Below are 55,581 nucleotides of genomic sequence, written 5' to 3'. Positions count from 1 at the left end.
CAGAAGTCAGAGGTCAGAAACACCCGGAAGCCCAGGGACGAACGTCCCTGGGTTTTCACACTTCCAGAAGTGCCCCATGAGCATTCGACCCAACATCCGCGCCATGGCGGGCTACGTGCCGGGGGAGCAGGTCAACTCGCCCGACGTGGTGAAGCTCAACACGAACGAGAACCCGTACCCGCCGTCCCCGCGCGTCTTCGAGGCCGTCCGCGCCGCGCTCACCGGCGACCGGCTCCGCAAGTACCCGCAGCCGGCCGGCGACGACTTCCGCAAGGCCGCCGGCCGCGTGCTGCAGGTCGATCCCGACGGCATCCTCGTCGGCAACGGGTCGGACGACATCCTGACCATCCTGACCCGTGCGTTCGTGCCGGACGGCGGCCTCATCGCGTCGCCGACGCCGAGCTACGTCCTGTACAAGTCGCTCACGGAGATTCAGAACGCGACGTTCCAGACCGTGCCGTTCGCCGACGACTGGACGTTGCCGAACCCGTGGCCGGTGACGGGCGCGCACCTGACGTTCCTGCCGAACCCCAACTCGCCGTCTGGGACGTGCCTGCGGCTGCCGATCCTCGAACGCTTCGCGGAGCAGGTGGACGGCCCGCTCGTCCTCGACGAAGCCTACGCCGACTTCGCCGAGTGGAACGGCCTGCCACTGGTGAAAGAACTGCCGAACGTGATCGTCACCCGCAGTTTCAGCAAGGCGTACTCGCTGGCCGGCATCCGGTTCGGCATCGCGATCGCCGACCCTGCGGTAATCCGCGAGTTGCTGAAGGTGAAGGACTCGTACAACTGCGACGTGCTAAGCCTCGCCGCGGCCGCGGCCGCGATCGAGGACCAGGGGTACTTCGCGGACGTGCGGTCCCGTATCCTCGCGACCCGCGGCCGGATGCACGCGGAACTGTCGAGCCTCGGGTTCCGCGTCACGCCGAGCCAGGCGAACTTCCTGTGGTGTCGGCGGGCGGACAACCCGGTGAAGCCGATGTACGAGGCGCTGAAGGCGAGGAACGTGCTGGTCCGGTACATGAACTACGCCGGCTACGGCGACGGCCTCCGCATCTCCGTCGGGACCGACGCGGAGGTGGACAAGCTACTCGCGGAGCTCCGAAAAATCGTGTAGGGTGGTGGGGGGGGGGGGGGGGGGCCCCCCGGGGGGGGGCCCCCCCCCGGGCCCCCCCCCCCCCCCCCCCCCACCACCCTACACGACAGGATGATCGAGGCACACGCATGGCCACCACCTCTCGGCGGCTCCGCGACCTGACCATCGGTTTCATCGCAGAGTTGGCATTGTTGCTCTGGGTCGTTCTCGTGTTTTGGGACTCCAACAGCTCGTCCGGCGTGGGCTTCGTGATCTTCTTTTTTGCCTGCATCTTCCCGTACCAGATGATCGTGAACTGGAAGTTTGAAAGGCTCGAAGCACGAATTCACGAGTTGGAAACTCAATTACAACAGACCAACACCACAGACGAACCTCAGCCCCCGACGAACTAAATCGAGATTGATATGTCCCGCACCGCCACCATCCGCCGCGAGACGGCGGAGACGACCATCGACCTGACGCTCGACCTCGACGGCACGGGGAAGTCCACGCTCTCCACCGGCGTCGGGTTCTTCGACCACATGCTCACGCACGTCGCCAAGCACGGGCTGTTCGATCTCACCGTCAACTGCAAGGGCGACCTGCACATCGACGCGCACCACACCGTCGAGGACGTGGGCATCTGTTTCGGGAAGGCGCTCGTGCAGGCGCTCGGCGACAAGGCCGGCGTCCGCCGGTACGGCGACGCGACCGTGCCGATGGACGAGGCGCTCGTGACGAGCGCCGTGGACCTCAGCGGCCGGCCGTTCCTGGTGTGGAAGGCCGACGTGCCGAACGAGCTGCTGGGGAACTTCTCGACGCAGCTTGCCGAAGAGTTCTGGCGGGCGGTGTCGTCGGCCGGCCTGTTGACGCTGCACGTCGTGCTGCACCACGGGCGGAACACGCACCACATCGTCGAGACGATCTTCAAGGCGACGGCGCGGGCGCTGCGGCAGGCCGTCGAGCCGGACCCCCGCGGCCGCGGCGTTCCGTCCACGAAGGGCGTGCTGTAGAATCGGAACGGGAGGAATCACGATGACGGCCGAACCCACACTTTTGCGACCCCGTTCCTTCACGGCGGCCGAGTGGCTGCGCGCCCTCGGCGACGTGCCGCTCGACCGCGTGCGGATGATCCCGCCGCCCGGCACGGCAACGGAGGCGGACGCGGTGCGCGTGACGGAAACCGAACACCCGTGCGAGTTGGTCAACGGGACACTGGTGGAGAAGGCGATGGGAATGCCGCAAGCGATCGTCGCCGCTCTGCTCATCGAGTTCATGGCTCCTTACGCTCGCAAACGGCAACTCGGGCTCGTCGTCGGCTCGGACGGGATCTACCGGATGATCCACGACAACATCCGTGAGCCGGATGTCGCATTCACCCGCCGCGACCGGTTGCCGAATCCCATGCCCCAAGTCGGCGGTTGGTGCCCGGACATATGCGTCGAAGTCATTAGCCCCGGAAACACGACCGCCGAGATGCAACTGAAGCGGCAAGAATATTTCGCGTCCGGCTGTCAACTCGTCTGGGAGATCGATCCCCGTAACCGCACGGCCACTGTCTATACGTCCGCGGAAGCCGCCACGCTCGCGGACACTCTGGACGGCGGGACGGTACTCCCCGGCTTCTCGCTGTCACTCGCCGACCTGTTCGCCGAATACGACCTCGGCGTGCCGCCCCAGCAATGAACTTCCTCGCGCACCTGCACCTCTCGCACGACTCGCCGGAGCACCGCGTCGGCAACGTCGTCGCCGACTTCGTCAAGGGGCCGGCCGTGAAGCTGCTCCCCGAAACGATCCAGGCCGGCGTCCGCCAGCACCGGGCGGTCGATGCGTTCACCGACCGGCACTACCTCGTCCAGCGGAGCATCGTCCGCATCAGCAAGAACTGGGGCTGGTTCTCCGGCATCATCATCGACGTGTACTACGACCACCTCCTCGCCCGCGACTGGGGCCGGTACGCCGACGAGCCGCTGCGGGCGTTCGCGGACCGCATGTACGGCGTCATGCACGCCTGCGTGCCGCACGTCGAGCCGGCGGCGCGGTGGTTCTTCGAGCGGTTCGTCCAGGACGACCGGCTCGTCCGCTACCGCACGGCCGACGGCATCGCGGACACGCTGATGCGGCTGTCGCAGCGGATCGCGGAGCGGATGCCGACGAAGGCCGTGCGGTTGGAAGACGCCATGCCGGACCTGACCGCGAATGACGCGGGGTTGGGGGAAGACTTCCACGCCTTCTACCCGGAGCTGGTCGCGTTCGCGAAGACGTGGGCGGGGTGACGGGGCCATTTTCCGCCGCCGGCACTTGCCTCCGCGTGGCCCGAAGTCCGACAATGCCAGGACGTACATCGCGGGACACCAGGAAGGCGGGCGCATGCGGTTGGTGTTAGTGGGGCCGCCCGGCAGCGGCAAAGGGACGCAGGCGGACCTGCTCGTGAAGCGGCTCGGGCTGGCGTACATCGGGACCGGCGACATCCTCCGGGCCGCGATCAAGGCCCGGACGCTCGTGGGCCGCGAGGCGGAGCCGCTGCTCAAGGTCGGCCGCCTCGCCCCGGACGCGGTGGTCAACGACCTCGTCGCCGAGCTGTTCCGCCGGCCGGACCGGCCGGAGAAGTTCGTCCTCGACGGCTACCCGCGGACCTACGCCCAGGCCGTCGCGTTCGACGCGCTCTTGACCCTGGAGTACGTGAAGCTCGACGCCGTCGTGAGCCTGGTCGTGGATGACGAGGAAGTCGTCCGGCGGATCGGCAGCCGCCGGTGCTGCGAGAACCCGACGTGCCGGACGAGCTTCAACCTGCTGGCCCGGCCGCCGAAGGTCGAAGGCGTGTGCGACCGGTGTGGGTCGAAGCTGGCCACCCGCGACGACGACCGGGAGGAGACGGTCCGCCGCCGGCTCGTCGAGTTCCACGCCAACACCGACCAGCTGTTGGCCCACTACCGCGGCCGCGGCCTGCTGCGGGAGGTCTCCGCCCTCGACCCGGTCGAGACGATTTATTCCAACGTCCTCCGGGCGGTGACGGCGTAGCCGTGGAACCCGGAGCGGTAGCGACGGGGTGTCGGGTGTGGCAAACACCCCGTCGCTACCGCTCCGGGTTCTACAAAATGGCGTACCATAAACTATTCCCGGAACCACCCCCATGTGGCACGCCGTCCGTGCCGTTGTGAACATGCTGCGACCCGCCAACTACCGCCCGCCGGAACTCAAGTCCGCCCGCGAACTCGGCCTCATGCGCGAGTCCGGCATCCTCGTCGCCCGCGCGCTGAAAATCTGCCGCGAGTTGGCGAAGCCGGGCACGAAGACGATCGAGATCGACCGGGCCGTCGAGGCGTTCTTCGCGTCGCACGACGCGACGCCGCTGTTCAAGGGCTACCCCGGCAAGATCCCGTTCCCGGCGGTGACGTGCCTGAGCGTCAACGAGCAGGTCGTCCACGGCATCCCCGGCGACCGGGTGCTGAAGGACGGCGACATGCTGAAGGTGGACACCGCCTGCAAGTACAACGGCTGGTGCGCCGACCGCGCGATCACCATCCCCATCGGCACCGTCCGCCCGGAGCGGCTGCGGCTGTTGAAGGTGGCGGAGGAGGTGTTGCAGATCGCGATCGACGAGATGCCGAAGCGGAAGTGGTGGAGCGAGGTGGCGAGCCGGATGCAGAAGCACGCGGAGTCGGCCGGGTACAGCGTGGTGACGCAGTACGTCGGCCACGGCATCGGCCGGACGATGCACGAGAACCCGCAGGTGCCGAACTTCGTGAACCGGGAGACCCGCAAGCACGACTTTAAGCTGGAGCCGGGGTTGGTGCTGGCGGTGGAGCCGATGGTGAACATGGGCGTGGAGGACGTGAAGACGCTGGCCGACCACTGGACGGTGGTGACGCGGGACGGGATGCCGAGCGTCCACGTGGAGCACACGCTGGCGCTGGGGCCGGACGGCAAGGTGCAGATCATCACGTCCGACGACGGCGCGTTCGACGGCTGGACGTGGCCGCCGGCACAGGCGGAAGCAACCCCGACAACGTAAGGGAAGTTTGTGGGCGAAAGCCCAGGCACGGCCGTGCCTGGGCTTTCGCCCACAAGCCACGTCGCACGCCGTCAAAAATCCGCACGTTCGGCTTGCCGCCCCTGTGTGGGTTGCTAGTTTAACCGTCTACCTTTATTTCGTGGCTAGACGGCCCGGAGGCCGCCGTGAAAGTTCGATCGAGCGTCAAACGCATCTGCGAGAAGTGCAAGCTCATCAAGCGGAAGGGCGTCGTCCGCGTGATCTGCGAAGACCCGCGCCACAAGCAGCGCCAAGGGTAAGGAACCACCATGCCGCGTATTCAAGGCGTCGACATCCCGCCGGACAAGCTCGTCCACATCAGCCTCCGCTACCTCCGCGGCATCGGGCCGACGACCGCGCTCGAGCTGTGCGAGAAGTGCAGCATCGACCCGACCCGCCGGGCGAAGTCGCTGACCGACGACGAGATCGCCAAGCTCGCCACCGTCATCGACCGCGACTACCTCGTGGAAGGGGCGCTCCGCCGGTTCGACGGCGGCAACATCCAGCGGCTCAAGGAAATCAAGAGCTACCGCGGCGAGCGGCACCGGAAGAACCTCCCGGTCCGCGGCCAGCGGAGCAAGACGAACGCCCGGACCCGCAAGGGCGTCCGCAAGACCGTCGCCGGCAAGAAGGGCGTGAAGGACAAGTAAGACGTAGGAGTCAGGGGTCAGGCATCTGGGGTCAGGCACGGGCGTGCCGGCCGAAGATTCCGGGCCTTTTCCTGACTCCTGGCCCCTGACTCCTGACTCCTGAAGGCACATGGCCAAGAGCAAGAAGAAGAAGCAGCGTCGCAACGTGAGCCGTGGGCATGCCCACATCCAATCGACGTTCAACAACACCATCGTCACCATTACCGACACGAACGGCGACACGCTTTGCAGCGCGTCCGGCGGGATGGTCGGCTTCAAGGGGAGCCGGAAGTCCACGCCGTTCGCCGCCCAGCGGGCCGCGGAAGAAGCGGCGAACAAGGCGTCGAAGTACGGCGTGAAGGAAGTCGAAGTGTTCATCAAGGGGCCGGGGGCGGGCCGCGAGTCGGCCGTCACCGCCCTGCAAGCCTCCGGCCTGAACGTGAAGGCCATCGAAGACGTCACGCCCATGCCGCACAACGGCTGCCGCCCGCCCAAGAAGCGGCGGGTCTAAGCTCCCGTAGGTCAGGCTTTCTAGCCTGACACGCGCGTGTCAGGCTAGAAAGCCTGACCTACACACAACCGCCCAAGTGCGGCGAGTGTGATTCCCGGAAAGTGTCAGTGTGCCGGTGTCAGTGCTAGCGTGACCGCCGGCACTGACACTTTCCGTTTACGCCCCGCGGGTTGACTCTGGGGTTCCCCGCGAGGTATCTGAACCGGCCGATGCGGTTCATGACCCCTGCACCACGCTAGCGCCGAAGGTTCATTCCCTCATGGCTCGTTTCACCGACCCCGCTTGCAAGCGGTGCCGGCGGGAGCAGATGAAGCTGTTCCTCAAGGGCAGCCGCTGCTTCAGCCCGAAGTGCCCCATCGACCGCGAGGCCCGGCCGCCGGGCATGCACGGGGCCACCCGCACCAAGCAGACCGAGTACGGCATCCGCCTCCGCGAGAAGCAACGGCTCAAGTGGTTTTACGGCTTGCTCGAACGGCAGTTCTCACGGTATCTGGAACTCGCCAGCAAGGCCGACAACACCGCCGACGAGTTGCTCGTCCTGCTGGAGCGGCGGCTGGACAACGTCGTCCACCGGCTGGGCTTCTCCGTGTGCCGCAAGGGCGCGCGGCAACTGATCGCCCACGGGCACGTCATGGTGAACGGCCGCAAGTGCGACGTGGCCAGCGTGTTGGTCCGGCCGGGCGACATCGTGAAGGTGAAGCCGGCGAACCGTAGTCTGGCGCTCGCGCGGCTGAACCTGCAACAGGGCGGCGAGCCGGTCCCGGACTTCCTGGAGATCGTCAACCGCGACGACCCGGAAGGCCGGATGACCCGGATGCCAACCCGCGGCGACGTGGACCCGCGGATCGCGGACATCCGCGTGCAACTGATTATCGAAATCGCCACCCGCTGATCCGGGTTTTTGGGCGAAGCCCACGGACGAACGTCCGTGGGGAGTGTGCGACTTCCCCGCCGGTCGCGATGCCGGCGGGTCTGTTCGTTCCCGTGTCCTTGCTCGTTCGCGTCTTGCTGTGCCTCGGACCACCGGTCGCCGTCGCAACGACCGGCCCGAAGCGGAAAGCTGACGCGAACGGCCTCGAAAGGTTGGTGTCCCGTGCGCATTCGTTGGCGTGGTCTGGAACTCCCGAACCGGGTGGCGTCCGAGCGGCCGTCGCTCACCGACACCTACGGCAAGTTCCACGCGGAGCCGTTCGAGCGCGGCTTCGGCATGACGGTCGGCAACAGCCTCCGCCGCATCCTCCTGTCGAGCCTCGAAGGCTCGTCCGTCACGCGGGTGAAAATCCAGGGCGTGCAACACGAAGTCTCCACCATCCCCGGCATCGTCGAGGACGTGACGGACATCATCCTGAACATCAAGTCGCTGGTCGTGAAGAACACCAGCGACCAGCCGAAGACGATCCGCATCGACCGCCACCAGAAGGGCGTCGTCCGCGCGGCCGACCTCCAGCACGACGAGTCGATCCAGATTCTGAACCCCGAGCACCACATCGCCACGATGACGGACGACGTACCGTTCGTGGTCGAGCTCACGGTCGAGAACGGCCGCGGCTACCGGACGGCGGAGGAGAACGCCGGCCGCGAGCGGGAGATCGGCGTCATCCCGGTGGACAGCAGCTTCTCGCCGGTCGTCCGGGTGAAGTACGACATCGAGGAAACCCGCGTCGGCCAGCGGACGAACTACGACCGGCTCGTCATGGAAATCTGGACGAACGGGACGGTCGGCCCGCAGATGGCCCTCGTCGAGGCGGCGAAGATCCTCCGCAAGCACCTGAACCCGTTCATCCAGTACAGCGAGCCGGGGCCGGAAGTGTCGCTCGACGACGGCCCCATCGAGATCGGGCCGGCCGCCGGCGCGGGCGTGGACCTGGAACTGGAACGCAAGCTCAACATGTCGCTGGCGGAGCTGGAACTGTCCGTCCGGGCGACGAACTGCCTCGAGTCCGAGGGCATCGCCAGCGTCCGCGACCTGGTCATGCGGACGGAAGAGGAGTTGCTCGAAGTCCGCAACTTCGGCGAGACGACGCTGAAAGAAGTGGCCGCCAAGCTGAAGGAGCGCGGCCTGCACCTGGGGATGAAGACCCCGCAGCGCCGCTAGTGTTCTGCCATATAGCCGCCGGCTTGCCGGCGGGGTTTTGGGTTCGCAAAACCCCGCCGGCAAGCCGGCGGCTATATGAAATCATCCCCACCTTCCTTGGCACGGGGTGGGGGTTTTACCAGGGGGATTCCCATGCGCCACCGTAAAGCCGGCCGCGTTCTCGGCCGCAACGCCAGCCACCGGCTGGCCCTGTTCCGCAACCTGAGCCGGTCGCTCGTCACCCACGAGTCGATCCGCACGACCGTCGCGAAGGCGAAGGAGCTGCGGCCGTTCGTCGAGAAGCTCATCACGCTCGCCAAGAAGGCGGCCCTCCAGGACGCGAACACGCCGGAGGGGAAGGTCAAGGCCCTGCACTACCGCCGGCAGGCGATGGCGATCCTCGGCCCGACGCACGGGACCGGGGTGTACGACAAGGAAGGCAACGCCGCCACCGAGAAGACGGCGGACACCGTGCTGAAGAAGCTGTTCAACGTGATCGGCCCGCGGTTCAAGGACCGGCCGGGCGGGTACACCCGCATCCTGAAGCTGCACTACCGCCGGCTCGGCGACGCCGGCGAGGTGGCCGTGATCGAGCTGCTGAAGGAAGGCGAAACGAAGGTCCGGGCGAAGGCCCCGGCCGCCCCCGCCCCCGTCACGACGGCGTGACCGCGGGGAGAGTGATTCGAGAAGCCGCCGTGGGGAAGCCCTGGCGGCTTTTTTCATAGTAGTAGGCACACTCCGTGTGCCGTCTCCTGCACGCCGCGGGGAGTTCGCCCGAGTCGCTGCGACCGATAGCAGACGGCACACGGAGTGTGCCTACTACTATGTGTTTTCCCTTCCCCTCCCGCCGGACGGCGGGCTATACTACCCCTACTTCATCCTCGCCTTCGTCGCCGTTCATTCGTCGCCCGCTCGCCGGTCAGGAGGCCGCCTTGGGTATCAAGGTCTGCCCGCACCACGACGAACTCCAATCCTTCCGCGGCGGAACCCTCAGCCTGGACCGCCACCTCGCGGTCGCCAAGCACCTCAAGGCGTGCGACGCCTGCCGGAAGCTCGTGTCGGCCATGCCGACGCCGTGCGACGACACGCCCCTGAACGCCGGGCCGGAGACGTTCGCCCCGCACCCGGTCGGGGACACGGGCGAGGCCGAGCCGCTGGCCACCCGGATCGGGCCGTACCGCGTCGTCCGCGTCCTCGGCCGCGGCGGCATGGGCGTCGTCTACGAGGCCGAGCACGAGATGCTCAAGAACCGGGTGGCGCTCAAAATCCTGCCCCGGTCGGCGGTGAACGACCCGCGGGTCATGGCCCGGTTCCGCCGCGAGTGGGAGGCCGTCGGCCGGCTCGTCCACCCGAACGTCGTCCGGGCGCTGCACGCCGACGACGTGGGCGGGACGGCGTTCCTGGCGATGGAACTCATCCCCGGCCCGGACCTCGGCAAGGTCGTCCACCGGCACGGCCCGCTCGCCCCGGCGGACGCGGCCGAGGCGGTCCGGCAGGCGGCGCTCGGGCTGGCCCACGCCCACGCCCAGGGGGTCATCCACCGGGACGTGAAGCCGTCGAACATCCTCCTCGCCCCGGACGGGGTGGTGAAGCTGCTCGACCTCGGCCTCGCCCGGTTCGCGGCCGGCACGTCCGACTCCCGGCTGTCCGGCCAGCACTACCTCGGCACGGCCGACTACATGGCCCCGGAGCAGTGGGAGGGCGTCACCGCGAACCCGCGGACGGACATCTACTCCCTCGGGTGCGTGCTGTTCTTCCTGCTGACCGGGAAGCCGCCGTTCGCCGCGCCGGAGTACCCGTCGCCGCGGGCGAAGATGCGGGCGCACCACGAGGTCGCGGTCCCGGCCGTGGCCGGGCCGCCGGACCTGACCGCGCTCCTGTCTCGGATGCTGGCGAAGACGCCGGCGGACCGGCCGCAGACGGCGATGGAAGTGGCGGACCGGCTGGCGTTGCAGGCGGCGCTGTCGCAGCTGGACCGGGTTGCCGTGGCGGCGGGGGTGGACGCGGTCGGGGCGTTCGCCGACGGCGACGCGACCGCCCCGCTGCCGATCATCGAGAAGCAACGGAAGGCCGCGGCCGACCAGTCGGCCACGGCCATCCAACGGTTCTGGAACAGCTTCCGCCGGCCGAAGTAGGCCGGCCGACTTACTTCTTCCGCGCCGCCTTCACCTTCTCGATGAACGCGAACTCGGCCGACTGCGGCGCGCCGGCGAACCCCTCGAACTTCCCCGCCTTGTAGTTGTCGCCGATCGCCTTCCACAACTCGGGGACGCCCGCGTAGCCGCGCTTCGTCCGCTCGTTCATCTCGTCCCACCGGTCCGCGAGGGCTTGCGCCTCCGGACTCGCCGGGTCGAGGGTCGGGTTCGCCCGTATCTCGGCGAACAGCGCCGTCCACCCGTCCTGCACGGCCTTGATCTCGTCCGGGCCGACGGCCTGGGCCGCCTGCTCGAACATCTTCATCTGCTCGGGCGTGTACATCTTGTCCATCGTGGTCATCACCTCAAGGGTTCGGAGTAAGTCGGCGGTGGAAACCTCCCGCACCGCGCGGAGGTTGGCGGCGATCGCCTCCAGGTAGCCGCACAGCTGCCGCTGCAGCTCGATCCCTTCCCGCAGGCGGGCGACGTGGAGGTCGATCACCGCCAACGGCGAGTAGCCGGGCCGGTCGAGGCAGGCGGCGATCTCGTCGAGCGAGAACCCGAGCTGCCGGAGCGAGACGACCTGCTGCAACCGGGCCACGTCCGCGGCCGCGTAGAGGCGGTGGCCCGCCTCCGTGTGCAGCGACGGCTTGAGCAGCCCGATCTCGTCGTAGTGGTGCAGCGTGCGGACCGTCAGGCCCGTCCGCCGCGCCAGCTCGCCGACCTTCACCGGCTCGAACGCCATGTCGCTTCTCCCGCGGGAACGGACGCCACGATGGAACGATACCCCCTCACGTAACGTGAGGTTCAAGGGGCATTCTGGGGAAAAATTCAAAATTGGGCGAAGGGCCACGGGCACGGCCCTGCCGGTGGCCCTTCGCCCTGAAAGAGGGTGGGAGGTGCGGAGTATATCCATCCGTACATCGGAGGGACGATCATGCTGACCATTCGACGCGGCGGCGAGCGCGGGACGACGAACATCGGCTGGCTCGAGAGCTACCACACGTTCTCGTTCGGCGACTACTTCGACCCGGACCACCACCATTACCGCAGCCTGCGGGTCATCAACGACGACTACGTGGCCGGCGGCGGCGGGTTCCCCATGCACCCGCACCGGGACATGGAGATCCTCACCTACGTCATGAGCGGGAAGCTCGAGCACCGCGACAGCATGGGCAACGGCACGGTCATCGGCCCCGGCGAGTGGCAGAAGATGACGGCCGGGACCGGGATTCGCCACAGCGAGTTCAACCCGTCCGACACGGAGGCGGTTCACTTGCTGCAAATCTGGATCGTGCCGGACCGCAAGAACCGGACGCCGGAGTACGACCAGAAGCTGTTCCCGGACGCGGAGAAGCGCGGCCGGTGGCGGACGATCGCGTCGCCGGACGGCCGGGACGGGTCGATCACGGTGTATCAGGATGTGACACTCTCCGCGGCGGTGCTAGCGCAGGGTGATACACTCGCGTACCCGCTCGCCGCCGGCCGCGGGGCGTGGCTGCATGTCGCGAAAGGGACCGTCACCGTCAACGGGCAGACGCTTCACGAGGGCGACGCGGCCAGCGTGGAAGGCGAGACGCCCACGGTGACGGGGCAAGGTGAGAGCGAAGTGCTGGTGTTTGACTTGGCGTAGTTTTCCCTGGGACCGCGGGCGTCCCGCCCGCCACGGCCCCATTTGCCGAAGACAGGTTCCTGCGGCCGGGAAGGTGGGCGGGCGGGACGCCCGCGGTCCCAGGAGTGTTTACCGCCCCGCGAAGCTCGCGGGGCGGTTCTCATTTATGAAAAATCGTCCCTTGCGGATTTCGGCTCAAGATTCGCTGGGTATTTTCCGAGAGCACCACTCACCCGCCGAAGGAGGGAATTTTCGGCAATCCGGAACACGTTCTTGAGACTTTTTCTTCCTGTCAAGTCGGATTTTTGATTTCTTGCTTGACTTGAAGGACTGTACAAGAATATCCTGTTCTGTGGCCAGGAAGGGCGTTCTTCTCACAAATGGCTTCTGACCTACGGGTCGAAATCCTTTTGCCGCAAGTTCCTACCTTACTTGCGGATCGGGCGAACGAAATCACCCTTTCATCCACCGGTTGCCCAGCCCGAACGATTCCACGAATCGTTACTTTCGGCAGTGTAAGCCCAGGGTGTTGAGTTTTGTACTAACTTTCACAACCGGCCACGCCCAGCATCATGGGACACCGGGAGGAACCACGGAAGACCATCAAGGAGGAATCCCATGTTAGTCCTGTCTCGCAAAGTCGGCGAAGCGATTGTTATCAACGACAACATCCGGATCACGGTCGTGGACATCGGCCAGGGCCGGGTAAAGATCGGCGTCCACGCCCCGAATAACGTTTCCGTAGACCGGCAAGAGATTTACGACAAGAAGCAGCTCGAACGACAGTTCGCCGACGCCGACCCGGAGGCGGCCGTGCCCATCAACGTGCCCCACAACCGGATCGCCCAGCAGTTGACCGACACGGCCCAGACGCCGCCCCCGGTCACGGTCGGCCGGCCGATCGACTTCCGCAAGAAGTCCCGGTAACGCCGGGTATCTACCCCAGACGAGAGCGCAGCCCGCCGGCTCCCCGGCGGGCTTCTTTCTTTTCCGGTTCCCGACAGTGGGTTCTTGACGCGCACAGGGATTCCGCCGAAAGTAAATCCCAATCACTTGTCGATACGTCGGAACCGTATCCTTCTGAGCGTACTCTCCGAGCCAAGGTGAACGAATGCCTGACATGATGTCCACGCCGCCGGCCGTCAACCCCGTCGCCACCCCGGCCACAAACAGCTACGACGAAGTCCCTTACGAGAGCCACCCGTTCAGCCAGACGCACCCCAGCCGCCTGTTCGTCATCGGTACGCTCTTCGGCCTACGGCCGGTCCCGGTCCAGCGCTGCCGGGTGTTGGAACTCGGCTGCGCCAGCGGCGGCAACCTGATTCCCATGGCCGACATGTTTCCGGACAGTCAGTTCGTGGGCATCGACCTGTCGAAGCGGCAGATTGAGGACGGGCAGAAGAACGTCGCCGACCTCGGGCTTAAGAATCTGACCCTCCGCCACGCCAGCATCACGGACGTGGACGTGGGGTACGGGATGTTCGACTACATCATCTGCCACGGCGTCTTCTCGTGGGTTCCCAACCACGTCCAGGAGAAGATTTTCGACATCTTCGACAAGAACCTGACGGCCAACGGCATCGCTTACGTCAGCTACAACACGTTCCCCGGCTGGCACATGCGGGGCATGATCCGCGACATGATGCGGTACCACTCCGGCCGGTTCAACACCGCGCAGCTCCGCACCCAACAGGCCCGCGCTCTGCTCGACTTCCTGGCGCAGTCGGTCAAGCAGGAAGGTCCGTACTCGCAGTTGCTCAAGACGGAACTCGAAACCCTCCGCCACCAGGCCGACCACTACCTGTACCACGAGCACCTCGAAGAGAACAACGAGCCGCTGTACTTCCACCAGTTCATGGCCCGCGCCGGGAGCCACAACCTGAAGTACCTCGGCGAGTCCCGCGTCGGCACGATGGTCACCGGGAACTTCGGCCCGGACATCGAGAAGACGCTGAAGATTCTCGCGACCGACCAAATCCAGGCCGAGCAGTACATGGACTTCCTGCGGAACCGCATGTTCCGCGAGACGCTGTTGGTTCACAACAAGGTGAACCCGAGCTGGAGCGTGCAGCCGGAGGTCCTCCGGACGCTGCACGTCGCCAGCGGCGCACGGCCGGCGGCGGCGGTGACGAACCTGACGACGGACGAGAACGTGCAGTACAAGTCCGCGAGCGGGATGCAGATGGCCACGAACCGGCCGCTGTTGAAGGCCGTGATGCAGGTGCTGAACGAGGCGTTCCCCGGCTCCGTGCCGTTCGACGTGCTCCGCAAGACGGCCCGCGAGCGAGTCGGCGGGGACGCGAACGACCCGAAGACGGTGGCCGAGGACACGAACGTCGTGGCGATCGGGTTGCTCAACTGCTACATGTCGAGCGACCTGATCGAGCTGCACGGGATGCCGATTAGCGTCGTCAAGAAGCCGGGCGACAAGCCGGCCGCCCTGTCGTGGGCGCGGATGCAGGCGTCGAAGGGCGGGTCGGTCACGAACCGCCGGCACGAGGTGCTGCGGCTGAACGACCTGGACCGTCACCTCATCCCGCTGCTCACCGGCCAGAACGCGAAGGACCAGATCGTCGAGGGGCTGGCCCAGGTGTCGATGGCCGGGCAGCTGAACGTGCAAAAGGACAACATCACGTTGAGCGACCCGAACGAGATCAAGGCGGCGCTGAACTCGGTCATCGACCAGGCCCTGCAGAAGGTCGCCGACCAGGCGCTGCTGACGGCCTGATCTATTTAGCCGCCGGCTTGCCGGCGGGGTTTTGCGACCCCCATGACCCCGCCGGCAAGCCGGCGGCTAAATAATGAACCGCCCCGGAATCTTTCCGGGGCTTTTGGCTTTTTGAATCCCGCCCCATCTATAATTGAGTTCTCTCTCCAATTGTCTGATATCTTTTTCCTCGGCCCCCCGGACACCATGTTCTCGCAGACGGTGGAATACGCCCTCCGGGCGGTTTGCTTCTTGGCGCAGAACCCGGCCAGTTCCACGACCGAGCAGGTCGCCACGCAAACGAAGGTCCCGGCCGCGTACCTGGCGAAGGTGATGCAATCGCTCGTCCGGGCCGGGATCGTCCGCAGCCAGCGGGGCGTCGGCGGCGGCGTGTCGCTCGCCAAAAGCCCGGAGGGCTTGACGATCCTGGAGGTCGTGAACGCCGTCGATCCGATCAAGCGGATCGAGTCGTGCCCGCTGGAACTGGCGTCCCACGGGGTGACGCTCTGCCCGCTGCACCGGCGGCTGGACGAGGCGCTGGAGATGGTCGAGGATGCGTTCCGCAAGACGACGCTGGCCGAGGTCCTCCGCGAGCCGACGACGAGCGTGCCGCTGTGCGACTTCCCGTCCGTGCAGGTGCTGACGAAGCGGAAGGCGTGACGGCCACCGGGCGCGGCCCGTCTCGTAGGGCGGGTCAAGGCTTTGCGCCGACCCGCCGCAGCACCCGCGGCCCCGGCGGGTCGGCGCAAAGCCTTGACCCGCCCTACGAAATCCGTCAGCGGACGAGGCCGATCGCCACCAGAAGCAGGATGACGCCGGCGAGCACGAGCCGGTAGCCGACGAACACGCCGGTCGAGTACCGCCGCAGGAACCGCATCAGCCACGCGATGCTCAGGTAGCCGACGACGAACGCCACGGCCGTGCCGACGAGCATGTTCGCCAGTTGCTGGCCCATCCCCGCGTCCGCGTGCTTCAGCCAGTCGTACAGGTCCTTCGCGCCGGCCGCCGCGATCGCGGGGACCGACATCAGGAACGAGAACTTCGCCGCCGCCGGCCGGCCGAGGCCGAGGAACAGGCACGCCGTCAGCGTCGTCCCGGACCGCGACCCGCCGGGCATCAGCGCGCACGCCTGGAACAGCCCGACGAAAATCGCGTCCCGCCAGGTGATCGTCCACTCGTCGCGGGCCGGGTGCGTCTTCCGCGTCCGGGCGGCCCACCACTCGGCGGCGAGCATCAACAGCGCGAAGACGATCGACACGACGGCGATGGCCGTTGGGTTGTAGAAGTGCTCCTTCAACTTCGACCCGAACGCCGCCCCGACCGCGAGCGCCGGCACGGTCGCCACCAACACCTGCTTCGCGAGCTTCCCCTCCGGCGTGACCGACGCGGCGACGTGCCGGCCGCGGACATCGACCCACAGCCCCTTCAGCATCACGAGCAAGTCGCGGCGGAAGTAGATGCAGACGGCGACGAGCGTGCCGAGCTGAATCACGACCGTGATCGGGTCGTTCTTCAACTCCTCCCGCGAGCGGCCGAACCATTCTTGAACGAGGAGCAGGTGGGCCGTGCTGCTGATGGGCAAAAACTCGGTGAGTCCTTGCACGACCCCGAGGACGACGGCTTGCCAGACGGGCATGGGCGGGGAGAACCGTGATTGGTGATTGGTGATTGGTGATTGGTGATTGGTGATTGGTGATTGGTGATTGGTGATTGGTTTTTTCCAATAACCAATCACGAATAACCAATCACGAATGACCGCTACTCGACCCCGAAGTGCGTGCGGAGCTTGCGGATCGCCTTGTACTTCTCGTCGCTGACGCGGTCCACGGTCGTGCCCAGCTTCGCGGCGATGTCCGGGATCGCCCACCCGGTCGCGGACAGCTCGACGATCTGCTTCTGCCGGTCGCTCAGGACCGTCTTCGTCGCCAGGTTCAGGGCCTCGCGGCGGTCGCGGAGGTCGTCGGTGTTCCGCCAGTCGGCGTGGTCCGGCGTCAGGGCCGCGTACTTGCGGGCGCGCTGCGTCCGCTTCTTCACGGCGTCGATGGCCCGCAGGAACTCCTTGCGTTCCGTTGTTTCCTCCGCCAGGATGCTGCCCCACTTCTCGCGGTCCACGCTCTGGAGGAGCCGGGTCAGCACTTCCTGCGTGCAGTCGCCCCACCGGTCCTCCGGCAGCCGGGCGTTCCGCCAGCAGGCCGTGCAATACTTGCTGATGGCCGTGATCGCCTGGTCCGGCGACTTCGTCGCCGCCGTCGCGTCGCCGCCCATCGTCAGGGCGGTCCCCAGGACGACGGCCACCATCAGCGACCGGGACGACCGGGCGGCGAACGTGCCCGCCGGTTTCGCGGCCGGTGAAACAATTCGGTTCATGGCGTCAGACCCTCGAACTCTGGCTGATTATACCGGACGCGACCGGGGCGGTTTCTCGCCCCGGTCGAATTGCGTAAATTCGCGCGGCATAACAGTTATCGGCCGGTCGGGGAATCCCGTTTGTCAACCCAACTTTCGGTTGCGGACGTGGGAGTTTGCTCTAAGTTCCCGATAGTTGCGGAATGGTCGGGATGCCGTTCCCCTCTCGTTGCCCGTCTCTATTCCGGGTCATGTGATGACCACTGCGGACGAATCCGTCCCCGCGCTGATCGCGGAGACCCGGCACTACAACCTCAACGTCCGCCTGGGTGCGCTCCGCTCGCTGAGCAAGTTGGGGGCGCTGGCCCGCGAGGCGCTGCCGGACCTGACGGAAGCCCTGAACGATTCGGACGCGCGGATTCGGGAGGTGGCGGCCCAGGCGATCGGGCAGCTCGGCCGGGACGCGATGGCGACGATGGTGCGGATGCTCACCCACCCGGACAAGTACGTCCGGCGGAACGCCGTGTGGGGCCTGGGGAAGCTCGGGCCGCTCGCGAAGCCGGTGATGAACGAGCTGAGCCGGGCGCTGAAGGACGACGACGCCCGGACGGCGTCCGGGGCGGCGCAGGCCCTCGGCGCGATGGGCGCGGAGGCGGCCGCGGCCGTGCCGGTGCTGGCCGAGGCGATGCGGGGCACGAACATCGTCCTGTGCCGGCTCGCCGCGAAGGCGCTCAGCCAGATCGGGCCGCCGGCGCTGCCGACGCTGATCTCGCACTTGAAGCACCACGACGTGTTCGTCCGCGGCGAGGCGGCCGTGGCCCTGGGGTGGATGGGGCCGGAGGCGGCGTCCGCGGTGCAGCCGCTGATCGACCTCGTGCGGGCGAGCCGGCCGAAGAGTACCTCGACGTACGCGAGCGGGCTGTTGGGGCACGGGACGCCGACGACGCCGGTGGCCCCGCCGTCCCCGGCGTCGGCCGACAACCAGTCCGAGGAGGCGACGCGGATCAGCGCGATCACGGCGCTGGGCCGGATCGGCCCGGACGCGATGACGGCGATGGCGTACCTCCAGGACGCGCTGACGGACCGGTCCGAACCCGTCCGCCGCGCCGCCGAGGTGGCGATCCGCCAGGTGCAGGGCGTGGAGTAAGTCGGCCCTGGGACCGCGGGCGTCCCGCCCGCCACGGCCCCAGCCACTTGAGACTGGTCCCCGTGTCGTGAAGGCGGGCGGGCGGGACGCCCGCGGTCCCAGGATTCAGAACCGCCCTAACGCATACGCTCCCGGATCGACGTGCGGCTGCTCGCCGCCCAGCACTTCCGCCACCAGCTTCCCCGTCCCCGTCGCCATCGACAGCCCCAACATGCCGTGCCCGGCCGCGACCACCACGTTCGGCAGCCGCGGCGACCGGTCGATGACCGGCTTGCCGTCGTACACCATCGGCCGCCAGCCCCACCACTCCTCCTGCACCGGCTCGCACGTCGGCTCCTTCAAATAGAACGCCGCCCCGTCGCGGAGCAACTTCAGCCGCTTCGGGTTCATCGTCGCGTCGTACCCGGCGAACTCCATCGTCGAGCCGATGCGATACCCGCTCTGGAACGGGCTGACGGCGACGCGGTGTTCCTCGAAGATCAGCGGGTACGTCGGGCAGACGGCCGGCCGCGGCATCGTGATCGAGTACCCCTTCCCCGGCACGACGGGAACCTTCCACCCGAGGTGTGAATTCAGCAGCGGCGTCCACGCGCCGGTCGCGACGACGAACGCATCGGCTTCGACCTCTCCCTGCGAAGTCTTCGCGGCGACGGCCCGATCCCCCTTCGCGACGAACCCGGTGAACTCGCAGTTCTCGCGGAAAACGCCGCCCATTTTCTCGACGACTTCCCGCCACCCGCTCATGAGGCGGTCCGGCCGCAACTGGGCGTCGCCCGTGTAGAGGTAGCCGCCCGACACCGTACCGGGCTTCAGCGCCGGTTCCAGCTTCAGCAGCGCGTCGGCGTCGTACCGCTCGGCCGGCAGGGCGAACTTCCCGCGGAGCAGCTCATCGACGTGCGCGTAGTGCTCGAACGCCTTCGCCGTGTGGAACGCGAACAGGAGGCCCTTCGTTTCCCACTCGCAGTCGATCCGCTCCCGCTCCAGCAGCTCGTCGTACAGCCGGCGGGAGGAGTTCAGGAGTGCCTGAATCCCGGCGGCCGCGGCGAGCATGTCCCGCTCGTTGCACTTCCTCGCGAAGCCGAGGAACCAGCCGAGGTTCGCGAGCACGGTCCCCGGCCGGACCTTCAGCGGGGAGTTCTTCTGGAACAGCGTCTTGAGCGTGCCCCACACCGCCCCCGGCCCGGCGTGCGGCAGCACGTGGCTGGGGCAGACGTACCCGCAGTTGCCGTGCGAGCACGCCCCGCCGACGGCGGACTTGTCGAGGACGGTGACCCGCCGCCCGGACCGGGCGAGGTAGTACGCGCACGCCGTCCCGATGACGCCGCCGCCGATGACGAGGACCGATTGGGACATGAAGGGTACAGAGGTCAGAGGTCAGGGTCAGAGGTCAGGGTTGTCTTATCTTTCTGACCTCTGATGTCCGACCTCTGACCTCTGAACCGACCGCGCCTACTTCTTCGCCGCCGTCGTTAGCGGGAAGTCGTCCGTGCGGAACGGCGACGCCGGGAGGTTAGCCGCGTTGAACAGGTTGCAGACCGGGAAGTTGTTCCACCCGAACCGCACGGCCACCGGCTTCGACACTTTCTCGCACGTCACCACGACCGTGTTCCCGGCGACCTTCGCCTTCGCCGGGTAGAAGTACTTGTCCTCCCCGCAGACGGTGAACCCGTTCACGACCCCGGCCGGCGACCCCTTCGCCGAGAGGCTGCTGCCGTCGAAGTGGACGACCGCCTTGTCGCCGTCGATCGTGAGTTCCTTGAACGTCGGCCCCTTGTACTCGACCTTCTGCCCGTAGGCGATGCCGCGGGCCGCGAGCGCCAGCCGCAGGCCGGCCGGCTCCTTGTGCTGCGGGTGGATGTCGAACAGGTCGCCCACGTCCGTGATGACGGCCATGCCGACGTTCTTCAGCTTCGTCGTGGCGAGCAGTTGCGCGTCCCGCAGTTCGGCGTAGGCCACGCCGTCCGCGTCGTTGGCGTGGAACGGGGCGAGTTGCACCAGCATGAACGGCAGGTCGGTCTTGAACCGCGCCCGCCAGTCCTCGATCATCGCCGGGAACAGCGTCCGGTACTCGGCCGCGCGGCCGGCGTTCGACTCGCCCTGGTACCAGATCGCGCCCTTCACCGAGTACGGCAGGAGCGGGTGGATCATCCCGTTGTACAGGCTCGTCGGCGTGTGCGCGTTGAGCTTCCCGCCGGCGGCCGCCTTCACCATGCCGTCCTTCTTTTCGAGGTAATACTTGATCTCGTCGGTCTCCGCGAGCTTCTCCTTCGAGGTCCACGACTCGGCCGGCGTGCCGCCCCAGGACGTGTGGATGAGGCCGAGCGGCACGTTCAGTTGCGGCTGGAGGTGCTTGCCGAAGTACGACGCGACGGCCGAGAACGTGAACACGCTCTCGCCGTCCGGCAAGAGCCACTTCGTCTCGTAGGGCTGGCCCTGCGCGACGTGCGCCTGCGGCTCGGCCGCGGCCGTCTTCGGCACGGTGAACAGGCGGACGTTGTTCTTGAACCCCTTCGCCAGGTCCTCGGCCATCGCCTTGCCGCCGCGGAGCTGGGTGAACCGCCACTCCATGTTCGACTGCCCGGAGCAGACCCACACCTCGCCGACGGCCACGTCCTTGAGCGTCACCTTGTCGGCCCCGGCCGCGACGGTGAGCGTGTACCCGAGGCCGGCGGCCGCCGGCGGCAGCTTCGCGGCGAACGCCCCCTTGTCGTCGGCCGTGGCGGTGGCGGCGGCGGACTTGTCCCCCTTCGTGAGGGTGACGGTCACCTTCTCGTTGGCCGCGGCCGTGCCCCAGACGGCGTTCTCGACTTTCTGTTGCAGGACCATGTGGTCGCCGAACAGCTCGTGCAGCTTCACGTCGGCCCGCGCGGCCGGGGCGAGCGCGGCGGCGCAGAGGAGGAGCAGGAATCGCATGAAGGAACTCCGGGTTGGGAAAGGACGGGAGGCAGGTGGGAACAGAGTAAACGCAGAGAACGACGGCGGCAACGGGGCGGCGGGAAATCCGGTTGCCGGCGGTGAACGCCGGCGTCAGAATGGGCGGACGCGCGAGGGGTCGCCCGATGAGTGTGCCGACGTTCGAGGTCCACGTCATGCTCGCGTGTCGGCTGGCGGCCCCGGAAGGCCCGCACGGCCCCGGCGCGCTGGCCGGGTTGCCGTACACGTTGGAGGGCGTGACCTATACGTTCCGGATCGACCCGCACCAGGAACCGCCGTTCGCGATCGGGGAACTCTGGCTCTACCTGCGGTTGGCGTGGGCAAATTCCGTGGCCGGCCGGCGGGAACTCGGCTTGAAGGTCTTCGCCGTTCGCCCGGATAATACGACCGAGGTGGTCGAGTACCCGTTTCTGTCCGGGAGCAACGAGCCGTACTCGTTGGGACCCGTCAACTTCACGGCCGCGGCCCCGGTCGTGAGTTTGCCGGTACGGGTGGCGAACCTCGTCGTGCCCCGGACCGGCCGGTACGAATTTCGGCTCTACGCGAAGCGGCCGAAGCCGGACTGGCGGGGCCGCGAGTGGCAACGGGTGGCGAGGCACTTCATCGCCGTGGAGAGGTAGCCGTGTTAAAGCGTCTTCGTCCGCCGCCGCCGGGCGGCGAGTCCGTTCAGGTGTTGGAGCCGACCGCCCCGCCGCTGCCGGCCGGCGTGCCGGTCGTGAACCTCATCCCCGTCGGCGACGGCGGCCCGGCCCCGCTGCTGCCGGACCGCCGGAAGCGGCGGGCGAAGAAGGCCCCGCTCTGCCCGACGCCGCAGGAGGTCCAGCGGTTGCCGCGGACGGCGCGGGCCGCGTACCTCGCGCGGGTCGCGGACCGGGTCGCGCCGCTCGGGGCGCGGGTGGCGGACGCCGCCGCCGCCGCCGCCGTGCTCGTGCAGGTCGCCACCGACCCGGCGGAGTTGCTCTGGTTCCGCCGCGACTTCGACCGCCTCGCGAAGCTGGCCCGCAAGCACCACTGGACCGACGACACGCCGGTCCCGCCGTCCGTGTTCGGCCCCCTGTGGCCGAAGGGCCGCACCCCCGATTGGGCGAAGCCTACTTCTTGACCGTCACCAGGATCGGCTCGCTTGCGTAGCCGATCTTCACCACGAAGTTGACCGGCACGAACGCCTGCACCGCGACCGGCACGTCCTCGCACGCCGCGGCGTCGGCCGCCGCTTTCAGAACGATGTGTCCGACGCTGCCGTTCCCCAGCAGCGTCTTGCTCTTCGCCTCCACCATCGTCACGCCCGGCGGCAGCGGGTCGGCGTACTTCTGCCCGAGGTGACGCAGGATCACGTCGAGCGTCAGCGGCTTGTCGTAGTCGGCCCGCCGCTTCACCTGCACGTCGAGCTTCACCTCCTCGCCCGGCTTCAGCACCACCCTCGTCGGCTTCACCGTCACGTCCAGAATGTCGGACGCCTCCGTCACGGCGACGGCCGGCATCGTCGCGGGGAACCGGCCGCGGCCGCCGCCGGGCAGGTAGATTTCCTCGTCCGGCGTCGCCGTCCGCTCTTGGCCGTCGGCCGTGCCGACGACCCGCACCACGCCCGCCGCCGGCTTCGCGTCGGCCGCCGCGGACACGACCAGGCAGCCCTGCGTCATGTTGGCCGGGATCGTTAACGGGTTCACCGTCGCGCCCGGCGGCAGGCCGCGGACCTCGACCTTCACCGGGCCGGCGAAGCCGTTCGTGCGGCTCACCGTCACGTACCACGCGGTCCGGCTGCCGGGGCCGACCATCGCCTTCGACGGATCGACCTTCAGCGTGAAGTCCGGTTTCACCGGGGCCGCGGCCAGGAAGTAGCCGTACCCGTCGCCGCCCTTGTTGTTCAGGTCGCGGACGCGGAGCACGTACTCGCCGTCGGCCGGCGGCGCGAACGTCAGGGCCGCGTCCTTGCCGTTGGCGTCGTCGTTGCTCGCCAGCACCCGGCCGTCGGCCGTCATGATGTCGATCGTCGCGTCGATGCGAGATCGCAGCGGCGTGCCGAACCGCCGGGCGAACACCTCGAACCCGACGGCCGCCCCCTTCGCGCCGCGGAACGCGAAATGGTCCAGGTCTCGCTTCGCCCCGATGCGGGCGTTCACGCCGCCGGGGATGTTCAGCCGCGTCGCCTGCTTCGGCGTGTCGTTCGGTTCCGTCTCCGTCGTCAGTGGCAGGTCCGTCACGACGACTGCCACGGGGTTCGTTTCCAGCTTCTCGCGCGTCAGCTTCTCTTCGTGGACGCCGAGGGCGGACGGGGCGGTCAGCGTCCACGTCGCGGCGACGGTCTTCGCGCTGCCGACCGGCTCGACGGCCACCTTCACGCCGGGGTTCGCCGCGAGCGGGAAGGCGTGCGTGGCATACGGCTTGTCGGTCAGGGTGAGGGCATACGTCCACCGCGGGTCGCCGTCGTACTTCGCGTCGCGGATTTGGATCGTGTACGTGCCGTCGGCCGGGGCGGTGAACGTCAGCACCGGGTCGGCGAAGAACGCATCGTCGCTGGCCGTCAGTTCCCGCCCGGCCGCGTCGAGGACGGCGACGAGCGGATCGACGTGCTTTTGCAGGTCGTGAATCTTGTCCTGAATCCGGGCCGCGTGGACCTCGGCCGTGACCGTCTGCCCGGCCTTCGCGGCGAACGAGTAGTAATCGACGTTCTCCGCCGCCTCCGTCCGGCCGCACACGACGCACGGCAGCGTCACGGGCTGGGCCTTCTCCCGCGTGTTGATGCCGGGCTTCTCCGCGACGACGGGGTCGGCCGTGACGAGAAGTTGGCCGAGCGACGAGACGCCGAGTGTGGTCGCGAGGCGGAAGTCATGGACGCCGAGCTTCGCGTCCGCGGCGGCCGTCACCTTCAGCTTCACGGAGCGCGTCACGGCCTTCGCGTCCTTCGCGGGGAGAACCTCGGCCGTCAGCCCGGCCTGTTGGAACAGCACCTGGTACGCCCCGGCGAAGTTCATCTGCCCTTCGACCGTGACCTCGGCCGTGGTCCCGCGCTGGATCGCCGTCGGCGTGGCGTGCGTGACCATCGGGAACGACGTTTGCGCGAATGCGAACGCAGGGGCGACGGCGGCGAGCGCGGCGAGGAGGAAACGCATCTGAGGCTCCGAAGTGCGGACCGGCGGGATGCGTCTATCGTGCCCGATTCCGCGGCCGACGGCCAGAGGAAACTCATAGTAGTAGGCACACTCCGTGTGCCGTCTCCTTTATGCTCCCAGAGAGTTGGTCCAAGTCGCCGCGACCGACAGCAGACGGCACACGGAGTGTGCCTACTACTTTGCCGTAGGCGCGCGCCGACGCCGGCGATTAGCCTGAAGGGTGTTTCCCGCGACCGCACAGGAGGTGCCGATGCACGACAACATCCTCCAGTCCATCGGCCGCACGCCGCTGGTCCGCCTCCGCCGCGTGACGGACGGGCTGGCCCCGACCATCGCGGCGAAGGTCGAGGCGATGAACCCCGGCGGCAGCACGAAGGACCGCGTCGCCGTCGCGATGATCGCCGACGCCGAGAAGCGGGGGTGGCTGCGGCCCGGCGGCACGATCATCGAGGCGACGGCCGGCAACACCGGCGTCGGCCTCGCGATGGCCGCCGCGGTGAAGGGTTACCGGTGCATCTTCGTCCTGCCGGACAAGATGAGCAGCGAGAAGATCGGCCTGCTGAAGGCTTACGGGGCGGAAGTCGTCATCACGCCGACGAACGTGGCCCCGGACTCGCCGGACAGTTACAACGGCGTCGCCGACCGGCTCAGCCGCGAAATCCCCGGCGCGTGGCGGCCGAACCAGTTCACGAATTTATCCAATCCGGAAATCCACTACCGCACGACCGGCCCGGAGCTGTGGGAGCAGACCGACGGCCGCGTGACGTGCGTGGTCGGCGGCGTCGGGACCGGCGGCACGCTCTCCGGCGTCGGCAAGTACCTGAAGGAACGCAACCCGGACGTGAAGGTGATCGGCGCGGACCCGGAAGGCTCCGTCCTGTCCGGCGGCACGCCGGCCGGGTGGAAGGTGGAAGGCATCGGCGAGGACTTCGTGCCGAAGACGTTCAACAGCCAGCTCGTGGACGACTGGGTACGGGTCAGCGACGCGGAGAGCTTCCACACGGCGCGGGAGGTCGCGCGGCGGGAGGGGATCCTCGTCGGCGGGTCGTGCGGCACGGCGCTGGCCGCGGGGTTGCGGTACGCCCGCCGGCTGACCGCGACCGACCTCATGGTCGTGATCTGCCCGGACACGGGGCGGAACTACCTCAGCAAGATGTACGACGACGCGTGGCTGGCCGCGAACAAGCTCCAGTGGGTCCCCGAGGTGGCGCACACCGTCGGCGACCTGCTGCACAAGCGCGGCGAGCGGCCGCTGTTCACGATCCGGCCCGATTCCACCGCGGCGGAAGCGATCGAGATGCTGCAAACGGCCGGCATCTCGCAACTGCCGGTGCTGGACGGCGGCAAGCCGATCGGCAGCGTGCAGGAGGTGACGCTCGCCCGCATCCTGCACGACCACCGCGACCCGGCGCAGGTTCCCGTCGGCGAGATCATGGCCCGCCCGCTGCCACAGCTCGACGTGGCGACGCACCTGGACGAGGCGTACCGGCTGCTGCTGTCCGGCAACACCGGCGTCCTGGCGACGAGCGGCGGCGAGGTCGTCGGCATCGTCACGCGGATTGATTTGATCGACTACTGGACGAAGAAGCCGGCGGCGTGATTGCTAAGTCGGGTCGAGGCTTTGCGAGGCTCGGCCTCAACCCGGCGAGCGACCGGGCTTGACCCGGTCGGCCTGTATGCCCCGGACGCCTTCGCCGGACTGCCGCGGGCGTCGCCGGCGTGGGAAGGCCGGCGGGGTCAAGCCCCGCCGCTCGCCAGGACTGTCGGGCCTCGTCGCAAAGCCCCCTCGACCCGACCTACAAGGACCACAAGGAACCCCCGCATGGCCGACACCGAACACCACGGCTTCAGCACGCTCGCCATCCACGCCGGGCAGCCGCCGGACCCGGCGACCGGCGCGACGGTCGTGCCGATCTCCGTCAGCTCCACGTTCACCCAGGCCGCGCCCGGCGACCACAAGGGGTACGAGTACGCCCGCAGCGGCAACCCCACCCGCGCGGCGCTCGAGAGCTGCCTCGCCGCCATCGAGGGCGGGGACCGCGGCCTCGCGTTCGCGTCCGGCCTCGCCGCGACCACGGCCGTCTTCCAGGCGCTGCTGAAGCCCGGCGACGAGGTCGTCGCGGCCGCCGACCTGTACGGCGGCACGTTCCGCCTGCTGGACAAGGTGTTCAAGCCGTGGGGCCTCACCACGCACTACACCGACGATTCCTCCGCCGCCGGGTTCGCGAAGCTCGTCACGCCGAGGACGAAGCTCGTCTGGATCGAGACGCCGACGAACCCGCTGCTGCAAATCCTCGACATCGCGGCCATCGCGGACGTTTCCAAGAAGGCCGGGGCGCTGCTGGCGGTGGACAACACGTTCGCGTCGCCGTACCTGCAGCAGCCGTTGAAGCTCGGCGCGGACCTCGTCGTCCACAGCACGACGAAGTACCTCGGCGGGCACTCGGACGTGATCGGCGGGGCGGTCGTCGGCCGGCGGGAGCCGCTCGACGCGATCAAGTTCTACCAGAACGCGGCCGGGGCCGTGCCGGGGCCGTTCGACTGCTACCTGACGCTCCGCGGCATCAAGACGCTGGCCGTGCGGATGGACCGACACTGCGCGAACGCCGCGGAGCTGGCCGAGTGGCTATCGAAGCAGCCGCAGGTGGCGAAGGTCTACTACCCCGGCCTGCCGTCACACCCCGGCCGGGCGGTCGCGGCGAAGCAGATGCGGTCGTTCGGCGGGATGATCTCGTTGCAGTTGCACGGCGGGGCGGACGCGGCCCGGCGGTTCCTGACGCGGACGAAGCTGTTCAGCCTGGCGGAGAGCCTGGGCGGGGTGGAGTCGCTGGTGAACCACCCGGCGACGATGACGCACGCGAGCATCCCGAAGGCCGTCCGCGAGGCCCGCGGCGTGGACGACGGGCTGATCCGGCTGAGCGTCGGCATCGAGGACGTGGCCGACCTGCGGCAAGACCTGGCGGCCGCGATGGGCGGGTAGCCGCGCCACTACGGCGTCGGAAGCGGTTTGATCTCGACGGCCCCGCCGACCACTGCTTCGACGCGGAGTTCGTGGCCGGCGAGCAGGCCCATGCCGATCAAAGGAACGCTGCCAACGGCGGCGACGACAACCGGACGGCGGTGGCCAAACCATTCGATCTCTGCGTCGTACCGGTCTATGTCGAGGATTGTGCCGTCCGCCATGACCATTTGACTTGTCATGAAGTAATCCAACACGAGCGCTGAGATAATGTGATCGGGTAGGGTGATCTTCTCCGTGAACCCAGTGTCAATGACGCATGTTACGTCCTGAAACCCACCGGACGGGCCGTAGACCCGCAGGGGCAACTCCGCTTCGAGCCGGGCATTGACTCGACCGTTCATTCCTCCACCACAAGGCGTGGTGTCCGGAGGGTTGCGGCCGCTCTGTGCCCGACACGCACGAGCCAAAGTCGCTCGGCCGGGTAGCGGTCGCGCATTCGCCGACAGACAATGTAGTCGTCCGCGTCGATCTCGTAGTCGCCGGTCTCGATGTCGATGGCCACGTACTTGTTCTCGTCCTCCGGTCCTAACTTCGGGCGGACGTGCCGCTCGAACGCCTCCTGCCCGCGGCGGGCGATCTCCGCGCGCCGTTCCGCGTCTGCCTTCGCGACCATGTTCGCCCTCCCTCAGCTGCTCGTCACCGCCCAGTCCTTCCGCTGGCGGCTGGACGGGATGCTCATCGCCTCGCGGTACTTCGTCACCGTCCGCCGGGCCACCGTCAGCCCGAACGCCTTGAACTTCTCCACGATCTCCTCGTCCGATAGCGGCTTCGCTTTGTCCTCCGCCGCGATGATCTCCTGCAGCTTCTGCTTGATCGTTTCCCACGCCACGTCCTCGCCGGTCTGCGCGTTCTTCGTGCCGCCGCCGAAGAACCGCCGCAGCGGGAACACGCCGCGGGGCGTCTCCACCCACTTGTCGTCCACCGCCCGGCTCACCGTCGTCACGTGGACGCCGACCTTCTCCGCGATCTGCTCCATCTTCAGCGGCTGGATGTGGTCCGGCCCCTTCTCCAGGAACCCCCGCTGGTACGACATGATCTCCCGGATCACCTTCGTCAGCGTGTTCCGCCGCTGCTCGATCGCCTCCACCAGCCAGTTCGCCATGCGGTACTTCTTGACCAGCTCCTCCCGCACCTTCGCGTCCACGGTCTTGTCCTTCAACTGGTCGGCGAACTTCGTGTTCACCCGCACGTTCGGCGTCCAGTCCTTCGTCAGCTTGATGTCGAACTCGCCCTCGTCCGTCCACGTCACGACGGCGTCCGGGACGACGAACTGCGTCCCCTCGGAGACGAACCGCGCCCCCGGCCGCGGGTCGAGCCGCTTCAGCTCGTCGATGGCTTCCTTGATCGTCTCGATGTCCGCCCCGGTCCGCCGCTGGATCGCCGGCAGCCGGTTGTGGGCCACGTCCTCCAGGTGGTGCTGGATGATCGCCGACACGAGGTCCGCGTGCTCGATGTCGTCGTCCACTTGCAGGAGCAGGCACTCCTTCGTGTCCCGCGCCCCGACGCCGGCGGGTTCGAGCTTGTGGATGACGTGCAGCGCGTCCTCGACCTCGGCGAGCGTCACCGCCCGGCCGAACGTCGCCTCGTAGGTGCTGGCGAGTTCGTCGAACGGCAGTTGCCGCGGGGTGCGGCGGTCCGGGTCGTGGTGCAGGAGGTAGCCGTTCTCGTCCAGGTGCGAGATCAGGAACTCGGTCAGCTCCTTCTCGTCCGGCGTCAGGTCGAGGTAGCCGAGTTGCTCGTTGAGGTGCTCCTGCAACGACTGCGGCGTGTCGGCGACGTTCTGCATCGCCTCCAGCTTCTTGTCCCCGAGTTCGTCGCGGAGCGACCGGCTGGGGCGGTGGTCCTCGTTGAAGTGGTCGCCCCAGTCGCGGTTGATCTCGTCCATCCGGGCGAACTCGATGTCCCCGGTCTCGTCGTGCTTCAGCGGGGCGTCGGCGTTGAAGTCCCCCTCCGCCGGGGTCGCTTCCGTCGTGGAGTGTTTCTCCTTCACCTCCAGGAACGGGTTCTCTTGCAGTTCCGTGGTGAGCTTCTCCTGCAACTGCATGACGGACAGTTGCAGCACCTCCATCGACTGGATCATCCGCGGGGCCAGGTGCATCCCCATCTGCTGCTTCTGGTGCAGCCCCATCCCCATGTTCATGCCGCTCATGCCTTGTCCTCTCGCGGTCCGCTCTGGGTCGCGGGTGGGTGTCAGGTTCAAAAGGCTTTTCGGCCGTCGAGTGCGTCGGCCAGTATCTGCGAGTTTACCAACTCCAACGACGCCCCCGCCGGGACGCCACGGGCCAGTCTGGTAATGGCTACGCCCGTGCCAGCTAACAAATTCGATGCCAACAGCGCCGTGCCGTCGCCTTCCAGCGTCGGGCTGGTCGCGAGGATGACTTCCTTCACGCCGCCTTTCCTGACGCGCTGCACGAGCTGCGTCAGGGTTAACCTGTCGGGGCCGACGTTCTCGAGCGGGGCGAGTCGGCCGCCCAACACGTGGTACACGCCGCGGTACGTCCCGGCCCGCTCGAACAGCCCCACGTCCCGCGGCGTCTCGACGACGCACACGAGGCCCGCGTCCCGCCGCCGGTCGGAGCAGATCGGGCACAGCTCGCCTTCCGTGAGGTTGAAGCACTCCCGGCACGGCCGCACCCGCTCGACCACCCCGCGTAGCGCCTCGGCGAGCGTCACCGCGACGTTCCGGTCCCCGGCGAGCAGGAAGTGGGCGATCCGCTCCGCGCTCTTCGGCCCGACGCCGGGGAGCTTCTCCAACTCGTCGAGCAGCGACTGAATCGCGGGGACGGCTTCCGTCATGACAGTTCCAACTATTAGCCCAGGCCGGGGAAGCCGCCGCCGCTCAACATGCCCGGCGGCAGGCCCATCGCGGCCGCGACCTTCTGCGTTTCCGCCGCGACCTGCTCGCGGGCCTTCGCCATCGCCGCGTTCACGGCCGCGACGATCAGGTCCTCGAGCATCTCGCGGTCGCCGAGCTTGTGGGCCTCGTCGGAGAGCTTCACGCCGAGGAGCTCCATCCGGCCGTTGACTTTCGCGGTGACGAACCCGCCGCCGGCCGTCGCCTCGGTCGTAATCTTGCCGACCGACTCCTGGAACTTCTGCATTTCCTCCTGGAGCTTGCCGCGGTTGCCCAGCAGGTTCATCATGGAGCCGAGTTCTTTGAACATGGTCACTCCTCGTCGTCGGGTGGCGTCTCGGGGGCGGCGACCGGCACGGGGTCGGCGGCCGGGGCCGCGCCGGCGAGCGGGTTGAAGCCGGGGTCGATCTTCACGACCTGCGCCCCCAGCACGTCCGCCGCGGCCCGGAACAACGGTAGCTCCGAAACCGCCTTCCGGGTCAGGCCCGTCGGCCCGGCGGACCGGGTCGCATCGCCCGCGCCCGGCGAGGCCGCTTCCCTGGTCTTCTCGACCCGGACCGCCCAGTCCGCGCCGGTGATCTTCTTCAGCGCCAGCCGCATCGCCTCGACGGTCGATTCGCTGGCGACCGACTCGTACGCGGCAGTATACGCATCCGGGAAGCGGATTACCAGCGAATTTGGCCCGGAAATTGCAGGTAATTGGGCTTGACGGAGGTGATTTCCGCGAATCGGCCCCAATTGCTCGATTAATCGCGGCCAAAACTCGGCCGCACTCATCTCGCCGTTGCCACCCTGGGCAGCGGCGTGCCCGTTTTTGGAACCTTCAGTTCCGGTCAGGAACTTTTTTTTTGAAGAATCGACCGGCTGTACCGTCGGCGGGAGAACCTTCACGGCCGGGGCCGTGCCGTTGCCGACGACGGCCGCCGCGAGTTGGCCCACGGACAGCAACTCGTCGAGCCGCGCGAGCCGGACGACGGCGAGTTCGAGCAGTACCTGGACGTGCGTGCTGCCGCGTACCTTCTGCTTGGTGGCGGCGAGGATGTCGATCCCGGCGAGGACGGTGTCGAGGCTCCGCGAACCCGCGTGGGCCTTCATCTTCTCCAGCAGCGTCGGCGTCGCGTTGATGTCGGCGAAGTCCGGCCCGGCGGTGAGGAGCAGCATCATGCCCCGCCAGTAGTCGACGAGCTGGTCGATCAGCTCGCCGAGCTGCATCCCACGGGCGGCGGCCTCGTGGACGTGTTCCAACCCCGTCTTCGCGTCGCCGGTCAGGATCGCGTCGGCGAGCTGCGCGACGCGGTCGTCGGACGCCGTCCCGAACAGCGAATGCACCTTCTCGGCGGTGAGGTGGCCGTCGCTGAACGCCATCATCTGGTCGAGCAGCGACTGCGAGTCCCGCATCGACCCCGCGGCCCGCTTCGCGATGATGTGCAGCGCGTCGTCGTCGGCCTTCAACCCTTCCTTGGCGACGACGATCTTCAAAGCCGCGAAGATTTTCGCCGTACTCACGTGGGCGAAGTCGAACCGCTGGCAGCGGGACAAGATGGTGATCGGGATCTTCTGCACTTCCGTCGTGGCGAAGATGAACTTCACGTGCGGCGGCGGCTCCTCCAGCGTCTTGAGCAGCGCGTTGAACGCGCCCGTGGAGAGCATGTGGACTTCGTCGATGATGTAAATCTTGTACCGCGCCCGCGTCGGCCGGAAGCCGACGTTGCTCCGCAGGTCGCGGATTTCGTCCACCTTGTTGTTGCTCGCGCCGTCGATCTCGAGCACGTCCACGTCCTCGCCGACGGCCACGGCCTTGCAGATGTCGCACTGGTCGCACGGCGTGGGTGTCGGCCCGGTGACGCAGTTGAGGCACTTCGCGAGGATGCGGGCGGAGGACGTTTTGCCGACGCCGCGTGCCCCCGTGAAGAGATACGCGTGGGCGACGCGGCCGGACGTGAGCGCGTTGGTGAGGGCGTTCGCGACGTGTTCCTGGCCGATCAGGTCCGCGAACTGCTGCGGCCGGTAGCGGCGGGCGACGACCGTGTACTCGGCCGGCGGCGGGGGGTTGTCGGGGGGCTTGGGTTTCGCTTTCGCCATCGTCCCACGTCCTGCGGACAAGTGAAGATGGAGGCGATTGTATCCGGGATGGGGTCGTCTCGCGAGTCGGAAGAATGGCCCGCAGATGACGCGGACTTCGGCGCAGATGAAAACCGGATAAAACCAAAGTCAATTCTCGGTCTTGATCCTCTTCATCTGCGCCGAAGTCCGCGTCATCTGCGGGCCATTGTTTAGCCCGCCGGGTTCAGCGCCGCCACCAGCTCCGCGACGGTCGCCCGCAGCTCCGCCAGCGCCGTCTCGCGTTGCCCCGGTTGGCCGGCCTGTTCGAGTTTCCGCACCATCGCCGTGCCGACGATCACGCCGTCGGCGATCTCCCGCAGCTCCGTCACGTGCGCCGGCTTGCTCACCCCGAACCCGACGCACAGCGGCAGGTCGGTCATCGCCCGCAGCCGGGTCAGCATGTCGCGGAGCGACGACGGCAAGCGGTCCCGCTCGCCGGTGATGCCGACGATGCTCACCACGTAGACGAACCCGCCGCACGCCTTCACCACCTTCTCCGCCCGCGCCGGCGAGGTCGTCGGCGTCACGAGCAGGATCGGCTTGAAGTCGTGGTCGGCCGCCACCTTCGCGAACTCCTCCGCCTCCTCGACCGGCAGGTCCGGCAGCACCGCCCCGCTCAGGCCGGCCGCCTTCGCCTGCCGGATGAACGCCGCCGCGCCCCGTTTGTAGATGAGCGTGTACGACCCCATCGCCGCCAGCGGCGTCCGCCAGCCGGGTTGCGTTGAAGTCTGCTTCAGCGTCTCGAACAAGTCGGCGAGCTTGAGCTTTGCGTTCAGCGCCCGTGTGTACGACGCCTGAATCACGGGGCCGTCCGCGATCGGGTCGGAGAACGGCAACCCGACCTCGACGAGGTGCGCCCCCGCTTCCGCGACGGCCGTGAGCGCCGCCTTCGTGAACGCGAGGTCCGGGTCGCCGCCGGTCAGGAACGGCATGAAGGCTTTTTTGCCGGCGGACCGCAGGTCGCGGAAGAGTGCGTCGATCGGGTTCATGCGTTCACAGATACTTGATGCAGACGACGCCGGCCACTACGAGGACCGCGCCGAGCACCCGGCCGAGCGTGATCGGTTGCTCCTTCAGGCCCATCAGGGCGAAGTGGTCCAGTAGCATCGAGCAGACGAGCTGCCCGCCGACGACGAGCGCGATGAACGCGGCCGCGCCGAGTTCTTTCGTCAGCGTCGCGCCGGCGAGCACGATCAGCGCGCCGAGCGGCCCGCCGACCCAGTTCCACCACTCGGTTTGCCTCACGCCCGCCCACGACGGGACCGGCGGCCGCGTGGCGAGCATGTAAAAGGTAGCGGTCAGGATCGTGCCGCAGATCGAGAAGTACGCGGCGTACCACTGGCTGTCGAGGTGCTGCCGGAGGCGGGCGTTGGCGCTGGCCTGGAGGGCGATGCAGCAGCCGGCCCCGGCCGCGAGCAGGGCGAAGACGACGGTGGGGTTCATGCCGGGTATGGTATGAACCCCGCCCGGCGGCCGCGGGGTGGGCAAAGCGTTTCCACTCCGGCCGTCCGCCGGCCGGCGGCACCCCCTTTGCCGGATCAATTCCAGGCAGAGGGCGGAGCCAGTCCCGAGCTGCCTTGGAACCGGCTGGCGTTGGATGGTGGGTCTTGTCATGGCGAAGAAAAATCAAACGGCGGTGGCCGTATTCAACACCCGCGAGCGTGCGGACGCGGCGGTGGAAGACCTAATCCGCTCCGGGTACGACCGCGACCAGATCAGCGTCGTGGCCCGCGACGCGGACGGGAAGGTGCGCAGCGAAGGTGGCGACACCTACGCCGAGGAAGGGGCGACCGCCGGCGTGGTCGCCGGGGCGGGCGTGGCCGGCCTCGCGTCCCTCGGCATGTCGTTCGGCGTCATCCCGGTCATCGGGCCGGTGCTCGCCGTCGGGCCGATCGTCGCGGCGCTACTCAGCGCCGCCGGCGGGGCCGCGGCGGCCGGCCTCACCGGCTGGCTGATCGGGTCGGGCATCCCGGAAGAGGACGCCGCGTTCTACGAGGGGGCGGTCAAGTCCGGCCGCTACCTCGTGACCGTGCAGGGGGCGAAGCGGGACGAGGCGTTCGCCTCACTCCGGAAGAGCGGCGGGTACGACCACGCGTCGGCGTCCGCCGAGGACCGCAAGCTCGAGGTCGTGGAGGAGCAACTGCACGCCCGCAAGCAGAAGGTCCGGGCCGGCGAGGTGACCGTCCGCAAAGAGGTCACGACCGAGACGAAGTCGATCGACGTGCCGGTCGAGCGGGAGGAAGTCGTGATCGAGCGGCGGGCCGCCGGCGGCCGGGTCGCGTCCGGCGACCTCAAGCCCGGCGAGGTGATCCGCGTCCCCGTCTCGGAGGAGAGGGTGACGGTCCAGAAGACGCCGGTGGTGACGGAAGAGGTCACCGTCGGCAAGCGGAAGGTTCACGAGACGGAACACGTCTCCGACACGGTGAAGAAGGAGAAGGTGAAGGTCGAGAAGACCGGCGACGTGAAGGTCAAGGGCGACGGCCGCGGGTCGAAGGGCTAGCCCGAGGTCGGTTTTTAACGCCGCGAGCCGCCCCGGCGACAAGCCGGGGCGGCTCGCGGCGTTAAACGCCGCACCCCCGGCGTTTCGGCCGGGGGTGCGGGGAAGGAGTCTGACGGGACCCTTTCGACTCGTTACGCCTTCTTGAGCAGCTTCCGCCGCAGGCCGAGGACCGGCAGCGCGGCCAGCGCCAGGAGGGCCGCCGGCGGGGCCGGCACGTCGGTCGTCGGCGGCGGCTCGGTGATCGTCACGTTCGCGATGCTGAAGTCGGCCGAGGAGGTCGAGGCCCCGCTCGTCACGTCCCGGTTCAGCACCAGCTCGATCTGCGTCACGCCCGCCAGGTTCACGCCGGCGAACCCGGTCAGGTCGAACGACAGGTTCGTCGGGGAGGTCACGAGGCCGACTTGCGTGGCCGTGGTCGTCCCGTCGCCGACGCTGACGGAGAACGGCACGCCGAGGTCGGTCGAGGTGAACTGGAAGTTCAGGATCGTGCCGCCGGCGGACAAGTCGAGGCCGGCGTAGGTGTACGCGAGGCTGGCGAACGCCGTCGTGCCGGTCGTCGTGTTCAGCACGAACCGGCCGCCGAGGGTGGTGTTGCCGATCACGCCGCTGGTCTGGTTGGCCAGGCCGAACGTGTTCTGCGTCTGGGTGACGGTCAGCGTCCGGTTGCCGTCCACCTGCGTGTACACCGACGGCACGGCCGCGTCGAGCGAGTAGGTGACGCCGGGGTCCGGGGTGGTGAAGTCGTCGATGACGATGTCGGCCTTCGCCTGGCCCGCGGCCCCGAGGACGAGGGCGGCGAGGGCGACGACGGCCCGGCGGAAGCTTAAGGCACGCACGAAGGTCACGTTGAGGCTCCTTGCAGCAACGGGTACTCCGGCGACCCCGGCGGGCCGCGTGGACGGAGGACGGACCGGGTAGACCCGGCAGGCAGTAGATTACCGAGACGAGTTTTCCGAAGCAATCAGAATTTCCGATTGCGCCGGTCGCACGGGTTGCACCTGCGGGACGAAAGCTGAGGCACGATCAATGCCAGGGTTCGCGACGCAGACGGTGTGAGGTTGATTTCGTCGATTCGAGTGCCAGATTCGGCCGCGAACTGTTGAAATGGGTAGGTTGCGCGTTAACGGCAGCTAACACTTCATGTTTACTTTGTGCCCACCGCTTAACTATTCACGCCGGCAGCGGAATCGGTCGTGCTTCCGCTCCGCTACCGAAAACTCCGACACCGCGAAAAAAAGTTTCTCGTGGACAGCAGTTGTGCTGGATTACCGCGTCCAGGACCGCTTGCTGATCGGCTGGCGGGCCGGCGGGACGCCGGTTTTCGTCAGGCCGCTCGGCGGCGGCGTCTCCGGCAGCCCCGGCGTCGCCAGGCCGGGCGTCGGCGTCGCCGAGTTGCTCCCGCTGCGGGCCGTCGCCCACTGCTGGACCCGCTTCACCACCTCGGCCGCGACCTTGCTGTGCAGCGCCAGCCGGTCCGCCGGCAGGCCCATGTCGAACCCCAGATGCTGCTGCAACACCTTCGCGACGGCGATGGCGATCTCCCGGTTCGGCTGCCGGCCGAGGCCGCGGAGCACGTCCAGCGCGTCCGGGTCGGTCGGGTTCGTCATCAGCATCGCTTCGGCGGCCAGCAGCCGGATCGGGCCGGGCTGGTCGGCGTTCGTCATCCGGTCCAGTAGGTCCGGGGTGAGCACGTTGAACGACCGCAGCAGGTACGCCAGCTCGACCCGCAGCGCCGCCGGCGTGTTCGGGTCGCTAGTCTGCTGCGACAGGTCGGACACGAGGTCGTAGGCGACGGTGGACCGCAGGTTGTGCGCGTAGTGCTCGACCAGCGCCCGGACGGCCCGCGGCCCGAGCGGGTCCGCCTCCGCCGCCCACGCCGTCAGGTCGCACACGGCCACGGCCGGCAGCCGCCCGGCCGAGGTCGGCAGCCCGCCGTCGTTGCTAAACCGCTGGTCCGCCAGGTAGGCCCGCACGTCCTCCCGGATGATGACCCACCGCTGGCTGGGGAACGTCAGCGCCGTGCGGATCGCCGCCAGCCGGACGGCCGGCTCCGGGTCGCGGAGGAAGTTCGCCAGCTGCCCGATGGTCACCGGGTCGTCCACGCAACTGAGGGCCGTGATCGCGACCGCCCGGACGGCCGGGTCGTCCATCTGGTGAATCTTGTGCAGCACGACGGCGATCTCGGCCGGCCGCCACACCTTCCGCCCCTCCAGGGACGCGAACGCGGCCATCCGGACTTCCGGCCGCGGGTCGTTGAACAGCCCGAAGATCGGCGACGCGTCGAGGACGACCGCGTCCTTCAGCGCCAGGACCTCCGGCAGCCGGTTCAGCACCGTCGGGTCGGCCGGCCACGTCCGCCGGTTGCGGATGCGGGCGCAGCACCGCTTCGCCCGCCGCCGGGCTTCCGCCCCGGTCCGGGTCAGGTCGTGGCTAAACAAGAGGATGACGGGGCCGAGGAGGAGCACGCCCCGCGCGAACGCGGCCGGCGGCTCGTGAATCGCGCGGGTGTGGAACCAGCACCACCCGAGGGCCATGACGTACAGGAGGATGACCGACCCGCTGGCCGGCGGCTTCCAGGCGACGCCGGCGCGGAGGAACAGGGCCGCGCCGAGCAGTTCCGCCGCCGCCCCGATGGCGAGCAGGCGGGAGTCGTACCGCGCGGCCAGCCCGCCGAGTACGGCGGCCGGGACGAGCAGGATCGCGAGGCTGACGAGCCGGGCCGTCGGGGTGATGGGTGTCTGATCGCGCATGGCGTCCGGCCGGTGCGGGGAAGCGGGTGGAAGCCGGGGGGCGGTCGCTAGTTCGCCCGGCAAGCCTAGAAGACGTTTCCGCACGGGTCAAACAAGATGGGTAAGGTGTCGCAGAAATCCGGGGCGTGTCGATAAAATGACGGCCCCTCCGGAGGACTCGCATGACCCCGTTCACCCGCCGCGCGTGGCTCGCCGCCGCGGCCGCCGCCCTCGCCGCCGGCCCGGCCGTCGGGCAGGGGAAGAAGATTCCGCTCGGGTTCAGCCTCTACGGGATGAAGACGCTCTCCCTGGCGGACGCCCTCGCCGCGTGCGCGAAGATCGGCTACGCCGGCGTCGAGCTGGCCCTCATGCCGGGCTACCCGGCGGAGCCGCACCTGCTGTCCGCGGCCGCGCGGAAGGAGCTGCGGACGCGGCTGGCGGACGCGAACCTGACGGTGCAGGCCCTCATGGAGAACCTGGTCGAGCCGGCGGCGGACGCGGTTCGGGCGAAGAACCTCGACCGGCTGAAGGCCGCCGCGGAGCTGGGCCGTGCGTTATCGGACGCGCCGCCGGTGATCGAGACGATCCTCGGCGGCAAGCCGGCCGACTGGGACGCGGTGAAGGACCGCATGGCCGAGCGGCTGCACGCCTGGGCGGCGGTCGGGAAGGACGCGAAGACGGTGATCGCGATCAAGCCGCACGTCGGCAACGCGCTGCACTCCCTCGACGGGGCGGCGTGGCTGATGCGGCAGGTGGACAGCCCGTGGGTCCGCATCGGGTTCGACTACAGCCACCTGTTCCTGCGAGGGGTGAAGTTACCGGACGCGGTAGCGGCGCTCGTGCCGCTGTCGGCGTTCGTGCATGTGAAGGACGCGAAGGGGACGCCGGCGAAGTTCGAGTTCCTGCTGCCCGGCGAGCACGGCATCGACTACGCCGAGTACGCGAAGCTGCTGGCGGCGGCGAAGTACGCCGGCCCGGTCGTCGTGGAGGTGAGCGGGATGGTCAGCAACAAGCCCGGCTACGACCCCGTCGCGGCGGCGACGCGGAGTTACGCGAACTTGAAGAAGCACTTCGGCGGCTGACGCGCGGCTCACGTCAAGGTTCGTTCCATCCGGTAGTTGACGAGCTGCGCCCCGCGGCACGCCACCGTCTGCTCGACAAGGGTGACGAACCCGCGGGCGGCGAAGAACGGGCGGGCGGTGATGCTGGCCTCGACGAACAGCCGGGCCAGCCCCAACCGCCGGGCCTCGGCCACGAGGTCGGCCAGCAGCCGCGTGGCGATCCCGTGGCCCTGGTGGTCGGCCGAGACGTACAGCCGGTCGATGTGCCCGTCCGCTTCCAGTTCCGCGAACCCGACCGGCCGGTCCGCCTCCTCCGCGACGACGACGAACCGGCCCTCGAACCGGGCGGCCCACGCGGCGGGGTCGATGTCGTCCGCCGCCCACGCCCGGATTTGGTCCGGCGGGTAGTCGCGGCTGTTCACCCGGCGGATCGTGTCAAGGAACAGCGCGAGGAGCGCCGTCGCGTCGGCCGGATGGTAGGGGCGGAAGGTGATCCCGGCCACGACGGGTTCCTTGTAGGGCGGGTCAAGGCTTTGCGCCGACCCGCCGGGGGCTGACAGCCGCGCCGGGAGAGACCGAGAGGCCAGGAGCGCGGCGGCGGGTCGGCGCAAAGCCTTGACCCGCCCTACAAGGAACCCGTCGGTCGCGACCACCGTACCAGAACTCCAACCCGAGCACAACAATCCGCGCGTGCGGCTCGTAGCAGTCGGGGCGCTGGCGCGACGGGCCGACCCCGGCCGGCCGCACATTCGCGCCAACAACATTCGCGTCGCCGTGTTAAGCGGGTAGATTTCCCCTAGCCGCGCACCGCGGCGGCCGACGCGCCAGTTCGCGCGGTGGCGCGACCTGTTCCGGCCGGCGCGACGCCGCCCGGCCCGGCGGCCGACATCCGTGCGATTTCCGGTGGCGGCGAAACGCCGCCGCGCTTTAGAATTCAAGATTAGGTTCTCCCGTCCCGGGCCGGGCGAGAAACCGTTTCTCTCGCGGCCCCCTGTAGGAGCGTCCGGGCAATGACTATCGTCAAACGGCTCCGGCTGCTGACCGCCGTTCTCGGCACAGCCGCCGCCTCCGCGGTCATCGGCACGACCGTGTTCGGCGACATCACCTCATCCGGGTCCGGCCAGAAGGCCACCCTCCGCACGGCCAAGCCGGACGGCGTCGCCGCCGCGGACAACTTCACCCAGTCGAAGTTCGCCACCCAGCCGGCCCTGACGTACAAGCAGCGGTCCGGCAAGACGAGCTTCGCGTGGCAGGTGAAGCCGACGCTCGCCGCAAAGGCCGCCCAGGACCGCGACATCCTCGTCATGGTGGACACGTCCGCCAGCCAGGCCGGGCAGCCGCTGAAGCGCGCCCGGCAGATCATCGACGCGCTCGCGAAGGCGTCCAGCCCGACCGACCGCATCGACGTGTGGACCGTCAACCTCGACGACGCGAAGGCCACCCGGTCCTTGACCGAGGGGTTCAAGCCGGCGACCGCCCCGGTCGTGACCGGGGCCGCGGCGCAGCTGGCCGAGACGGAGTTCGCCGCCGGGGCGACGGACCTGAAGGCCGCCGTCGAGAAGGCCGTCAAGGCGTTCGAGCCGAACCCGGCCCGCCAGCAGATCATCCTGTTCCTCGGCGACGGCGAGAGCGCCGCCAGCACGGAGACGCTGACGGAAACCGCCCGCGTGGACCTCGGCACGAAGCTCGATCAGGCGAACGTCGCGTTCTACGCCGTGCCGCTCGGGCTGAAGATCAACTCGCACAACCTGCACGGCCTCGCCACGCTGACCGGCGGGGCGGTCGTCCGGCTGGCGGAGGACACCGCGTCCGACCGCGGCAAGGCCGACTTCGCCGCCAAGCTGCTCGCCAGCTTCGCCGTGCCGGTGCTGAAGCCGACGAAGATCGAGTACGGGGCGGAAGTCGCCGAGACGTTCCCGACCCGCCTCCCGCCGCTGCGGGCCGACCGGCCGACGCTCGTGGTCGGAACGCTCAAGGGCGACGCCGCCGCGGTGACGGCGAAGGTCGAAGGGCTGGTGAACGGCGAGGCCGTGCGGGTCGAACTCGCGGACCGGCTGCCGGTGTCCGAGAACGACAACTACTTCATCCACGCGATCGTCGAGCAGTGGCGGGCGGCCCCGGCGAAGGACGCCCCGGCCATCCTGGCCGCCGACCGGGCGCTGGCCCTCGGGGCGCAGCAGTTCCAACTGTTCCGCGAGGAATTCCTGTCCCAGGCCGTGTTCGCCATCAACGGGGACAAGATCGACCACGCCGAGAAGCTCTACCTGGCGGCGGCGAAGATCGACCCGGCGAACCTGGAAGTCGAGCAGGGGCTGAAGGTCATCGAGCGGCTGCGGAAGGGCGACCTGACGCGGGCGAAGATGAAGGCGCAGTTGACCGACAACCTGAAGCAGTCCGAGAAGGTCGCCCGCGAGAAGCTGGCGGTGCTGGCGCAAGCCGAGCCGCCGCCGGCCGGCGGCGCGGCCGTCCCGGCCCCCGCGCCGGGCGGGCTGCAACAGGCCGAGGCCGAGCGGGCCGTGCTGGAACAGCAGTACCGGGTGCTCGTCGATGAGACGATCCGCCGGTCGCGGACGCTGTTCAAGAGCGACCCGGACTCCGCCTACGAGGACCTGAAGCGGCAGCGGGACACGATCCTCGCGAACGCCCAGCTCAGCGACGCCTACCGGCAGAAGCTGGCCGCGGACCTGGAGGCGATGATGCAGACCGTCGCCACCCAGGGGGCGGCGATCAAGCGGGCCATCGCGGAGGACCGCGAGCGGATCGCCCGGACCAAGCTCCGGATCAACGAGTACGAGCGGCAAGAGGCCGAAGAGCGGCAGACGGTCGCCCGGATCGACTCGTTCCGCCAGCTCATGAACCAGGCGCGGTTCGAGCTGGCCCAACAAGAGGCGCAGGTGCTCATCCAGGAGCGGATCAGCCGCGGGCAGGTCGTGCCGCCGGAGGCGACGGCCAGCTACATGATCGGCCAGGCGGCGACGAACCTCCGCGAGTACCGCGAGCTCGTCCGCATCCGCGAGGACCGCTACCTGCTCACGATGATGCAGGCCGAGAAGTCGTTCATCCCGTACCCGGACGAGCCGCCGGTCCACTTCCCGCCGGCGGCCGTGTGGCGGGAGCTGACGGCCGACCGGGAGAAGTACAAGTCCGCGAGCATCGGGTCGGACGTGCCCGGCACGATGCGCCGCATCCAGTCGATCCTCGAAGGCCCGACGGCCCAGAAGATCAAGATCGAGAACGAACTCGACGGCCTGGCGCTCAAGGACGTGCTGTCGCAGTTGGAGAAGGACCACGACCTGAAGTTCGTCATCCTCGAAGACGCGTTCAAGACGGAGCAGTCCGAGGCGGCGATCCTCGACAAGAAGTTCCCGCTCAAGCAGAAGTTCTACGGGCTGACGGTCGGGGCGTTCCTCGACATCGCGCTGCAGAGCATCGGGGCGTACTACGTCGTCCGGCCGGAGTACATCGAGATCACGACGTACGAGCGGCGGTTCACCGAGAAGGTGGTCCGGGCGTTCGACATCACGGAACTCGTGTACCAGATCCCGTCGTCGGTGAACCAGGCGACGCTCATCCAGAACCAGGGCGTCCAGTCGCAGAACCTGCAGCTGTTCGGCCAGGCGACGTTCGCCGGCGGGTTCGGGGCGATCGGCGGGATCGGGCTGGGCGGCGGGTTTAACATCGGCGGCCTCGGGGCCGGCGGCCTCGGCGGGGGCGGCCTCGGCGGGCAGCCCGGCGGCGGGTTCGCCGGCGGCATCCAGGGCGGCGGCATCGGCGGCGGCCTCCTCGGCGGCGGGGCGGCCAATAACCTCGGGGCCGGCGGCGGCCTCGCCGGGTTCGGCGGCGGCCAGCTCGGCCAGTTCGGCAACCTCGGCGGGCAGTTCGGCATCCAGGGCAACGACCTCGTCAACTACCAGCTGATCGCCACCCTGATCACGGAAGTCGTGGCCCGCGGCGAGTGGGCCGACCTGAACGGCCAGTTCCAGATCAACACCCCCGCCGGGGGCGACGACGACGAGTCCGTCAAGGTCGTCGAGGAGAAGTACCTGAACTCGCTGGCGTACTACCCGCCGGCGCGGGCGCTCATCGTCCGGGCGAACGGCAAGTACCACCCCGGCGCGAGCATCAAGTACAAGAAGCCGGAAGGCGTCGGGGCCGGCGGCCCCGGCAACCCGGCCCGCGGCGGCAACGCCGTGGCCGCCGGCGGCCCGCCGAAGGGCGGCCTGACCCCGGACGTGGCCGGCCAGGTCGGCGGGATGCTCGCCGGGGCCGACAAGCCCGGCATCAAGAACCCGAAGGAGGACGCGAAGGCGCTGCTCAAGGGGATCGACAAGAACAACCCGACGCGGATGTGGCAGCAGGCCCTGGAGCGGTCGAACGTGACCGACCCCGGCGTCGTGGTGGCGTGTGCCGACTTCCTCATGGACGTGAACAAGCCGGAGCACGTGGCGGAAGTCCTGAAGACCGGCATCCGCAACGGGCTGACGACCGACCAGTGGGCGCACGACGCGCTCGCCCTCGCCCTCCGCGAAGGCAAGGCGTCGCCGAGCGACATCCAGCGGGTCGCGATGTCGAACGTGGACCTGGAGCCGACCGAGGCGAAGGGCTACCTGAAGGCCGCGAAGGTGGCGAACGAGAACGGGCAGGCGGCGGTGGCGGCGGCGTACTGCAAGAAGGCGGCCGGCCTCGAGCCGAACCTGCCGACGGCTTACGCGAACGCCCTCGTCTACGCCGGCAAGGCCAACGACGTGCAGGCGGACACCATCCACTGGGCGACGGCCAACCTCCTCGGCCGCGACTGGGCGGACGACGGCGTCAACTACCACGAGCAGACGAAGGCCCGGCTCACCGGCCTCGTCGAGAAGTTCCAGAAGGCCGGCCTCGGCGACCAGGTCGAACGGTTCCAGAAGCTGCTCGACGCGGAGAAGAAGCGGGACCTGGTGATCGAACTCCGGTGGCAGGGCGAGGCCGACCTCGACCTGTCCGTGACGGAGCCGAGCGGCTCGACGGCCAACCCGACGCACAAGCGGACGGTCGGCGGCGGCGTGCTGAAGGCCGACGTGCTGGAGCAGCAAGGGAACCGGTCCGAGGTCTACACCGCGGCGGCCGCGATGAGCGGGACGTACAAGGTGACGGCGAAGAAGGCCCTCGGCCGGACGATCGGCACGACGGTCCAGGTGGTCGTGACGAAGCACCAGGGGACGGACAAGCAGGCCAGCGAGTTCTACACGCTCGACCTGTCGGACCCGAAGGCGGTCGTCGAGATCAACCTGACGGACGGGTCGCGGACGCAACTGGCCGAGCTGCCGACGGACGACGCCCCGGACGCGCGGCAGGAGACGACGGCCGCGGCGTCGGCGGTGAACAAGGGGTTCGGCGGCGGCGCGGCGGGCACCAGCTCCGGGACCGCGAACGCGACGAAGACGAACCTGCCGGTGGTCGTGCAGCCGCTCGAGACGCGGTTCGCCGGGGTGACCCCGACGGCCCCGTCGATGCGGGCGGTGGCCGACGTGACGGCCGACCGCAAGGCCGTGAAGGTGACGGCCAACCCGGTGTTCACCGGCAAGGCCGCCGACCTGGACCTGCCGAAGGTCAGCCTGCTGCCGGGGGCCGGGAAGTAACCGCGGCCGCGACGTAACGCGAAAGCCCCGCCGGCGACGGCGGGGCTTTTTCGTTTCCGAGGACCGCGGACGGGCCGTCAGACCAGCGGCGCGACGTAGACCCAGTTCCGCCCCTTCCCCTTCGGCCGCTCGACCAGGAACAGGTCGCCCTTGACGCCGACGATCGTGTACGTCGAGTGCTGCAGCCCGCCGTTCACCGTGCCCGCCCCGCCGGACGGGTTGGCGGCCGTCGATTCGACCACGACGCCGTCGCGGGTGACGGCCCCCTTCGCCCCGGCGACCGGCGCGGCGAGCGAGTCGAAGATCGCGATGTGCCCGAAGTCCGGCCAGATGAGCACGTCGTTCGGCTGCACGTCCTCGATCTTCGTCCGCCGCTTGGCCTTGTCCTTCGGCAGGTAACTGGGGATCTCCGAGTTCGGCACTTTCGAGCGGCCGGTCTCGCGGGCGAAGTTCCCCGTGAACCCGTTGCAGTCGAGGCCGATGTACTGGTCGCAGTAGTCCCGCACGCCGGCCGCGGCGTCTGTGCCGAACTTCTTCGTGTCGTATAGCCGGTAGATGGCGACGAAGTGCAGGCACATCTGAATCTCTTCCGGCGACCCCTTGCCGGTGTGGACGGCCACCATCGGGACGATCCAGCTCTTGATGATGTCCGGGATGGCGAGGTGCGCGAGGTTCCCCGGCCCGATCAGGCCCCGTACCGGCTCGGGCACGTCGAGCGTCGTCAGCGCCCCGGCCAGGGCGAGGACCGGGTCCTCCTCGCTGGCCGTCGGCGTCGTGGCCTTCCCCTTCGCCTGGAGCTTCGCGTTCGCGACCATCTTGTTCGCCTCGGCCTTCATGCGGCCGACGAGCACGTCCTTCTTCGCCCACGCCGCCTTGTTGCCCCAGTGGACGTTCTCCTTGAGGCTCTCCGCGTTGTTCTGGTAGCGGCGGACGTTGACGGTGGTGGACTTCAGCCCGTCGATGACGACGGGCAGGCTGTGGTACTTCGCTTCGAGCTGCAGGGGGGTCATCGCACGAACCGGGGGGGTGAGGGCGGGCAACACCCGGACATACGTGCGAGGGACGGCCGCGGATTTCGCGTTCCGCCCGCGGCGAATCTGGTATCCTCGGAAGCCATGAAGCCGACCCCCGAGTGCGTCGCCCTGCTGCGGGCGATCGCCGCGACCCCGGACGACGACACGCCGCGGCTGGTGTTCGCCGACTGGCTGGACGAGAACAGCACCGGCGACGCGGACGCGGCGCGGGCCGAGTTCATCCGGCTGTCCTGCACGATGAAGTCGAAGCAGCGGCTGTCGGCGGCCGAGGGGAGGTGGCTCGACGCGAACGTCCGCCGGCTGCTGCCGACGGTGCTGAAGAAGTTCCAGAAGGCGAAGGTCGCGGACGGGATCAGCCGGTCCGGGCGGAACGTCCGCATCCACACGTCCCTGGACTCGAAGGAGGAGTACGGCGACGGCCGCATCTTCCTCCACATCGAGTACTGGCGGGGGTTCGCGCGGCGGATCGAGTACGGGTCGATCCCGCCGCTGACGAGCCTGCCGAACATCGGCCGCGAGTTGGCGGCCGACGAACCGCTGGCGGTTCATGCGTCGGAGCTGTCGGCCCGGTCGTACATGATGTTCCAGCACACGATGCTGACGCGGGTGACGCCGGAGTTCTGCCACGGCCGCGACGTGTGGGAGCTGGTCGATGGGCACGACCGCGTCGAGGACGAGGTGAAGGTATTCGACTTCGCGGGCGGCACGGAGCAAGAGTGGCAGGCGTTCGGCGACACCGTAGTGCTGGCGAGCGTGTCGCGGGCGATGACGGCCTACGCCCGCGCCGCGGCCGGGTGGCCGACGGCGTGGTGAGTCCCGTTTAGCGGCGACCCGGAGGCTTTGCGGAGGGGAGCGCGGAACCCTGACTTCCGAAGTCCGGCTTCGACTTCGGAAGTCGAACCGGCAACGACAACCTCACGAATCAACGGCGAGCGTCGCGACGTGGCCCGGACGCACGCCGGCACGTCTCGCTCACGCCGCGACGCTCGCCGTTGCGAATGCACCCGCCGCCCGCGGGGAACCGACTTCCGAAGTCGAAGCCGGACTTCGGAAGTCTGCGTCCTGCCTCCAGCAACCCGTTCCCCGTTCGCCGCCAAACGGCCGCGGGCGTTGGAACGGCCGTCACTTCACCTCCGTCACCTTCATGTCGAGGTTCTTCACCAGGAACGCCCACATGTCGGCCGTCTCCTCGATGATCTTCGTCGTCGGCTTGCCGGCCCCGTGGCCGGCCTTCGTCTCGATCCGGGCCAGCACCGGCGGCCCACCCGCGTGGCAGTACTGCAACATCGCCGTGAACTTGAAGCTGTGCCCCGGCACGACGCGGTCGTCCGTGTCGGCCGTCGTCACCATCGTCGCCGGGTACTTCACCCCCGGCTTCAGGTTGTGGTACGGGCTGTACTTCACCAGCGCCGCGAACTCCTTCGGGTCGTCGCTGCTGCCGTAGTCGTCCGTCCAGAACCGCCCGGCCGTGAACTTCTGGAACCGCAGCATGTCCATCACCCCGACCGCCGGCAGGCACGCGCCGAACAGGTCCGGCCGCTGCGTCATGCACGCGCCCACCAACAGCCCGCCGTTGCTGCCGCCCTGGATGCCGATCTTCTTGGGTGAGGTGTACTTCTCCGCGATCAGGTACTCGGCGGCGCTGATGAAGTCGTCGAACACGTTCTGCTTGGTCAGCTTCGTGCCGGCCCGGTGCCAGGCGTCGCCGTACTCGCCGCCGCCGCGGAGGTTCGCCACGGCCAGGACGCCGCCCATCTCCATCCACTGCACCCGGCTCGTCGAGAACGACGGCGTCAGCGAGATGTTGAACCCGCCGTACCCGTACAGCAGCACCGGGTTCGACCCGTCGAGCTTCAGCCCCTTCTTGTGGCTGATGAACATCGGCACCTTCGTGCCGTCCTTGCTCGGGTAGAAGACCTGCTTCACCTCGTACTCGTCCGGGTTAAACTTCACCTTCGCGGAGCGGTAGAGTTTGCTCTCGCCGGTGGCCATGTCGTACCGGTAGATGCTCGGCGGCGTGGTGAAGCTGGTGAACGTGTAGAACGTCTCGATCTCGTGCCGCTTGCCGCCGAACCCGCCCGCGGAGCCGATGCCCGGCAGCTTCACGTCGCGGACGAACGCGCCGGTCAGCTCGTGAATCTTGACGACGGTTTTCGCGTCCTGGAGGTAGCTGACGATCAGTCGGTCGCCGACCATGCTGGCGCTCTGGATCACGTCCTTCGCTTCCGGGATGACCGTCTTCCAGTTCTTCGGGTCCGGATTTGTGACATCAATCGCGACGATCTGGTATTTCGGGGCGTTGTAGTCCGTCTCGAAGTAGAAGGTCGGCCCGACGTTGTCGATGAACGACCACTTGTTCTTGTGGTCCGCGATCAACTCGACGATCTTGGAATCGGGCTTCGACAGGTCCTTGTAGCTGACGCGAACCTTCCGGCTGGTCGTGCCGTCGCCGATGCTGACGACGAGGTAGCTGCCGTCGTCCGTGACGCCGCCGCCGACGGTCCACCGCGGGTGGTCCGGCTGCTCGAACACGAGCTTGTCGTCCGCCTGCGGCGTGCCGACGGCGTGGTAGTAGAGCTTCTGGTTCTCGTTGAGGCTCTGGAACGCGGCGTCCTTCGCCGGCTCCGGGAACCGGCTGTAGTAGAACCCCTTGCCGTCCTTCGCCCACGACGCGCCGGAGAACTTCGTCCACTTGATGAGGTCGTCGCGGTCCTTGCCGGTCGCGATGTCCATCACCTTCCACGTCACCCAGTCGGACCCGGCCTCGGCGAGGCCGTAGGCGGCGAGCTTCGCCTGGTGATCGACGGAGAACCCGGCGAGCGCGACGGTCCCGTCCTTGCTGAGCTTGTTCGGGTCGAGCAGCACCTTCGGCTCGGCGTCGAGGGAATCCTGGACGTACAGGACGCTCTGGTTCTGGAGGCCGTCGTTCTTGCTGTAGAAGTACTTGTCGCCCTCCTTCGACGGGGCGGAGTACTTCTCGAAGTTGTACAGGTCGGTGATCCGCTTCTTGATGTACGCCCGCTCCGGGATCGACTCCAGGTAGGCGGTCGTGACCTTGTTCTGCTCCTCGACCCAGTCGGCGACCTCCTTCGACTTCCGCACGTCGTCTTCGAGCCAGCGGTACGGGTCGGGGACTTTCGTGCCGTGGTAGTCGTCGACCTGCTCGACCTTCTTGGTGGCGGGGTAGTTCAATTGCACCTTCGACTCCTGGGCCGTCGCGAGGACGGCGACGCCGACCGCCGCCCACCCGGCGGCGAGGACACGGACCGAACGCATGGCGGGACTCCTGGTCGCGGGACCGGTGAGGAACGAACTCGCGGGAGGGGATGTACTATTCGTACTTTACGAATTATTCGACCCGGCCGCGCCGGAACAAGTGCCGGGGATGGTATCGGTTTTCAGCCCCGTTCGAGGCTGAATAACACCCTGGGGAAGCCCGTCGGCTCCCCGCCGGACCCCCGGTTTGGCCCGCCCGAAAGTCCCGCCGGCCGGAGAATCTGGCGGAAACGCAATGGCCGTCGCTAACGCTTTGGGATTCAATACTTGAACGGCGAACGCGAGGACGTGGACCGGGTGGAGCGGGCGGGCGGCGGGGTCGGTTCTTGCACGGGTCTCATTCTTTCGGTTACACTATTAACTGCCGCCGCGTTGTCACCCCTTTGGATGGTCCCTGCCCATGCCGCACAGCCCCGAACCGACGTTCGCGAACACTCTATCCCAAGCGCCGTCGATGAACGCCTCGAACGATGAAACGAAGGACGCCGGATTGAATCCGCCGAACCCGCCGAAGTTGCCGGCGGTCGCGGACGCGCCGGAGTTCGACCCGCCGAAGAAGGCCGGCGAACTCGGCACGCTCGGCAAGTACCGCATCTTGAAGGAGCTGGGCCGCGGCGGGATGGGCGGCATCTACCTCGGGTACGACGAGAAGCTGAAGCGGCGGCTGGCGATCAAGATGATGCTGCCGAAGTACGCCGACAACGAGCCGGCGAAACTCCGGTTCAAGCGGGAGGCGCTGGCGGCGGCGCAGATGAAGCACGAGAACATCGTCGTCATCTACGACACCGACGAGTTCAAGGGGCTGCCGTACATCGCCATGGAGTACCTCCAGGGGGCGTCGCTCGACGAGTTCCTGAAGAAGAACCCGGTCACCGGCGTCTCGCAGGCGCTGCGCGTCGGCCGGGAGGTCTGCTCGGCCCTCGCCGCCGCCCACAAGCTCGGGGCCGCGCACCGGGACATCAAGCCGAGCAACATCTGGCTCGAAGCGCCGCTCGGCAAGGCGAAGGTGCTCGACTTCGGCCTGGTGAAGTGGCTCAACCCGCAGGACGAGGCGAAGCTGACGACCAGCGGGTCCATCATCGGGTCGCCGGCGTTCATGTCCCCGGAGCAGGCCCGCGGCGGGAAGATCGACCACCGCACGGACATCTTCAGCCTCGGCGCGGTCCTGTACCGCATGACCACCGGCCAGTTGCCGTTCCAGGGCGACAACCTGATGGACCTGCTCATGGCCCTCGGCGGGAAGGACCCGAAGCCGGTCCGGCAGCTCAACCCGAAGGTCCCGGACGAGTTCGCCGACCTGATCCACAAGATGCTACAGAAGAACCCGGACCACCGGCCGCAGAAGGCGGCCGAGATCGCGGAGAAGTTGCAGCGGATCGCGGACAAGCGGCAACTGGCGGGCGCGTCCGGCCACGCGCTGCCGACGACGCCGTCGATCCGGGACACCGGGTCGGCCGGGTACTCGCCGGCCGAGGGGCCGGTCGTCGCCCCGATCCAGGTGTCGCCGCAGGAGGAGAGCGCGTTCGACAACCTGGAAGAGAGTTCGCCGAACGCCGGGAAGGGGCCGTCGAAGCGGGTCAGTCAGATCGAGACGACCCGGACCGGGCAAGAGGTGACGACGCCGGACGACCAGCGGCCGATCCTGGTCCCGACGCCGCGGCCGGTGACGCCGAACCGCACGCTGTTCTTCGCGGCCGTCGGCGGGCTGTTCGTGCTGACGTTCATCCTGACCGTCGTGCTGGTCAAGGTGGTGCTTCGGTAGCGGCCGCCGCCCCGCCGGGGCGCGAGTCTTTCACCGTCAGACCAACAGCGGGTTGCGGGCCAGCAGCCGGCGGACGGCGGCGAGCAGGTTCGGCAGCGGGAACGGCTTCGCGATGTACTCCGTCGCCCGGCACGCCGGGTGGTCCATCTCCGCGTCCCCGGTGTACCCGGAGATGAAGATGATCGGCAGCGCCGGCCGCTCCGCCCGCATCTGCCGGACCAGTTCCGGCCCGGTCAGCCCCGGCATCCGCACGTCCGTAATGAGCAGGTCCACGTCTTCCAGGTCCTGCTGGAGCACTTCCACCGCCCGGCGGCCGTTCTCCGCCTCGACGACGCGGTAGCCGTTCGCCTCCAGCAGCGACCGGACGAGCGTGCGGATCATGTCCTCGTCGTCCACGATCAGGACGACGGGGCGGGATTCGGGCGGGTCAACGGGGGTGGCGGCCACGGGGTCTACCTATTCCTGAGGCAGAGGGAGCCAACGCATTCCACGGGAGAGTACACAAACTGTGCCAACAACACGGGTAAGGTGTATCGTTTGATACATGAAATTAGGGTGCGAATGCAAGAGGTTGCGGGAAAACCGTAAACATTTGATCGCTCACGGCCTGCGATTTTCATCGGCGGGTGGAAAATTTCCCGCCCGAACGGACGCCGATTGTTAGCGTTCGGTTACCAGCACCAGAACTGAGAAGGCTGCTGCCTCAATTCGGCTCCCGGCGGGCACCGCCTTGCGCTCCCCCTCGGCGGCGAAGTCGTCCGGCGACGGGGCGGCCGTGTCGATCGCCCGCCGCCACCCCCGGCCGGACGGGGACGGCGGGACCTTGAACGTCACCGCCTCGTGGTGGGCGTTCATCGCCACGTAGAAGTCCACGTCCGGGTCGTAGTCGGCCTCCCCTTCCCGCCCGGTGAACCGGCCGTCGATGGTGTACGCCAGCGTCCGGGAGTACGCGCCGAAGTCCGGCTCGAACGGGACGACGCCGTGCCACTGGATGTCGAACAGCGGGGCGTCGCTGTTGGGCAGCGGCGGGACGCGGGGCTTGCGGATCGCGGCGGCCGCCTTCACCCGGCCGCTGTCGTCCATCTTGCCGACCTCGCTCGGCCGGACCGGGCCGCCGGCCGGGAACGGGCCGACGTGGTTGCCGCCCCACGTCCGCGGATCGACCTCGCCCTGGAAGAACCGCCGCCGCCGCAGCGCCGGGTGGCGGCGGCGGAACCAGATCAGCTCGCGGGTGAACCGCAGGAACTCCTTGTTCTCCTCGGCCAGCGTCCAGTCCACCCAGCTGATCTCGTTGTCGTGGCACCAGGCGTTGTTGTTCCCCTGCTGCGTCCGCAGGAACTCGTCCCCGGACAGGATCATCGGCACGCCCTGGGAGAGCAGCAGCGTGGCCATCATGTTCTTCGCCTGCCGCTGCCGGAGGCGGTTGACGGCCGGGTCGGCGGTCGGCCCTTCGGCCCCGCAGTTCCACGAGTAGTTTTCGTTCGACCCGTCCCGGTTCTGCTCCCCGTTCATCTCGTTGTGCTTGCCGTTGTAGCAGAACAGGTCGTTGAGCGTGAACCCGTCGTGGGCGGTGATGAAGTTGACCGAGTGCTTCGGCAGCCGGCCGTTCCACTGGTAGATGTCGGCACTGCCGCAGACGCGGGACGCGAGCGCCCCGGCCATGCCGGCCTCGCCCCGCCAGAACCGCCGCACGTCGTCCCGGTACCGGCCGTTCCACTCGCTCCACCGCCGGCCGAACGGGAAGTTCCCCACCTGGTAAAGCCCCGCCGCGTCCCACGGCTCGGCGATCAGCTTGCAGTCCGCGAGGACGCCGTCCTCGGCGATCATCTCGATCACCGGCGGGTCCACCAGCACGTTCCCCCGGCGGTCGCGGCCGAGGATGCTCGCGAGGTCGAACCGGAACCCGTCCACGTGCATGTGCCCGCCCCAGTACCGCAGGCACGTCATGAGCAGGTCGCGGACGACCGGGTGGTTGCAGTTCACCGTGTTCCCGCACCCGGAGTAGTTCAGGTACCGGCCGTGGTCGTCGAGCAGGTAGTACAGCTCGTTGTCGAGGCCGCGGTAGCTGAACGTCCGCCCGCGGTCGTCGCCTTCCCCGGTGTGGTTGAACACCACGTCGAGGATGACTTCGATCCCGGCCTTGTGGAACGCCTTGACCATGTCGCGGAACTCGCGGACCTGGCCGTGCTCGGGGGCGGCGGCGGCGTAGGCGGCCTTCGGGGCGGCGAACGCGATCGAGTTGTACCCCCAGAAGTTCGTCATCTTCTCCCCGGTCTTCGGGTTGAAGAACGGGCAGTCGCACTCGTCGAACTCGTGGATCGGCAGCAGCTCGACGGCCGTGACGCCGAGCCACTTCAGGTAGTCGATCTTCTCGATGAGGCCGGCGAACGTGCCGGGGTGCGTCACCTCCGCGGACGGGTCGCACGTGAACCCGCGGACGTGGACCTCGTAGATGATGCTGTCCTCGTTCGGCGTCAGCGGCGGGGCGTCGTCCTCCCAGTCGTACTCGGAACTGCGGTGGTACAGGCTGCGGCGGCTGGTCCGCTCCGGGTCCGTCTCGCACGTGGCGGCCCACTTCTCGCCGCCGGAGATCATCGTCGCGGCCGGGTCCAGCAGGATGCGGCTGGGGTCGAACCGGTGCTTGCTGCCGGACGGCCCGTCCACCCGCCACCCGTAGGTGAACGTGTCCGGCAGCCCGTGGACGCGGACGTGCCAGTGGTCGCCGGTGCGGTTCTTGCGGGTGTCGAGGCGGAACTCGGCGAGCGGCTTGGTGCCGCCGGCTTCCGGGAGGATGACGAGCCGCACGTCCGTCCCGTGGCGGCAGAGGAGGACGAAGTTCGCGCCGTCCGGCGTCGGGCTGATGCCGATGGGCAGCGGCCGCCCGCGGCTGATCGTGAAGTCGGGCATGAAGGCACTCAAGGTGGGACGCGAACCCGGCTCGTGACCGTCGCGGCTTTCTTATTGAGCATACCCGAAGTCCGCCGCGGTTTCGCGGCCGGTTCCGACATGTATGGGGGAAATGCGTCGTTTCAAAACAGAGGTCGGACTATCCTGGGACCGCGGGCGTCCCGCCCGCCCACCTTCCCGGCCGCGGGGACCAGCCTCACGTGGCGGGAAGCGTAGCGGGCGGGACGCCCGCGGTCCCAGGGGAAGCGATGCCCCTGATAGGCAACGAAGTTACTTGATCGGCAGCTCGTACACGATCGTGCCGAGCAGGTCGCCCTCCTCGACGCCGTGGCACTTCGCGCACGACTTCAGCACCGCCGGCACGACCGTCGCCGTCCGCAGCACCGGCTTGCCGTCCGCCTCACCGATTTCCTCGAACGTCTTCTTCCCGTCCTTCATCGCCTTGACCGCCTTCTTCTCGAAGTCGGTCTTCGCCACGTTGTCCTCGTTCTTCGGGTCGCCGGACGCATCGACCAGCCTAGCGTTGTGCCACCCCTTCTTCTTCATCGCCTCGAACACCATCCCGGCGACGACGGCCGCCGGCTTGGCCGACTGCTTCTCGCCGTAGGTCGTGGTGATGCCGACCACGGCCGTCTTGTACAGGTCGTCGAGCATCTGCGTCTGCTCGCGGGTCCGCTCGACGGCGGCCTTGTCGAGTTGCTGCTTCTCGGCGGCGACGCCGGCGTTGAGCCAGTAGAAGCCGAGGGCCCCGCCGGTCACGACGGCGGCGGCGAACAGTTTGACGCGAGCGATTCGCATGACACCCCTCCGGGAAGGAAGACCACCGCCGACCCATACGGCCGACGAGGGAAGTGTAACCCGGCTAATTCGGATGTCAATATCCTATTTCGGCTTTTCCTCGTCCTTCTTCCCGCGGATGGTTTCCTTCGCCCCTTCGACGATGCCCTTCACGACGCCCTTTGCGGCGTTCTTTGAGGTCTCCTGGGCGTTCTTCTTGACCCCCTCGCCGATCCCCTTGAGGTTGACCGCGTGACGGATCGCGAGCACGTCGTCGGCCGTGTGGTCCTCGCCGTCCGGCCCGAGCGACCGCACCGTCACGTCCTCGGCGACGCCGCCCTGGGAGTACGCGACGCGGAGCGGCCGGCCCCACGGGTCGGCGTCCGGCAGCGTGTCGTTCGGCCAGCGGACGTAGACGCCGGTGTCGGTGGTTTGCCGGTCGAGTTTGTCGGCCCACTGCGCGACGAGCTGCTGGGCCGCGGCGACGTTCGGGTCTTCCGGCGGTGGCGTGCGGCCGCCGCGGAGGAGGAGTACGCCGCCGATCGCGAGCGCGCCGAGGAGGATCGCACCGAGGACGGCTTCGAGCGGCTTGGACTTGGCGGGGTCGGACATGACGTGGTCCTCACGGGGGAGTGTCCGTGAGAAGTGGACCGCGAGGGGGGCGGTTATCGTCGTGCGATTCAGTTTTCTGGAAGCGCGGCGACGGCCTCTTCGAGCAGCTGCGCGGCCAGTTGCATCGGGCTGACCCGACGCCCCGTGGCGCTCGCGCGGGCCGCGAGGCGGACGAGTTTCGCCTCCGTGTCCTCGCTCATCGGAACCTTCGGCGTCGTCACCCACGCGGCGACGGACGGGCGGCCCGGCCGCTTCCCCTCGCCCGGTCGGAGGCGCGCCTGCAACGCCGCAACCGCGGCCGCCAGCCGGGCCGCGCCGAACGCGCCGCCGCCGGCGTCGGGCACGTCCGCGACGACCTTCGCCCCTAACTTCTGCGCGATGGTGGAGATGTTCTTCGCCACGTTACCCTCCTTCCGCGAGCGGGAACCCGATTTCCAGGTAGTCCCGGTCGATCACCAACCCGACCGCTCCTTGGCGGGACTCCGTGCCCATCCGAACGAGAAACGCCCGCAGTGCCGCGGCTCGATTCTCGACGGCCGCTTCGGTCGTGTAACACTGCATGACGACCGGCTCGTCGAAGACGAGTTGCCCGCCCCGCGCGTCGTCCCGCCAAACGCCGCGGCCGCGGGGGTACGCGGTCGCCCCGCCGAATAACTCGCCGAGGGCCCGCAGGCCCTCGTTCACCCAGTAGTCCTGGTCGATGGGTTGGCCGTCCCGGTCGTGGCTCGGGATGAACAGGACCAACAGCGTCGAGGCCGACTTGTTCGCGCCGAGTTGTTCGACCGCGTTCGCCATGATTCACCTGTTTCCATCATCGACTTTTTGGGCAAAAAGTCAACCGTCCAACGCCCGCGCACTCCGATCCTTCCTATCTTCCAGCCACGCCACGTCGCCGCTGTCGGCGAACCGCTTCACGCCGACCTCCAGGATCGCCGAATCCGGCACGACCTTCAGCGGCGTGTACCGCGGGTGGTGGCTGTCCTTGTACGGGTCGTTGCGGGCCGCGTTGTAGC

General features: G+C 68.3%; 53 protein-coding genes. 28 read left to right on the top strand and 25 right to left on the bottom strand.

Annotated elements, in window-relative coordinates; all coding sequences use genetic code 11:
- Nucleotides 1-76: 76 nt before the first annotated feature.
- From hisC to AC5JJ2_RS08825, 14 genes are all read left to right on the top strand, one after another.
- Entirely contained in the window at nucleotides 77-1,117 is a 1,041-nt protein-coding gene (gene hisC, locus AC5JJ2_RS08890) for a histidinol-phosphate transaminase (protein WP_495857622.1), read from the top strand.
- A gap of 107 nt (nucleotides 1,118-1,224) precedes the next feature.
- Nucleotides 1,225-1,488, top strand: coding sequence for a hypothetical protein (locus tag AC5JJ2_RS08885; RefSeq protein WP_495857621.1), 264 nt, complete (start codon nucleotides 1,225-1,227; stop codon nucleotides 1,486-1,488).
- A 6-nt stretch (nucleotides 1,489-1,494) separates the two neighbouring features.
- A complete protein-coding gene (hisB, locus tag AC5JJ2_RS08880; RefSeq protein ID WP_495857645.1) occupies nucleotides 1,495-2,088 on the top strand; it encodes an imidazoleglycerol-phosphate dehydratase HisB in 594 nt (197 codons plus the stop codon).
- 22 nt (nucleotides 2,089-2,110) lie between these two features.
- Entirely contained in the window at nucleotides 2,111-2,761 is a 651-nt protein-coding gene (locus tag AC5JJ2_RS08875) for a Uma2 family endonuclease (RefSeq protein ID WP_495857620.1), read from the top strand.
- On the top strand, nucleotides 2,758-3,351 hold the full coding sequence (locus AC5JJ2_RS08870; RefSeq protein WP_495857619.1) for an acyl carrier protein phosphodiesterase: 594 nt from the start codon (nucleotides 2,758-2,760) through the stop codon (nucleotides 3,349-3,351). Before AC5JJ2_RS08875 ends, AC5JJ2_RS08870 begins: the two co-directional genes overlap by 4 nt.
- A 94-nt stretch (nucleotides 3,352-3,445) precedes the next feature.
- Entirely contained in the window at nucleotides 3,446-4,096 is a 651-nt protein-coding gene (locus AC5JJ2_RS08865) for an adenylate kinase (RefSeq protein ID WP_495857618.1), read from the top strand.
- A 142-nt stretch (nucleotides 4,097-4,238) separates the two neighbouring features.
- Entirely contained in the window at nucleotides 4,239-5,090 is an 852-nt protein-coding gene (map, locus tag AC5JJ2_RS08860; protein ID WP_495857617.1) for a type I methionyl aminopeptidase, read from the top strand.
- Between the two features lie 164 nt (nucleotides 5,091-5,254).
- Nucleotides 5,255-5,368 carry a 50S ribosomal protein L36 gene (gene rpmJ, locus AC5JJ2_RS08855; protein ID WP_149108351.1) on the top strand — a complete coding sequence of 38 codons (114 nt, stop codon included), beginning with the start codon at nucleotides 5,255-5,257 and terminating at the stop codon, nucleotides 5,366-5,368.
- A 9-nt stretch (nucleotides 5,369-5,377) separates the two neighbouring features.
- Nucleotides 5,378-5,758, top strand: coding sequence for a 30S ribosomal protein S13 (gene rpsM, locus AC5JJ2_RS08850; RefSeq protein WP_495857616.1), 381 nt, complete (start codon nucleotides 5,378-5,380; stop codon nucleotides 5,756-5,758).
- A gap of 109 nt (nucleotides 5,759-5,867) precedes the next feature.
- A complete protein-coding gene (gene rpsK / locus AC5JJ2_RS08845; protein WP_495857615.1) occupies nucleotides 5,868-6,248 on the top strand; it encodes a 30S ribosomal protein S11 in 381 nt (126 codons plus the stop codon).
- A gap of 259 nt (nucleotides 6,249-6,507) precedes the next feature.
- Nucleotides 6,508-7,140, top strand: a complete 633-nt coding sequence (gene rpsD, locus AC5JJ2_RS08840; protein WP_495857614.1) for a 30S ribosomal protein S4 — start codon at nucleotides 6,508-6,510, stop codon at nucleotides 7,138-7,140.
- A gap of 201 nt (nucleotides 7,141-7,341) precedes the next feature.
- Nucleotides 7,342-8,343 (top strand): DNA-directed RNA polymerase subunit alpha, encoded by a 1,002-nt coding sequence (locus AC5JJ2_RS08835; RefSeq protein WP_495857613.1) that lies wholly within the window; start codon nucleotides 7,342-7,344, stop codon nucleotides 8,341-8,343.
- A gap of 132 nt (nucleotides 8,344-8,475) precedes the next feature.
- Nucleotides 8,476-8,988: a 50S ribosomal protein L17 gene (rplQ, locus tag AC5JJ2_RS08830; protein ID WP_495857612.1), complete on the top strand. Its 513-nt coding sequence runs from the start codon at nucleotides 8,476-8,478 to the stop codon at nucleotides 8,986-8,988.
- A gap of 266 nt (nucleotides 8,989-9,254) precedes the next feature.
- A complete protein-coding gene (locus tag AC5JJ2_RS08825) occupies nucleotides 9,255-10,457 on the top strand; it encodes a serine/threonine-protein kinase (protein ID WP_495857611.1) in 1,203 nt (400 codons plus the stop codon).
- A gap of 10 nt (nucleotides 10,458-10,467) precedes the next feature.
- Here the strand turns inward: AC5JJ2_RS08825 and AC5JJ2_RS08820 are convergent, their stop codons facing one another.
- A complete protein-coding gene (locus AC5JJ2_RS08820; RefSeq protein ID WP_495857610.1) occupies nucleotides 10,468-11,202 on the bottom strand; it encodes a MerR family transcriptional regulator in 735 nt (244 codons plus the stop codon).
- Between the two features lie 192 nt (nucleotides 11,203-11,394).
- Here AC5JJ2_RS08820 and AC5JJ2_RS08815 point away from each other — a divergent pair, with 192 nt between their 5' ends.
- From AC5JJ2_RS08815 to AC5JJ2_RS08800, 4 genes are all read left to right on the top strand, one after another.
- Entirely contained in the window at nucleotides 11,395-12,090 is a 696-nt protein-coding gene (locus AC5JJ2_RS08815; protein WP_495857609.1) for a pirin family protein, read from the top strand.
- A gap of 597 nt (nucleotides 12,091-12,687) precedes the next feature.
- Nucleotides 12,688-12,996 (top strand): carbon storage regulator CsrA, encoded by a 309-nt coding sequence (gene csrA / locus AC5JJ2_RS08810; RefSeq protein ID WP_495857608.1) that lies wholly within the window; start codon nucleotides 12,688-12,690, stop codon nucleotides 12,994-12,996.
- A gap of 184 nt (nucleotides 12,997-13,180) precedes the next feature.
- Complete coding sequence (locus AC5JJ2_RS08805) at nucleotides 13,181-14,797, top strand: methyltransferase regulatory domain-containing protein (protein ID WP_495857607.1); 1,617 nt, start codon at nucleotides 13,181-13,183, stop codon at nucleotides 14,795-14,797.
- Nucleotides 14,798-14,983: 186 nt separating this feature from the next.
- Nucleotides 14,984-15,436 carry an RrF2 family transcriptional regulator gene (locus AC5JJ2_RS08800; RefSeq protein ID WP_495857606.1) on the top strand — a complete coding sequence of 151 codons (453 nt, stop codon included), beginning with the start codon at nucleotides 14,984-14,986 and terminating at the stop codon, nucleotides 15,434-15,436.
- A 115-nt stretch (nucleotides 15,437-15,551) separates the two neighbouring features.
- Here AC5JJ2_RS08800 and uppP read toward each other — a convergent pair whose 3' ends face one another.
- Entirely contained in the window at nucleotides 15,552-16,412 is an 861-nt protein-coding gene (gene uppP / locus AC5JJ2_RS08795) for an undecaprenyl-diphosphatase UppP (protein WP_495857605.1), read from the bottom strand.
- Nucleotides 16,413-16,534: 122 nt separating this feature from the next.
- Entirely contained in the window at nucleotides 16,535-17,143 is a 609-nt protein-coding gene (locus tag AC5JJ2_RS08790; RefSeq protein WP_495857604.1) for a sigma-70 RNA polymerase sigma factor region 4 domain-containing protein, read from the bottom strand.
- A 235-nt stretch (nucleotides 17,144-17,378) separates the two neighbouring features.
- Between AC5JJ2_RS08790 and AC5JJ2_RS08785 the strand changes: the two genes are divergently transcribed.
- A complete protein-coding gene (locus AC5JJ2_RS08785) occupies nucleotides 17,379-18,269 on the top strand; it encodes a HEAT repeat domain-containing protein (RefSeq protein WP_495857603.1) in 891 nt (296 codons plus the stop codon).
- 105 nt (nucleotides 18,270-18,374) lie between these two features.
- On the opposite strand, the gene AC5JJ2_RS08780 is transcribed toward AC5JJ2_RS08785, so the two are convergent.
- Both AC5JJ2_RS08780 and AC5JJ2_RS08775 read right to left on the bottom strand, forming a co-directional pair.
- Nucleotides 18,375-19,622: an NAD(P)/FAD-dependent oxidoreductase gene (locus AC5JJ2_RS08780; RefSeq protein WP_495857602.1), complete on the bottom strand. Its 1,248-nt coding sequence runs from the start codon at nucleotides 19,620-19,622 to the stop codon at nucleotides 18,375-18,377.
- Between the two features lie 96 nt (nucleotides 19,623-19,718).
- Complete coding sequence (locus AC5JJ2_RS08775; protein WP_495857601.1) at nucleotides 19,719-21,182, bottom strand: sialate O-acetylesterase; 1,464 nt, start codon at nucleotides 21,180-21,182, stop codon at nucleotides 19,719-19,721.
- A 146-nt stretch (nucleotides 21,183-21,328) separates the two neighbouring features.
- On the opposite strand from AC5JJ2_RS08775, the gene AC5JJ2_RS08770 reads away from it, so the two are divergent.
- Nucleotides 21,329-21,823 (top strand): hypothetical protein, encoded by a 495-nt coding sequence (locus AC5JJ2_RS08770; protein WP_495857600.1) that lies wholly within the window; start codon nucleotides 21,329-21,331, stop codon nucleotides 21,821-21,823.
- A gap of 2 nt (nucleotides 21,824-21,825) precedes the next feature.
- Nucleotides 21,826-22,305 carry a hypothetical protein gene (locus AC5JJ2_RS08765; RefSeq protein WP_495857599.1) on the top strand — a complete coding sequence of 160 codons (480 nt, stop codon included), beginning with the start codon at nucleotides 21,826-21,828 and terminating at the stop codon, nucleotides 22,303-22,305.
- Here the strand turns inward: AC5JJ2_RS08765 and AC5JJ2_RS08760 are convergent.
- A complete protein-coding gene (locus tag AC5JJ2_RS08760; RefSeq protein WP_495857598.1) occupies nucleotides 22,295-24,313 on the bottom strand; it encodes a PPC domain-containing protein in 2,019 nt (672 codons plus the stop codon). The genes AC5JJ2_RS08765 and AC5JJ2_RS08760 overlap by 11 nt on opposite strands.
- 250 nt (nucleotides 24,314-24,563) lie before the next feature.
- Between AC5JJ2_RS08760 and AC5JJ2_RS08755 the strand changes: the two genes are divergently transcribed.
- Together AC5JJ2_RS08755 and AC5JJ2_RS08750 are read left to right on the top strand one after the other, a co-directional pair.
- Complete coding sequence (locus AC5JJ2_RS08755) at nucleotides 24,564-25,913, top strand: cystathionine beta-synthase (protein WP_495857597.1); 1,350 nt, start codon at nucleotides 24,564-24,566, stop codon at nucleotides 25,911-25,913.
- Nucleotides 25,914-26,135: 222 nt separating this feature from the next.
- The gene (locus AC5JJ2_RS08750) at nucleotides 26,136-27,293 is read left to right on the top strand and encodes a cystathionine gamma-synthase (protein WP_495857596.1); all 1,158 of its coding nucleotides are present in this window, start codon (nucleotides 26,136-26,138) and stop codon (nucleotides 27,291-27,293) included.
- A gap of 8 nt (nucleotides 27,294-27,301) precedes the next feature.
- On the opposite strand, the gene AC5JJ2_RS08745 is transcribed toward AC5JJ2_RS08750, so the two are convergent.
- The 8 genes from AC5JJ2_RS08745 to AC5JJ2_RS08710 form a co-directional block, all read right to left on the bottom strand.
- Nucleotides 27,302-27,676 carry a clan AA aspartic protease gene (locus AC5JJ2_RS08745; RefSeq protein WP_495857595.1) on the bottom strand — a complete coding sequence of 125 codons (375 nt, stop codon included), beginning with the start codon at nucleotides 27,674-27,676 and terminating at the stop codon, nucleotides 27,302-27,304.
- Nucleotides 27,673-27,948, bottom strand: coding sequence for a hypothetical protein (locus AC5JJ2_RS08740; protein ID WP_495857594.1), 276 nt, complete (start codon nucleotides 27,946-27,948; stop codon nucleotides 27,673-27,675). Before AC5JJ2_RS08740 ends, AC5JJ2_RS08745 begins: the two co-directional genes overlap by 4 nt.
- Nucleotides 27,949-27,960: 12 nt before the next feature.
- On the bottom strand, nucleotides 27,961-29,484 hold the full coding sequence (gene rpoN, locus AC5JJ2_RS08735) for an RNA polymerase factor sigma-54 (protein ID WP_495857593.1): 1,524 nt from the start codon (nucleotides 29,482-29,484) through the stop codon (nucleotides 27,961-27,963).
- 47 nt (nucleotides 29,485-29,531) lie between these two features.
- Nucleotides 29,532-30,131, bottom strand: coding sequence for a recombination mediator RecR (gene recR, locus AC5JJ2_RS08730; RefSeq protein ID WP_495857592.1), 600 nt, complete (start codon nucleotides 30,129-30,131; stop codon nucleotides 29,532-29,534).
- Nucleotides 30,132-30,145: 14 nt separating this feature from the next.
- A complete protein-coding gene (locus tag AC5JJ2_RS08725) occupies nucleotides 30,146-30,499 on the bottom strand; it encodes a YbaB/EbfC family nucleoid-associated protein (RefSeq protein ID WP_495857591.1) in 354 nt (117 codons plus the stop codon).
- A gap of 2 nt (nucleotides 30,500-30,501) precedes the next feature.
- A complete protein-coding gene (gene dnaX, locus AC5JJ2_RS08720; RefSeq protein WP_495857590.1) occupies nucleotides 30,502-32,271 on the bottom strand; it encodes a DNA polymerase III subunit gamma/tau in 1,770 nt (589 codons plus the stop codon).
- A gap of 191 nt (nucleotides 32,272-32,462) precedes the next feature.
- Nucleotides 32,463-33,281, bottom strand: a complete 819-nt coding sequence (gene trpA / locus AC5JJ2_RS08715) for a tryptophan synthase subunit alpha (protein WP_495857589.1) — start codon at nucleotides 33,279-33,281, stop codon at nucleotides 32,463-32,465.
- Nucleotides 33,282-33,285: 4 nt separating this feature from the next.
- Nucleotides 33,286-33,735 (bottom strand): DMT family transporter, encoded by a 450-nt coding sequence (locus AC5JJ2_RS08710; protein WP_495857588.1) that lies wholly within the window; start codon nucleotides 33,733-33,735, stop codon nucleotides 33,286-33,288.
- A 169-nt stretch (nucleotides 33,736-33,904) separates the two neighbouring features.
- Between AC5JJ2_RS08710 and AC5JJ2_RS08705 the strand changes: the two genes are divergently transcribed.
- Nucleotides 33,905-34,792, top strand: a complete 888-nt coding sequence (locus tag AC5JJ2_RS08705; RefSeq protein WP_495857587.1) for a YsnF/AvaK domain-containing protein — start codon at nucleotides 33,905-33,907, stop codon at nucleotides 34,790-34,792.
- Nucleotides 34,793-34,923: 131 nt separating this feature from the next.
- On the opposite strand, the gene AC5JJ2_RS08700 is transcribed toward AC5JJ2_RS08705, so the two are convergent.
- A complete protein-coding gene (locus AC5JJ2_RS08700) occupies nucleotides 34,924-35,628 on the bottom strand; it encodes a hypothetical protein (protein ID WP_495857586.1) in 705 nt (234 codons plus the stop codon).
- Nucleotides 35,629-36,057: 429 nt separating this feature from the next.
- Nucleotides 36,058-37,542 carry a HEAT repeat domain-containing protein gene (locus AC5JJ2_RS08695; protein ID WP_495857585.1) on the bottom strand — a complete coding sequence of 495 codons (1,485 nt, stop codon included), beginning with the start codon at nucleotides 37,540-37,542 and terminating at the stop codon, nucleotides 36,058-36,060.
- A 161-nt stretch (nucleotides 37,543-37,703) separates the two neighbouring features.
- Between AC5JJ2_RS08695 and AC5JJ2_RS08690 the strand changes: the two genes are divergently transcribed.
- The gene (locus AC5JJ2_RS08690; RefSeq protein ID WP_495857584.1) at nucleotides 37,704-38,603 is read left to right on the top strand and encodes a sugar phosphate isomerase/epimerase family protein; all 900 of its coding nucleotides are present in this window, start codon (nucleotides 37,704-37,706) and stop codon (nucleotides 38,601-38,603) included.
- Between the two features lie 8 nt (nucleotides 38,604-38,611).
- Here AC5JJ2_RS08690 and AC5JJ2_RS08685 read toward each other — a convergent pair whose 3' ends face one another.
- The gene (locus tag AC5JJ2_RS08685) at nucleotides 38,612-39,085 is read right to left on the bottom strand and encodes a GNAT family N-acetyltransferase (RefSeq protein ID WP_495857583.1); all 474 of its coding nucleotides are present in this window, start codon (nucleotides 39,083-39,085) and stop codon (nucleotides 38,612-38,614) included.
- A 507-nt stretch (nucleotides 39,086-39,592) separates the two neighbouring features.
- On the opposite strand from AC5JJ2_RS08685, the gene AC5JJ2_RS08680 reads away from it, so the two are divergent.
- Complete coding sequence (locus tag AC5JJ2_RS08680) at nucleotides 39,593-44,200, top strand: DUF2135 domain-containing protein (protein WP_495857582.1); 4,608 nt, start codon at nucleotides 39,593-39,595, stop codon at nucleotides 44,198-44,200.
- 77 nt (nucleotides 44,201-44,277) lie between these two features.
- Here the strand turns inward: AC5JJ2_RS08680 and AC5JJ2_RS08675 are convergent, their stop codons facing one another.
- A complete protein-coding gene (locus AC5JJ2_RS08675) occupies nucleotides 44,278-45,210 on the bottom strand; it encodes a hypothetical protein (RefSeq protein WP_495857581.1) in 933 nt (310 codons plus the stop codon).
- A 105-nt stretch (nucleotides 45,211-45,315) separates the two neighbouring features.
- Between AC5JJ2_RS08675 and AC5JJ2_RS08670 the strand changes: the two genes are divergently transcribed.
- Nucleotides 45,316-46,047, top strand: a complete 732-nt coding sequence (locus tag AC5JJ2_RS08670) for a TIGR02996 domain-containing protein (RefSeq protein ID WP_495857580.1) — start codon at nucleotides 45,316-45,318, stop codon at nucleotides 46,045-46,047.
- Nucleotides 46,048-46,356: 309 nt separating this feature from the next.
- Here the strand turns inward: AC5JJ2_RS08670 and AC5JJ2_RS08665 are convergent, their stop codons facing one another.
- A complete protein-coding gene (locus tag AC5JJ2_RS08665) occupies nucleotides 46,357-48,510 on the bottom strand; it encodes a prolyl oligopeptidase family serine peptidase (RefSeq protein ID WP_495857579.1) in 2,154 nt (717 codons plus the stop codon).
- Between the two features lie 454 nt (nucleotides 48,511-48,964).
- Here AC5JJ2_RS08665 and AC5JJ2_RS08660 point away from each other — a divergent pair, with 454 nt between their 5' ends.
- Nucleotides 48,965-50,272 carry a serine/threonine-protein kinase gene (locus AC5JJ2_RS08660; protein ID WP_495857578.1) on the top strand — a complete coding sequence of 436 codons (1,308 nt, stop codon included), beginning with the start codon at nucleotides 48,965-48,967 and terminating at the stop codon, nucleotides 50,270-50,272.
- A 36-nt stretch (nucleotides 50,273-50,308) separates the two neighbouring features.
- On the opposite strand, the gene AC5JJ2_RS08655 is transcribed toward AC5JJ2_RS08660, so the two are convergent.
- From AC5JJ2_RS08655 to AC5JJ2_RS08630, 6 genes are all read right to left on the bottom strand, one after another.
- The gene (locus AC5JJ2_RS08655) at nucleotides 50,309-50,719 is read right to left on the bottom strand and encodes a response regulator (protein WP_495857577.1); all 411 of its coding nucleotides are present in this window, start codon (nucleotides 50,717-50,719) and stop codon (nucleotides 50,309-50,311) included.
- Between the two features lie 213 nt (nucleotides 50,720-50,932).
- Entirely contained in the window at nucleotides 50,933-53,179 is a 2,247-nt protein-coding gene (gene glgX / locus AC5JJ2_RS08650; RefSeq protein ID WP_495857576.1) for a glycogen debranching protein GlgX, read from the bottom strand.
- Between the two features lie 270 nt (nucleotides 53,180-53,449).
- Nucleotides 53,450-53,977 (bottom strand): c-type heme family protein, encoded by a 528-nt coding sequence (locus tag AC5JJ2_RS08645; RefSeq protein ID WP_495857575.1) that lies wholly within the window; start codon nucleotides 53,975-53,977, stop codon nucleotides 53,450-53,452.
- Nucleotides 53,978-54,061: 84 nt separating this feature from the next.
- Nucleotides 54,062-54,568 (bottom strand): hypothetical protein, encoded by a 507-nt coding sequence (locus tag AC5JJ2_RS08640; RefSeq protein WP_495857574.1) that lies wholly within the window; start codon nucleotides 54,566-54,568, stop codon nucleotides 54,062-54,064.
- Nucleotides 54,569-54,636: 68 nt separating this feature from the next.
- On the bottom strand, nucleotides 54,637-54,969 hold the full coding sequence (locus AC5JJ2_RS08635; protein ID WP_495857573.1) for a hypothetical protein: 333 nt from the start codon (nucleotides 54,967-54,969) through the stop codon (nucleotides 54,637-54,639).
- A gap of 1 nt (nucleotide 54,970) precedes the next feature.
- Nucleotides 54,971-55,363 (bottom strand): hypothetical protein, encoded by a 393-nt coding sequence (locus AC5JJ2_RS08630; RefSeq protein ID WP_495857572.1) that lies wholly within the window; start codon nucleotides 55,361-55,363, stop codon nucleotides 54,971-54,973.
- Between the last annotated feature and the right edge of the window lie 218 nt (nucleotides 55,364-55,581).

It is taken from the genome of Limnoglobus sp., assembly GCF_059499385.1.
This window is presented reverse-complemented; position numbering and strand designations above follow the sequence as displayed.

Bases quoted from the DNA above. Each gene is read 5' to 3' on its own strand.
- AC5JJ2_RS08680 (WP_495857582.1), top strand. From the start codon at position 39,593: ATGACTATCGTCAAACGGCTCCGGCTGCTGACCGCCGTTCTCGGCACA.
- trpA (WP_495857589.1), bottom strand. From the start codon at position 33,281: ATGAACCCGATCGACGCACTCTTCCGCGACCTGCGGTCCGCCGGCAAA.
- rpsD (WP_495857614.1), top strand. From the start codon at position 6,508: ATGGCTCGTTTCACCGACCCCGCTTGCAAGCGGTGCCGGCGGGAGCAG.
- AC5JJ2_RS08875 (WP_495857620.1), top strand. From the start codon at position 2,111: ATGACGGCCGAACCCACACTTTTGCGACCCCGTTCCTTCACGGCGGCC.
- AC5JJ2_RS08815 (WP_495857609.1), top strand. From the start codon at position 11,395: ATGCTGACCATTCGACGCGGCGGCGAGCGCGGGACGACGAACATCGGC.
- AC5JJ2_RS08660 (WP_495857578.1), top strand. From the start codon at position 48,965: ATGAACGCCTCGAACGATGAAACGAAGGACGCCGGATTGAATCCGCCG.
- AC5JJ2_RS08870 (WP_495857619.1), top strand. From the start codon at position 2,758: ATGAACTTCCTCGCGCACCTGCACCTCTCGCACGACTCGCCGGAGCAC.
- AC5JJ2_RS08800 (WP_495857606.1), top strand. From the start codon at position 14,984: ATGTTCTCGCAGACGGTGGAATACGCCCTCCGGGCGGTTTGCTTCTTG.
- rpsK (WP_495857615.1), top strand. From the start codon at position 5,868: ATGGCCAAGAGCAAGAAGAAGAAGCAGCGTCGCAACGTGAGCCGTGGG.
- AC5JJ2_RS08790 (WP_495857604.1), bottom strand. From the start codon at position 17,143: ATGAACCGAATTGTTTCACCGGCCGCGAAACCGGCGGGCACGTTCGCC.
- recR (WP_495857592.1), bottom strand. From the start codon at position 30,131: ATGACGGAAGCCGTCCCCGCGATTCAGTCGCTGCTCGACGAGTTGGAG.
- AC5JJ2_RS08740 (WP_495857594.1), bottom strand. From the start codon at position 27,948: ATGGTCGCGAAGGCAGACGCGGAACGGCGCGCGGAGATCGCCCGCCGC.
- dnaX (WP_495857590.1), bottom strand. From the start codon at position 32,271: ATGGCGAAAGCGAAACCCAAGCCCCCCGACAACCCCCCGCCGCCGGCC.
- uppP (WP_495857605.1), bottom strand. From the start codon at position 16,412: ATGCCCGTCTGGCAAGCCGTCGTCCTCGGGGTCGTGCAAGGACTCACC.
- AC5JJ2_RS08885 (WP_495857621.1), top strand. From the start codon at position 1,225: ATGGCCACCACCTCTCGGCGGCTCCGCGACCTGACCATCGGTTTCATC.
- AC5JJ2_RS08780 (WP_495857602.1), bottom strand. From the start codon at position 19,622: ATGTCCCAATCGGTCCTCGTCATCGGCGGCGGCGTCATCGGGACGGCG.
- AC5JJ2_RS08755 (WP_495857597.1), top strand. From the start codon at position 24,564: ATGCACGACAACATCCTCCAGTCCATCGGCCGCACGCCGCTGGTCCGC.
- csrA (WP_495857608.1), top strand. From the start codon at position 12,688: ATGTTAGTCCTGTCTCGCAAAGTCGGCGAAGCGATTGTTATCAACGAC.
- glgX (WP_495857576.1), bottom strand. From the start codon at position 53,179: ATGCCCGACTTCACGATCAGCCGCGGGCGGCCGCTGCCCATCGGCATC.
- AC5JJ2_RS08770 (WP_495857600.1), top strand. From the start codon at position 21,329: ATGAGTGTGCCGACGTTCGAGGTCCACGTCATGCTCGCGTGTCGGCTG.
- AC5JJ2_RS08630 (WP_495857572.1), bottom strand. From the start codon at position 55,363: ATGGCGAACGCGGTCGAACAACTCGGCGCGAACAAGTCGGCCTCGACG.
- rpsM (WP_495857616.1), top strand. From the start codon at position 5,378: ATGCCGCGTATTCAAGGCGTCGACATCCCGCCGGACAAGCTCGTCCAC.
- AC5JJ2_RS08775 (WP_495857601.1), bottom strand. From the start codon at position 21,182: ATGCGATTCCTGCTCCTCCTCTGCGCCGCCGCGCTCGCCCCGGCCGCG.
- AC5JJ2_RS08640 (WP_495857574.1), bottom strand. From the start codon at position 54,568: ATGTCCGACCCCGCCAAGTCCAAGCCGCTCGAAGCCGTCCTCGGTGCG.
- AC5JJ2_RS08645 (WP_495857575.1), bottom strand. From the start codon at position 53,977: ATGCGAATCGCTCGCGTCAAACTGTTCGCCGCCGCCGTCGTGACCGGC.
- AC5JJ2_RS08710 (WP_495857588.1), bottom strand. From the start codon at position 33,735: ATGAACCCCACCGTCGTCTTCGCCCTGCTCGCGGCCGGGGCCGGCTGC.
- AC5JJ2_RS08695 (WP_495857585.1), bottom strand. From the start codon at position 37,542: ATGCGCGATCAGACACCCATCACCCCGACGGCCCGGCTCGTCAGCCTC.
- AC5JJ2_RS08670 (WP_495857580.1), top strand. From the start codon at position 45,316: ATGAAGCCGACCCCCGAGTGCGTCGCCCTGCTGCGGGCGATCGCCGCG.
- rpoN (WP_495857593.1), bottom strand. From the start codon at position 29,484: ATGAGCGGCATGAACATGGGGATGGGGCTGCACCAGAAGCAGCAGATG.
- AC5JJ2_RS08820 (WP_495857610.1), bottom strand. From the start codon at position 11,202: ATGGCGTTCGAGCCGGTGAAGGTCGGCGAGCTGGCGCGGCGGACGGGC.
- hisC (WP_495857622.1), top strand. From the start codon at position 77: ATGAGCATTCGACCCAACATCCGCGCCATGGCGGGCTACGTGCCGGGG.
- AC5JJ2_RS08675 (WP_495857581.1), bottom strand. From the start codon at position 45,210: ATGACCCCCCTGCAGCTCGAAGCGAAGTACCACAGCCTGCCCGTCGTC.
- rplQ (WP_495857612.1), top strand. From the start codon at position 8,476: ATGCGCCACCGTAAAGCCGGCCGCGTTCTCGGCCGCAACGCCAGCCAC.
- map (WP_495857617.1), top strand. From the start codon at position 4,239: ATGCTGCGACCCGCCAACTACCGCCCGCCGGAACTCAAGTCCGCCCGC.
- AC5JJ2_RS08760 (WP_495857598.1), bottom strand. From the start codon at position 24,313: ATGCGTTTCCTCCTCGCCGCGCTCGCCGCCGTCGCCCCTGCGTTCGCA.
- AC5JJ2_RS08805 (WP_495857607.1), top strand. From the start codon at position 13,181: ATGCCTGACATGATGTCCACGCCGCCGGCCGTCAACCCCGTCGCCACC.
- AC5JJ2_RS08745 (WP_495857595.1), bottom strand. From the start codon at position 27,676: ATGAACGGTCGAGTCAATGCCCGGCTCGAAGCGGAGTTGCCCCTGCGG.
- AC5JJ2_RS08665 (WP_495857579.1), bottom strand. From the start codon at position 48,510: ATGCGTTCGGTCCGTGTCCTCGCCGCCGGGTGGGCGGCGGTCGGCGTC.
- AC5JJ2_RS08865 (WP_495857618.1), top strand. From the start codon at position 3,446: ATGCGGTTGGTGTTAGTGGGGCCGCCCGGCAGCGGCAAAGGGACGCAG.
- AC5JJ2_RS08725 (WP_495857591.1), bottom strand. From the start codon at position 30,499: ATGTTCAAAGAACTCGGCTCCATGATGAACCTGCTGGGCAACCGCGGC.
- AC5JJ2_RS08705 (WP_495857587.1), top strand. From the start codon at position 33,905: ATGGCGAAGAAAAATCAAACGGCGGTGGCCGTATTCAACACCCGCGAG.
- AC5JJ2_RS08750 (WP_495857596.1), top strand. From the start codon at position 26,136: ATGGCCGACACCGAACACCACGGCTTCAGCACGCTCGCCATCCACGCC.
- AC5JJ2_RS08785 (WP_495857603.1), top strand. From the start codon at position 17,379: ATGACCACTGCGGACGAATCCGTCCCCGCGCTGATCGCGGAGACCCGG.
- AC5JJ2_RS08690 (WP_495857584.1), top strand. From the start codon at position 37,704: ATGACCCCGTTCACCCGCCGCGCGTGGCTCGCCGCCGCGGCCGCCGCC.